The organism is Bradyrhizobium oropedii (assembly GCF_020889685.1).
Lineage (GTDB): Bacteria > Pseudomonadota > Alphaproteobacteria > Rhizobiales > Xanthobacteraceae > Bradyrhizobium > Bradyrhizobium oropedii.
In genome coordinates this window covers 1-41,332 of record NZ_JACMYO010000065.1, presented here as the reverse complement: position 1 = coordinate 41,332, position 41,332 = coordinate 1, and the positions used below count along the sequence as shown (strand labels likewise).

32 protein-coding genes, 1 tRNA gene and 1 riboswitch are annotated in these 41,332 nt (G+C 64.6%); of the genes, 14 read left to right on the top strand and 19 right to left on the bottom strand.

What is annotated here, in order from left to right; genetic code table 11:
• Nucleotides 1–274: 274 nt before the first annotated feature.
• Together H8A95_RS19645 and H8A95_RS19640 are read right to left on the bottom strand one after the other, a co-directional pair.
• Entirely contained in the window at nt 275–469 is a 195-nt protein-coding gene (locus H8A95_RS19645) for a hypothetical protein (protein ID WP_229184582.1), read from the bottom strand.
• A 140-nt stretch (nt 470–609) separates the two neighbouring features.
• Entirely contained in the window at nt 610–1,674 is a 1,065-nt protein-coding gene (locus H8A95_RS19640) for a ketopantoate reductase family protein (protein ID WP_229184581.1), read from the bottom strand.
• Between the two features lie 234 nt (nt 1,675–1,908).
• On the opposite strand from H8A95_RS19640, the gene H8A95_RS19635 reads away from it, so the two are divergent.
• The 6 genes from H8A95_RS19635 (at nt 1,909) to H8A95_RS19610 (ending at nt 8,444) form a co-directional block, all read left to right on the top strand.
• Complete coding sequence (locus H8A95_RS19635) at nt 1,909–3,135, top strand: TetR/AcrR family transcriptional regulator (protein ID WP_229184580.1); 1,227 nt, start codon at nt 1,909–1,911, stop codon at nt 3,133–3,135.
• Nucleotides 3,136–3,402: 267 nt separating this feature from the next.
• The gene (locus H8A95_RS19630) at nt 3,403–4,641 is read left to right on the top strand and encodes a branched-chain amino acid ABC transporter substrate-binding protein (RefSeq protein WP_229184579.1); all 1,239 of its coding nucleotides are present in this window, start codon (nt 3,403–3,405) and stop codon (nt 4,639–4,641) included.
• A gap of 125 nt (nt 4,642–4,766) precedes the next feature.
• A complete protein-coding gene (locus H8A95_RS19625) occupies nt 4,767–5,714 on the top strand; it encodes a branched-chain amino acid ABC transporter permease (RefSeq protein ID WP_229184578.1) in 948 nt (315 codons plus the stop codon).
• Nucleotides 5,711–7,003 carry a branched-chain amino acid ABC transporter permease gene (locus tag H8A95_RS19620; protein ID WP_229184577.1) on the top strand — a complete coding sequence of 431 codons (1,293 nt, stop codon included), beginning with the start codon at nt 5,711–5,713 and terminating at the stop codon, nt 7,001–7,003. The genes H8A95_RS19625 and H8A95_RS19620 overlap by 4 nt, the downstream gene beginning before the upstream one ends.
• A complete protein-coding gene (locus H8A95_RS19615; protein ID WP_229184576.1) occupies nt 7,000–7,749 on the top strand; it encodes an ABC transporter ATP-binding protein in 750 nt (249 codons plus the stop codon). The genes H8A95_RS19620 and H8A95_RS19615 overlap by 4 nt, the downstream gene beginning before the upstream one ends.
• Entirely contained in the window at nt 7,749–8,444 is a 696-nt protein-coding gene (locus tag H8A95_RS19610; RefSeq protein ID WP_229184575.1) for an ABC transporter ATP-binding protein, read from the top strand. The genes H8A95_RS19615 and H8A95_RS19610 overlap by 1 nt, the downstream gene beginning before the upstream one ends.
• A 49-nt stretch (nt 8,445–8,493) precedes the next feature.
• Here H8A95_RS19610 and H8A95_RS19605 read toward each other — a convergent pair whose 3' ends face one another.
• Nucleotides 8,494–10,254, bottom strand: a complete 1,761-nt coding sequence (locus tag H8A95_RS19605) for an adenylate/guanylate cyclase domain-containing protein (protein ID WP_229184574.1) — start codon at nt 10,252–10,254, stop codon at nt 8,494–8,496.
• 374 nt (nt 10,255–10,628) lie between these two features.
• Nucleotides 10,629–11,543: a LysR family transcriptional regulator gene (locus tag H8A95_RS19600; RefSeq protein WP_229184573.1), complete on the bottom strand. Its 915-nt coding sequence runs from the start codon at nt 11,541–11,543 to the stop codon at nt 10,629–10,631.
• 68 nt (nt 11,544–11,611) lie between these two features.
• On the opposite strand from H8A95_RS19600, the gene H8A95_RS19595 reads away from it, so the two are divergent.
• A complete protein-coding gene (locus tag H8A95_RS19595; RefSeq protein ID WP_229184572.1) occupies nt 11,612–12,229 on the top strand; it encodes a GNAT family N-acetyltransferase in 618 nt (205 codons plus the stop codon).
• 48 nt (nt 12,230–12,277) lie between these two features.
• Here the strand turns inward: H8A95_RS19595 and uca are convergent, their stop codons facing one another.
• The 12 genes from uca to cpdR all read right to left on the bottom strand — a co-directional run bounded on the left by uca (nt 12,278) and on the right by cpdR (nt 30,574).
• A complete protein-coding gene (uca, locus tag H8A95_RS19590; RefSeq protein WP_229184571.1) occupies nt 12,278–15,820 on the bottom strand; it encodes an urea carboxylase in 3,543 nt (1,180 codons plus the stop codon).
• Nucleotides 15,821–15,823: 3 nt separating this feature from the next.
• Nucleotides 15,824–16,474, bottom strand: coding sequence for an urea amidolyase associated protein UAAP2 (locus H8A95_RS19585; RefSeq protein WP_229184570.1), 651 nt, complete (start codon nt 16,472–16,474; stop codon nt 15,824–15,826).
• Entirely contained in the window at nt 16,471–17,316 is an 846-nt protein-coding gene (locus tag H8A95_RS19580) for an urea amidolyase associated protein UAAP1 (protein WP_229184569.1), read from the bottom strand. Before H8A95_RS19580 ends, H8A95_RS19585 begins: the two co-directional genes overlap by 4 nt.
• A complete protein-coding gene (locus H8A95_RS19575) occupies nt 17,313–18,146 on the bottom strand; it encodes an ABC transporter ATP-binding protein (protein ID WP_229184568.1) in 834 nt (277 codons plus the stop codon). The genes H8A95_RS19580 and H8A95_RS19575 overlap by 4 nt, the downstream gene beginning before the upstream one ends.
• Nucleotides 18,143–18,961 carry an ABC transporter permease gene (locus tag H8A95_RS19570; RefSeq protein WP_229184567.1) on the bottom strand — a complete coding sequence of 273 codons (819 nt, stop codon included), beginning with the start codon at nt 18,959–18,961 and terminating at the stop codon, nt 18,143–18,145. The genes H8A95_RS19575 and H8A95_RS19570 overlap by 4 nt, the downstream gene beginning before the upstream one ends.
• 32 nt (nt 18,962–18,993) lie before the next feature.
• Nucleotides 18,994–20,067, bottom strand: coding sequence for a putative urea ABC transporter substrate-binding protein (locus H8A95_RS19565; RefSeq protein ID WP_229184566.1), 1,074 nt, complete (start codon nt 20,065–20,067; stop codon nt 18,994–18,996).
• A 78-nt stretch (nt 20,068–20,145) separates the two neighbouring features.
• Nucleotides 20,146–20,256: riboswitch (guanidine-I (ykkC/yxkD leader) on the bottom strand.
• 292 nt (nt 20,257–20,548) lie between these two features.
• On the bottom strand, nt 20,549–21,259 hold the full coding sequence (locus H8A95_RS19560; protein ID WP_229184565.1) for a hypothetical protein: 711 nt from the start codon (nt 21,257–21,259) through the stop codon (nt 20,549–20,551).
• A gap of 79 nt (nt 21,260–21,338) precedes the next feature.
• Nucleotides 21,339–21,875: an invasion associated locus B family protein gene (locus H8A95_RS19555; RefSeq protein ID WP_229184564.1), complete on the bottom strand. Its 537-nt coding sequence runs from the start codon at nt 21,873–21,875 to the stop codon at nt 21,339–21,341.
• Nucleotides 21,876–21,913: 38 nt separating this feature from the next.
• Nucleotides 21,914–27,238: a beta strand repeat-containing protein gene (locus H8A95_RS19550; RefSeq protein ID WP_229184563.1), complete on the bottom strand. Its 5,325-nt coding sequence runs from the start codon at nt 27,236–27,238 to the stop codon at nt 21,914–21,916.
• 335 nt (nt 27,239–27,573) lie between these two features.
• Nucleotides 27,574–28,626: a helix-turn-helix domain-containing protein gene (locus tag H8A95_RS19545; RefSeq protein ID WP_229184562.1), complete on the bottom strand. Its 1,053-nt coding sequence runs from the start codon at nt 28,624–28,626 to the stop codon at nt 27,574–27,576.
• Between the two features lie 1,434 nt (nt 28,627–30,060).
• Nucleotides 30,061–30,135 (bottom strand) — tRNA-Val (locus H8A95_RS19540).
• Between the two features lie 79 nt (nt 30,136–30,214).
• Nucleotides 30,215–30,574, bottom strand: coding sequence for a cell cycle two-component system response regulator CpdR (gene cpdR / locus H8A95_RS19535; RefSeq protein WP_106323871.1), 360 nt, complete (start codon nt 30,572–30,574; stop codon nt 30,215–30,217).
• Between the two features lie 304 nt (nt 30,575–30,878).
• Here cpdR and H8A95_RS19530 point away from each other — a divergent pair, with 304 nt between their 5' ends.
• The 3 genes from H8A95_RS19530 (at nt 30,879) to H8A95_RS19520 (ending at nt 34,208) form a co-directional block, all read left to right on the top strand.
• Nucleotides 30,879–31,766, top strand: coding sequence for an N-formylglutamate amidohydrolase (locus H8A95_RS19530; protein WP_229184561.1), 888 nt, complete (start codon nt 30,879–30,881; stop codon nt 31,764–31,766).
• Between the two features lie 594 nt (nt 31,767–32,360).
• Nucleotides 32,361–33,140, top strand: coding sequence for a histidinol-phosphatase (hisN, locus tag H8A95_RS19525; RefSeq protein ID WP_229184560.1), 780 nt, complete (start codon nt 32,361–32,363; stop codon nt 33,138–33,140).
• A gap of 99 nt (nt 33,141–33,239) precedes the next feature.
• Entirely contained in the window at nt 33,240–34,208 is a 969-nt protein-coding gene (locus H8A95_RS19520; RefSeq protein ID WP_229184559.1) for a Bug family tripartite tricarboxylate transporter substrate binding protein, read from the top strand.
• Nucleotides 34,209–34,215: 7 nt separating this feature from the next.
• Here H8A95_RS19520 and H8A95_RS19515 read toward each other — a convergent pair whose 3' ends face one another.
• Nucleotides 34,216–35,109: a LysR family transcriptional regulator gene (locus H8A95_RS19515; RefSeq protein ID WP_163159437.1), complete on the bottom strand. Its 894-nt coding sequence runs from the start codon at nt 35,107–35,109 to the stop codon at nt 34,216–34,218.
• Between the two features lie 92 nt (nt 35,110–35,201).
• Here H8A95_RS19515 and H8A95_RS19510 point away from each other — a divergent pair, with 92 nt between their 5' ends.
• Nucleotides 35,202–35,954, top strand: a complete 753-nt coding sequence (locus tag H8A95_RS19510; RefSeq protein ID WP_229184558.1) for a sulfite exporter TauE/SafE family protein — start codon at nt 35,202–35,204, stop codon at nt 35,952–35,954.
• 69 nt (nt 35,955–36,023) lie between these two features.
• Here H8A95_RS19510 and H8A95_RS19505 read toward each other — a convergent pair whose 3' ends face one another.
• A complete protein-coding gene (locus H8A95_RS19505) occupies nt 36,024–36,659 on the bottom strand; it encodes a LysE family translocator (RefSeq protein WP_229184557.1) in 636 nt (211 codons plus the stop codon).
• Nucleotides 36,660–36,898: 239 nt separating this feature from the next.
• On the opposite strand from H8A95_RS19505, the gene H8A95_RS19500 reads away from it, so the two are divergent.
• Nucleotides 36,899–38,698: an adenylate/guanylate cyclase domain-containing protein gene (locus H8A95_RS19500; RefSeq protein ID WP_229184556.1), complete on the top strand. Its 1,800-nt coding sequence runs from the start codon at nt 36,899–36,901 to the stop codon at nt 38,696–38,698.
• Between the two features lie 60 nt (nt 38,699–38,758).
• Nucleotides 38,759–39,418: a hypothetical protein gene (locus H8A95_RS19495; RefSeq protein ID WP_229184555.1), complete on the top strand. Its 660-nt coding sequence runs from the start codon at nt 38,759–38,761 to the stop codon at nt 39,416–39,418.
• An 87-nt stretch (nt 39,419–39,505) separates the two neighbouring features.
• Here H8A95_RS19495 and H8A95_RS19490 read toward each other — a convergent pair whose 3' ends face one another.
• Nucleotides 39,506–40,453 carry an alpha/beta hydrolase gene (locus tag H8A95_RS19490; RefSeq protein ID WP_229184554.1) on the bottom strand — a complete coding sequence of 316 codons (948 nt, stop codon included), beginning with the start codon at nt 40,451–40,453 and terminating at the stop codon, nt 39,506–39,508.
• A gap of 221 nt (nt 40,454–40,674) precedes the next feature.
• On the opposite strand from H8A95_RS19490, the gene H8A95_RS19485 reads away from it, so the two are divergent.
• Entirely contained in the window at nt 40,675–41,148 is a 474-nt protein-coding gene (locus H8A95_RS19485) for an Hsp20 family protein (protein ID WP_229184553.1), read from the top strand.
• Nucleotides 41,149–41,332: the final 184 nt, after the last annotated feature.

Genomic DNA, 41,332 nt, shown 5'->3' with positions numbered 1-41,332 from the left:
TTGCGGGGGAGGGTTGGGGAGAGGGGTGCCACACGGCGAACTCTCTCTGAATTCCCTACGACGACAGGCGAGCGCATTGCGCGGTTGATGCCCTCGTCGATCATCTCGCCCGGGGCCACCCCTCTCCCCACCCTCTCCCGGCGCAAGTCGGGCCTGCCCAACTTGCACAAATCAATGATGCGCAACCGGGGTAGACCCCGGTTGCGTGGGAGAGGGAGCCTGACTGGCGTGCCTGCCTTACGTGCCGGCGATCTCAGAATGCAGGGCGTGTAGCTTACGCCGCCAGATGGCACTGCCCCATCTCGAACCCGTGCCGGCGCCCGCGTGCGATGCCCTCGGCGATCGCCTTCACGACGATCTCGGCGTCGTCAGGGGAAAGATGGTCGAGCGGCCGCCAGGCGCGCATGATATCGCGCGCGCGGTCGAGGTCGCCATAGATTGCAAGGAGAGGAAGCGATTTGATCGGCATGAGCGTGGCTCCCAACCGCAACTACGCGAGCCTACCTCAACCAGGTAGGGCGAGCCATGCGTTCGACAGCCGCGATTGCATGCCGTGCCGGTCGCCGATGCATGGCGAGGGCGTCCTGCCCCCGCCATCACACATTTCCGCTACTGGGCGCCGGAGCCGCCCTGCACGATCTTCTCGTTCAGCTTCTGATCGACGGTCTCGACCGTGCGGTCGATCTCGGCGCTGGGCGCGCCGAGCTGGTGCGAGATCAGCTTCACCAGCAGGTCGACGCGCTCGATGAACGGCGCGCCGGCGGCGACGGCGCGGGCCGCCGATGACGGCTTGAGCAGGCTTTCCGCCGCCTTGGCATACTTCGCGAACGGCACCTGATCCGCGGGATCGGCGCCGAGCTTGCGCGCGATGCCGTCGACATGGTCATAGATCGCCTGCGAGCGATTGAGGTCGCCATGCACCGCGTCGCGGATCGATTGCGGCTCTGTCGGCGTGATGCAGCGATAATTGCCGGTCAGCAGCATCGACCACTTCGCCAACGGCACGAACAGCGAGTCGAAAACCTTCAGCTTCACCGGCACGTCCTGGCCGTCGAGCGTCACCGCGTCGATATCGGCCTCGAGCTCGCGCAGCACCTTGTTGTGCTTGTCGTCGGCGAACGCCGAGGCCTTGAAATTGGTCGGCAGGCCGACATGCAGCACGTTGGCCTTCTCCTCCGGCGGACGGAACGCCTGCGGATCCGGCGAGCACAGCGTCACCAAGCCCGGGTCGAAGCGCTCCCACACCTGCGCGTTGGTGTAGGCTTCCTCGAGGTCCATGCCGGCGAGCGCGGGGATCCGCTTCAGATAAGGCGGCGGCGGCATGTTCATGATCGACAGGCACGGCAGCTTCGCCGCCGCGATCTTGATCATCAGCACGCGAACCGTGTGGTTGGTGTATTGCGGCTCCTGCATCGCAAGGCCGACCATGTCGTAGCGCGACAGATCGACATCGGCAGGCGTGACGGCGTCGAGCTTGCCCGGCAGGTCGCGCGAGAAGATCGAGCGATGCTCCTTCTCGTCGCGCAGCTTGATCCGCACCTGGGTGCCTTCGCGGTTGATCAGATCAGCGGTGTTCTTCCGGCACACCAGGGACACGTTGTGCCCCGCCATCAGAAGCTTGGTCCCCAGCAGGGAGCCGTAGGAAGCTCCGAGGATCAGAATGTTGCGCGCCATGCTCTCTTAAGCCCTTCTCTTCAAAATCCTGCCCTGAGGGTGATGCCGGCTGCTGCCCGGTCGATATTGGCCGTCCAGCGTGTCCCCGGTCCGGCGTCCGCCAAATCACCCCTCGGACAACACGATCCATCTGGTGTATGGTATGCCACGGTCTATCGCAGGTCGACAAGCCGCTGCCAAGGGGATTATCTCGCGTGCGGATTATCGTTCCGCGATCAGGAAGGGCATTCGAGCTTGCAAGTCGCCGCCGACCGGACGGATCGGGCTGAAGAAATCCTTGTCTCGGCTTCCCGGCTGTTTGCGCGCCACTCCTATGCGAACGTGACGATGGAGCAGGTCGCCGCGTCGGTTCGGGCCGTGCCGGGCGCGCTCTATCACTATTTCCGCGACAAGGAAGATCTGATCTTTCACTGCTATCTGCGGGGACTAGCGATCTATCGGCACGAAATGGAAACGGCCGCCGAGCCCGGCATCGATGGGCTCGAGATCGTCAGGCGCTTCGTGCGCGGCAGGCTGCGGCCTGAAGGCCAGCGCATGATCCTGTTCACCGACATCGATGCGCTGGCTGCGCCCTACAGCAGCGAAGTCCATGCCAGGCGCTGGCAGAATGCCGCGCTGCTGGCGGACATTCTGGATCGGGGCGTGGCTGATGGTTCGATCGCCTGCGACGAGCCGCTGCTCACGGCCGTGGCGCTGATCTCGATCCTGGACTGGGTTCCGTTCTGGCTGTCCGAACGCGACTACTACACGCGCCAACAGGCGATCGATGCCATCGACGACATCATCACGCACGGCGTCTACCGGCGCGAGATCGCGATTCCCGCAATGCCCGAGCCGCTCAGCCTTGCCCCGTTCCTCGAGTCTCGCGCAGCGCTGAACAAGCGGGCCGCAAAGTTCGACAGGATGCTGTCGATTGCCTCCGACAGTTTCAACCGAAGGGGCGCTTCAGGCACATCGCTCGAGAGCATCGCCGTGGATGCGGGCATGACCCGCGCCGGCATCTACTATCATTTCAGCGAAAAGGAGAGCCTGTTGCTGGCCTGCCTGCGACGCGGGCTCGCCGGCGAGGTCAGCATTCGCGAACACCTGCAACAGCACAGCCTCGGTGCATTCGATCACATCGTGCAGCGAATCCGCTTGCTGCTGATGCTGCACGACACTCCCTGCGGGCCGAAGACGACCTACCACAACATCAACTATCTCAACGATGGTGACCGGAAGGCCTATGTCGGAGACGTGCTGGCGACGATCCGGCAGGACCAGAACAGCTATCAGCGCTGGATCGACGAGGGCCGCTTCCGCCGCGTCGACACGTATTTCGCAGAGCGTATCTTGACCGGAATGGGCCATTGGTATCCGATCTGGTTCAAGACCCGACGTGACTGGTCACCAGCAGAAATCGCCGATCATTTCGCGCGGCTGTTCCTCGTGGGCCTCAAGCCGCGCAGACATCCGGCCTGAACCGAACATGGGGCTCGCATCGTGCGGGCCTCGGACGACGTCCGTTCCCGAGTGGCGATCCGCGAGCAAGCGCGGCCTCATCCAAAAGTTTACCCGTAATTCAAAACCACGATCGATTTCGAAGGCATATAGCCTATAACATTATAATACCTTCCGCTAAAACTTGACGCGGCATTCAAAGCCAAAGTTGCGAAGGCTCGGCAATTGGGGTTATGAGACGGCCTCGATCGCTGAAGATCAAGAAACACAAGCAAGGGAGAACGCAGGATGCATAAGCTGATCGTTGCCGCCGCGGCAGCGCTGACGGTGTTGGGAGGCGCGGCGTCCGCGCAGGAATCCATCAAGATCGGCTATATCGATCCGCTCTCCGGCGGCGGCGCCAGCGTTGGCGAAGGCGGCCTGAAGACGTTTCAGTATCTCGCCGACGAGTTGAACGCCAAGGGCGGCATCCTCGGCCACAAGGTCGAGATCGTTCCGCTCGACAACAAGACCAATCCGCAGGAAAGCCTGGTGCAGGCGCAGAAGGCGGTCGACGCCGGCGTCCGCTACATCACCCAGGGCAACGGCTCGTCGGTCGGCGCTGCGCTGGAAGACTTCGTCACCAAGAACAACTCGCGCAACCCCGGCAAGGAAGTGCTCTACTTCAACTACGCCGCGGTCGATCCGAGCATGACCAACGAGAAGTGCAGCTACTGGCACTTCCGCTGGGATGCGAACTCGGACATCAAGATGGAAGCGCTGACCAACTACATGAAGGGCCAGCCGACCATCAAGAAGGTCTATCTGATCAACATGGACTATTCGTTCGGCCAGTCGGTGCGCACTGCTGCGCGCAAGATGCTGGGCGAAAAGCGGCCGGATATCCAGGTCGTCGGCGACGAATTGCACCCGATGCTCAAGGTCACCGACTTCTCGCCCTACATCGCCAAGATCAAGGCGTCGGGCGCCGACACCGTCGTGACCGGCAACTGGGGCCAGGACTTCGCGCTGCTCTTGAAGGCGGCGGCCGACGCCGGCCTCAAGGTCAACTGGTACACCTATTATGCCGGCGGCGCCGGCGGACCGACCGCGATCAAGCAGACCGGCCTCGAGAACCAGGTGTTCCAGATCAGCGAAGGCGTCCCGAACTCCGGCAACAAGGCGGCGATGGATTTCGAAAAGGACTTCCGCGCCAAGACCGGCATTTCCGTGTGGTATCCGCGCGCGGTCAACGAGATGCGGATGTTCAAGGCGGCCGCCGAGAAGGCCAACTCGATCGATCCGGTGAAGGTCGCGGCCGCGCTCGAAGGCATGAAGTTCGAAGTGTTCGACGGCGGCGAGGGCTTCATCCGCAAGGACGACCACCAGTTCTTCCAGCCGATCTACATCTCCTCGTTCGGGTCGCTGGCCGACAAGGCCAAGGAGCCGTTCGACGAGGAAAACACCGGCTGGGGCTGGCACATCGTCTCCAAGATCGACACCGCGCAGACGATGCTTCCGACCACCTGCAACATGAAGCGGCCCTGATCGGCCGCTCCCTCCTCCGTCATTCCGGGGCGATGCGAAGCATCGAACCCGGCATGACGTGATGCTCCTTTCCTTCGACAGGTCTTTGATCACGTGAACCGTTCCCAGTCTCACACGGGTGCGCCATGGCTGAATTGATCGTCATCTCGACGCTCAACGGCGTCTTGTTCGGCATGCTGTTGTTCCTGCTGTCCAGCGGGCTCACCGTCATCTTCAGCATGATGGGCGTGCTCAACTTCGCGCATGCCAGCTTCTACATGCTCGGCGCGTTCTTCGGTTATCAGCTCACGCGCTGGATCGGATTCTGGCCGGCCCTGGTGCTGGCGCCGCTTCTGGTCGGCGCGGTCGGCATGGCGGTCGAGCGCTACGGCCTGCGCAACACCCACAAGCATGGCCATGTCGCCGAGCTGCTGCTGACCTTCGGTCTTGCGTTCGCGATCGAAGAGATCGTCTCGATGATCTGGGGCAAGAGCCCGGTCGATTATCGGGTTCCGGCGGCGCTCGACTTCCCCGCCTTCACCGTGTTCTCCACCAATTACCCCGCCTACAAAATCTTCATGCTGGTGGTGTCGGTCGTGATCTTCATCGCGCTGCTGGTCACGCTGAAGCGGACGCGCGTCGGCCTCATCGTGCAGGCGGCGCTGACCCATCCGAGCATGGTCGGCCATCTCGGCCACAATGTCGGCCGCGTGTTCATGCTGGTGTTCGGCGTCGGCAGCGCGCTCGCGGGTCTCGCCGGCGTCATTGCCGGGCCCTCGCTGGTGACACAGTCCGATATGGCCGCATTCCTCGGCCCGATCCTGTTCGTCGTCATCGTGTTCGGCGGCCTTGGCTCCCTGCCCGGCGCCTTCATTGCTTCGCTGCTGATCGGGCTGATCCAGACCTTTGCGGTCGCGCTCAATGGTTCGCTGGCCAGCGTGTTCGGCCCGCTCGATCCGAGCCTCGGCGCCTCGCCGCTCACCGATATCTGGAACGTCACGATCGCGCAGATCGCGCCGATCCTGCCTTATCTGCTGCTGGTGCTGGTCCTGATCTTCCGCCCCATGGGCCTGTTGGGGACGCGCGAGTCATGACCAACGCTCCCACGCCCTCCATCGCCGTGACCAAGCAAGAACCCGGCGGCGCCTTGAGCTTCTATGGCGTCTGGCTGATCGCAGCCGCAGCGCTCATTGTGCTGCCGCTGATCTTCTCCTCCGGCGGCTCGCTGACCTCGTTCAGCCTGATCGGCATCGCGATCATCTTCGCTCTGTCCTACAACATCCTGCTCGGCCAGACCGGTCTGCTGTCGTTCGGCCACGCCGTGCAGTACGGCCTCGGCGGCTTCCTCGCCGTCCACGCCATGAACGCGGTCGCGAGCCACAATTGGCCGATCCCGCTGCCGGTGATCCCGCTGATCGGCGGCATTGGCGGCATGGCGTTCGCCCTGCTGGTTGGCTGGGTCATGACCAAGCGCGCCGGCACCGTGTTTGCGATGATCTCGCTCGGCATCGGCGAGCTGGTCGCCTCATCGTCGCTGATCCTGCGCAGCGTGTTCGGCGGCGAATCCGGCATCACCACCGACCGCACCTCGCTGATGCCGCTGTTCGGCTGGACCTTCGGGCCGCAGATCCAGGTGTATTACCTGATCGCGTTCTGGGTGATGATCTCGGCGATCGCGATGTATGCGCTGACCCGCACACCGCTCGGGCGCATCTGCAATGCGGTGCGCGACAATCCGGAACGCGTCGAGTTCATCGGTTACGATCCGCATGTGGTGCGCTATCTCGCCTACATGTTCGCGGGCTTCTTCGCCGGCATCGCCGGCGGGCTGACCGCAATCAATTTCGAGATCGCGAACTCCGCCTATCTCGGCGCGACGCAGTCGGGCCTGGTGCTGTTCTCGGCGTTCATCGGCGGCACCGCCTATTTCTTCGGCCCGATCCTCGGCGCCATCCTGGTGACCTATCTGCAACTCGGACTGACCAGCGTCACCTCGGTCTGGCAGCTCTATTTCGGCATCATCTTCATCGGCATCGTGATGTTCGCGCCGGGCGGCATCGCCGGCATCCTGATGAAACACCGTCCGCTGATCCGTGCCGGAACGCTCGGCACCGTGATCCCGTCCTACCTGGTCGCGGCGATCCCGACGCTGGCGCTGGCGCTCGGCGTCATCCTGACCATCGAGACCGTCGCGCGCTTCTCCGGCGACGCCGCGATCAATCTGCTCGGCATCCCCTTCGTCGCAACCGCGCCGACGACCTGGGCGGCTGCGGCAGTGCTGGTGGTCGGCGGCTTCCTGGTCGCGCGTATCACCTGGCGGCGCGTTGCGGAAGCCTGGGATCGCGCCGCAACGGTGGCCCGTGATCGGGGGTATCTCGCATGACCGCGGCCATTCAAGTCAACGCCGTCGAGAAGAGCTTCGGCAATGTCCAGATCATCCGCGATCTCAATCTGAGCGTCGCCAAGGGCGAGCGTCACGCCATCATCGGGCCGAACGGCGCCGGCAAGTCGACGACGTTCAACCTGATCTCTGGCCACATCAAACCGACCTCGGGCGAGATCCGCCTCAACGGCGAGGTGACCTCGGGCCTGCGCCCGTTCGAGATCAACCGGCGCGGACTGTCGCGCTCGTTCCAGGTCACCAACGTGTTCGCCCGCATGACGGTGTGGGAGAACGTTCGCTGCGCCGTGCTGTGGGCGACCGGCCACCGCTACGCGTTCTGGAAGAACGTCGACACCCTGCCCGAGGTGAAGCAGCGCACCGCCGAGATCCTCGACGAGATCCATCTCAGCCATCGCCGCGACGTGCCGGCGGGCCTTCTGACCTATGCGGAGCAGCGCGAGCTCGAGATCGGCATCACGATCGCCGGCGGCGCCAGCGTGATCATGCTGGACGAACCGACCGCGGGCATGAGCCACGCCGAGACCGAGCGCGCCGTCGCGCTGATCCGCCGCCTCACCGAGGGACGCACGCTCGTCATCGTCGAGCACGACATGAGCGTGGTGTTCGGCCTCGCCGACCGCATCTCCGTTTTGGTCTACGGCCACATCATCGCCTCCGGAACGCCTGAGGAAATCCGCGGCAATCCGAAGGTCAAGGAAGCCTATCTCGGCGAGGAGGTCGACTGATGCTCGAGGTCAGGAATCTTCACGCCTATTACGGCAAGAGCCACATCCTGCAGGGCGTCGATCTCGACATCGCGGCCGGCGAGGTGGTGAGCCTGCTCGGACGCAACGGCGTCGGCCGCTCCACGACCGTCAAGGCGATCATGGGCGAAGTGCCGCCGCAGGGCACCATCCGCTTCAAGGGCCAGGACATTGCGGGCCTGCCGAGCCACAAGATCGCCCGCCTCGGGCTCGGCTACGTGCCCGAGCATCGCGACATCTTCCCGAGCCTGACGGTGCGGCAGAACCTGATCCTCGGCATCAAGGACCCGCGCCGCCCCGGCAAGTGGCGGCTGCAGGAGATGCTCGACATGTTTCCCAACCTCGCCCGCCGCGCCGACACGCCGGCCGGCGTGCTGTCGGGCGGCGAGAAGCAGATGCTGACCACCTGCCGCACCCTGCTCGGCGATCCCGAATTGATGATGATCGACGAGCCGACCGAAGGCCTGGCGCCGCTGATCGTGCAGCAGGTCGGCGAGCTGATCGCGCGGATCGCCAAGGCCGGCGTCGCCATCCTCTTGGTCGAGCAGAAGCTGTCGATCGCGATGAAGATCTCGAACCGGGTCTACATCATGGGCCATGGCCGCGTGGTGTTCGAAGGCACGCCGGAGCAGCTCAAGAGCAACGCCGCGATCCGCGAGGAATGGCTCGAAGTGTAAGGCGGGGATGCGGGCTGGCTTCTCGTCCACGCCGAGAAAGTGCGTCAACCTAGCTTGACGGCAACCCGGCCTCTGTAAGGGCCTGGTGAAAGAGCTGTTGTGCCGCCTTCGGCCGCACGGGCTGTATCGGCATCGATATGATCGACAATTGCGGCAACGCGGCCAACAAGGCACCGCATGCTGTTGCTGCCTCGCTCGTCTTCCCAAGCAGTTGAAGACTTGCCGTCAAGATCGCATGCGCAATCCAGTAGTCGGGCTTTCTCTCAATGGAAGACCGCGCCCACCTTGCTGCTTCCAGATAATCCGCCAACAAGAAATGCGAGATCGACAGCACGGTGTAGCGAAAGAAGATACTGGGATCTTTTGGATTGAGCCTGATTGCGAACTTCGTTTTCTCGATGCTCTCCTGCGCGCGGCCGCCGTAGGCGAGAATGGTACCTAACGTCCCATAGCCAAGCGAAAAGTTTGGATTGATTTCGATCGAACGTTGAAGAGCTCCAATTGCCTCGTCAATCTGGTCGTTCAAAGCACCAAGTACGATTCCAAGACCCCAGTAGACATGCTCGTCGTTGACAGAGAGCCAAAGTGCGGTTCGGATTGATTGCTCAGCTTCAGATTTGAGCTCCTCCGCGTTCGAAGCAAAGCCCATGAATATGATGTGGCTCGTTACCAGCGACAGCAGCTTGTAGCCTTCTGGGCTCGCCGGGAAATCGACCGTCATTTGCTTTGCAAGATCTCGAGACCTTGCCAGACTATCCCGATTGAGCCCGTACAACTCTTTCCAAGCCCTCTTGCTCGCGGTCCAGACATCAAGGCCCGCTGACGCCGTTCGATCCATCAAGCTGCCTTCCAGGAAGATCAGCTCGGTCTGAAGAGTCGCGACGACTCGCTTCGTGATGTCATCTTGCAAGTCGAAAATATCGACCAGGTCTCCGTCGTATCGCTCAGCCCAGACGTGACCACCAGTCTCCACATTGATCAACTGAGCATTGATACGCACGCGCTGGCCGGCACGCCGAACGCTACCTTCCAGTACGTACTTGACCCCAAGCTCGGCGCCGATCTTCTTGATGTCGACAGGCTTCCCCTTGTACGTGAAGGTCGAGTTGCGGGCGATGACGAGCAACCCCTTGAATCGAGAAAGCTCGGTGATGATGTCTTCCGTCATACCGTCCGCAAAGAAATCTTGCTCGGGGTCGCTGCTCATATTGTTGAACGGCAAGACCGCAATGGACGGCGTCGTTTCCAAGGTAAGGACTACTGGGCCGGAGCTCGGCACCCCTTTCCCGACCGAGTAGGCCCGGATGGGCTTGCCGATGTTCTTCAGCTTCAACTCACCGCGATCCTCGAACCGGACGTCGATCTTGCGGACCACTTCGGAATAGAGCTTCTCCGATACCAGGATCGTTCCAGGTTCACATAGCCCCTCAAGCCGAGCGGCGATGTTCACACCTTCCCCGTAGACATCACCATCATCCTGTATGATCACGTCGCCCAGATTGAGCCCTATCCGAAGCTGCAAAGGCAGCGTGAGGCGGGAAACCTCTTCCTGAATCGTGATCGCGCTTCGGAGCGCCGCCATGGGGCTTGCAAATTCGGCAAGGAAGCCGTCGCCCGTGGTCTTGATGAGACGTCCGTGCTCCTCGTGGAGGCTGGGCTCAATAACTTCCGTCCGCAGTTGCGTAACACGCGCAACAGTGCCTTCCTCGTTCTCCTCCATGAGGGCTGAGAAGCCAACGACATCGGCTGCCAGAATAACAGCGAGGCGCCTCAACATCGGGACACCGGAAGCATGAGCAAATTTGATCAAGAATATAGGGTCTGATCATATCCGCCCATCCCAGGTTGTAAATCGACTATTCCAGTGAACTGGCATCTTGCTGAGACCCGCGGTACCCTCCAGTTCCCTGTTGAGGGCGAAGAGGAACTACTCCGACCGGATCGATGCGACGACATCGCCGGCGCGCAGCGTCTGGCCGGGCTTCACTGGCACCGACGCAATCCTGCCCGCGCTTGGCGCGTGTGCACGCTGATCTCCATCTTCATCGACCCGACCGCGGCTGGTCACTGGACAAGCGCGAAGCGTGGCTGGCGGACGCCATGCTGGATGTGCCGGTCAAGCCCGCGGCCAGGCCACCCAAGCTCGCTTGAAACGCCACATCCAGCAAAGCGGCACGGACCGGGTCAGGCGGGAGCGCGGGCAGGCTTCCTGTATTCCGCGGTCTCGGCGCGAAGCAGGTCGCAGAATTCGAGTGCAAGACGGCTGCGCGGCCGTTGCGACGGAAACAGCAGCACGGTGGTGATCTCCAGCCGCGGCGTGAATGGCTTGAGCACGATCCTGGCGCTGGCAAAATCCCGCGCGACGACGGGATCGACGATCGAGAAACCCAGCCCCTGCGCAACCAGAGCACAGCGTTGCATGCTGTACTGAATCTCCGCCACCGTTCTGACCTCGGCCCCGGCGTCTTCGAAGGCGCGTTCGAGGCGCGATCGATGCGGCGCGCCCGGGGCTGCCGCAATCATCGCCTCGCCGTGCAGGTCTTTCGGCTTGATCAATCGCTTGGACCGCAGCCGGTGCTGACGCGGCAGCACGCAGACGGCGTCGGTCGTCATCAGCAGTTCGTCGTCGACCGCGGCAAAACCCGACTGGGGTCGCGCCAGCCCGACATCGCACTGGCCCGCAGCAACCAGACTCCAGACCCGTTCAGGGCTATGCACGGCGACCGACAGCATGATGCCGGGGTTCTTCCTGGAGAAGTTGCTGACGATCCGCGGCATCAACGAATAGGTGAATGCCGGAAGACAGGCGATCCTCAGCGTCCCGCTGCCCCGCGCGCGAATGCCGCGCGCCGCACGCGCCAGATATTCCAGCCCGGCCTGGTTGCGCTCCACCTCATGCAAAAATATCTCGCCTTCCGGCGTCAACGTGACGCCGCCGCGCCCGCGTTCGAACAGCGCGAAGCCGATCTCGCGCTCCAGCCGCGCGATGGCACGACTGACGAAAGGCTGCCCGATCCGCAGGCTCAGGGCTGCCTTGGTGATTCCGTTGTGACGCACGACCTCGCGAAACAGGTCAACGTGTCTCGGATTCAGGGGCATAACCAATCCGCATATGAACTGCCATTCCGGTCATTTGACGGCATGTTGGTTCGATGCGTCAATAGGGCATGCAATTCGTAGACAGCCATGCCGCCCTGGCCACCGACCGCATCCTGCTGACCAGGATCCACGGTTCTGAGATCGCGCGGGTCAAGCCGCTCGGGGACGCCGGCATGCTTCGGCAGCTCGATCGCGGCGGCTCCGGCCGGACGGCGGCCGCACGCATGGCAGCCACGCTGGGCTGCGCGAACGTCACGGCCGCGTTCGCGATCGAGGACGCCGGGTCCGGCGACATCATCGGCCTTACCGCCTTCGCGGCGCTCGAGCCGGACGAGAAGCGGGCGACGCTTGCGCCGATCTGGAGCAGCGGACGATTGGACGAGGTCCTGCTCATGAGCCATGTCGCGCATCTCATGACACGGTATGCTTTCGAGGTGCTCGCTGTCGAACGGGCCGAGGTGCATCTGGATTGGCGCCTGCGGCGTACGCTCGAGCTCTACACCGGCCTCGGCTTCCGCTGCGAAGGACGGCTTCGCGCCTATTTTGCTTGCGATGGAGGTCCATCCGCCGACGCTGCGGTCCTCAGCGTGGTACGCTCCGGATGGCCTGCCATCGCCGACCGACAGCGCCGGCTCCTTGCCGACGAGCCGTGGCGCGATCGGCTTCCGTCCGATCGTCCCCCATAGCGCAATGACGTGGACAGGACCGCAGCGTCGCTCGTGACGCGGCCGAAGCTACGCCGGCCGGATCAACGCCACGACGTCCCCCGCGCGCAGCGTCTGGCCGGGCTTCACCGGCACTGACGCGACACGGCCTGCCGCGGGCGAGAGCACCGAGATTTCCATCTTCATGGACTCGATGATGGCGAGCACGTCGCCGGCCGCGACCTCGGCCCCCTCCTCGACCAGGATCTTCCAGATATTGCCCGGCACTTCCGAGAAGGCACCTATCTGGCCATCGGGAATGCCGGTCGCGACGGCACTCGTATCGATCGGTTCGGCCGGCGCCTCGTCGAGCTTCATGTCGCGCCAGCGCTGACGCTCGGCGTCGAACGCCGCCTGCTGGTTCGCCTTGAACGCGGCGATCGACGGCTGCGTCGCGGCCAACTGCTTCGCATAGTCGGCGTAGGAGAACTCGCCCTGCTCGATCCTGATGTCGTATTGCCCGTGCGGGAATGCGGCACGTGCGTCCAGCAACTCGTCGGCGTCGACCGGGAAGAAGCGGATCTTGTCGAAGAAGCGCAGCAGCCAGGGATGACCGGGTTCGAACACCCGCGTGGTGCGCCATGTGTTCCAGACCTGGATGGTGCGGCCGAACAGCTGATAGCCGCCCGGCCCTTCCATGCCGTAGATGCACATATAGGCGCCGCCGATTCCGACCGCGTTCTCCGGCGTCCAGGTCCGCGCCGGATTGTATTTCGTCGTCACCAGCCGGTGCCGCGGGTCGAGCGGCGTCGCCACCGGTGCGCCGAGATAAACGTCGCCAAGGCCGAGCACGAAATAATCGGCATCGAACACGATGCGGCGAACATCGTCCTCGCTGCCGAGCCCGTTGATCCGCCGGATGAACTCGACATTCGACGGACACCACGGCGCGTCCGCGCGCACCAGCTCCTGATATTTGCGCATCGCAAGCTCGGCCTGCGGATCACGCCATGACAACGGCAGATGCACGGTGCGGCTCGGCACCCGCATCGCATCGACATCAGGCAAGTCGACCTCGATCTTGCGCAGCACGTCGAGCAGCTTTCCGCGCGACAGCGCCGTGCCGTCATAGTGAATCTGCAGGGAACGGATCCCCGGTGTGAGGTCGATCAAACCACCGAGCTTCGCCTCCTCCAGCGCCTCCGCCAGCACATGGACGCGCAGGCGCAGCGCGATGTCGAGCTCCATCGGTCCGTATTCGACCAGCAGATTGTCGTCACCGGCACGGCGGTACACCACCGGGATCGGGCCGTCATCGTTACGGCCGACGATCGCCGATCCCAGTTCGGGCGCGCGCAGCACGGTGGGGCCCGCGACGGGATCGTCGCGCGTCACCGGCACAAAGCGCACGGTATCGCCGGGCCGGAGCTGGCCGATCTTCCAGAGCTCGTCGCGCGCGACGACCGCCGGACAGACGAATCCGCCGAGGCTCGGTCCGTCGGGCCCGAGAATGATCGGCATGTCGCCGGTGAAGTCGATCGAGCCGACCGCATAGGCGTTGTCATGGATGTTCGACGGATGCAGCCCGGCCTCGCCGCCATCGGCGCGCGCCCAGCGCGGCTTCGGCCCGATCAGCCGCACGCCGGTGCGGGCGCTGTTGAAGTGCACCTCATAGCTCGCCGCGAACAGCGTCTCGATATCGTCGTCGAGGAAGAAGTCCGGCGCACCGTGCGGGCCGTAGACCACGCCGATCTGCCAGGCCGATGTCAGCTCCGGCCGCTCTTCCGCCGCAGCGCGCCGCGGCGCTGCGAGGTCCGATGCATCGGCGCCGATATGCAAGACGTCGCCGGCTTTCAGCGCGCCTGTCGCATGGCCGCCGAAGGCTCCGAGCGCAAACACCGCACGCGAGCCGAGGATCTCCGGCACGTCGATGCCGCCACGCACAGCCAGATAGGCGCGCTGGCCCGGGCCCTTGATGCTGCCGATGGCAAGCGTCTGGCCCGCGCGCACCGCAACCGGTTCGTCATAGGCCACATCGGCGCCGTCGAGCGACGCCTTCATCCGCGCGCCCGACAGCGCGACGGTCGCATCGGTGTTGAAGCGCAAGGTCGGCCCGTTGACCGTCAGCTCCAGCGCGGTTGTCGTCTCCGGATTGCCGACCACCCGGTTGGCGAGCCGAAACGACCGTTCGTCCATAGGGCCGCTCGGCGGCACGCCGACACGCCAGAGATGCAGCCGGCCAGGTAATTCCTGCACGCCGCTCTGCGCACCGGGTGCGACGACGTCGATGCTGCGGGGACGGTAGGCGAACGCGCCGAGCACGCTGGTTGCGACCTGTCCGCTGCGGAACACGTCGGACGCCGCGATCGCGCGCAGATAGTCCAGATTGGTCTCGATGCCGGCGACGACCGTGTCATTCAGTGCTTGCGTCAGCTTTGCGATCGCGGCCTCGCGCGTCTCGGCCGACACGATGATCTTGGCCAGCATCGGATCATAGAACGGCGAGACCTCGGTGCCGGTCTCGATCCAGCCGTCGATCCGCGCATCGCCCGAAAAGGTGACCTGCGTCAGCCGGCCGGCGCTCGGGCGAAAGCCGGCGCCCGGGTTCTCGGCATAGAGCCGCACCTCGATCGCCGCGCCCTTCGGTGTAAGCGTGCCGGCCTGTCCCAGCACCTCCTCACCGGCCGCCTGCCGGACCATCCATTCGACGAGATCGACACCCGTGACCTGCTCGGTGACGGGGTGCTCGACCTGAAGGCGGGTGTTGACCTCGAGGAAGTAGAAATCCTCGCGCTCGACGTCGTAGATGAATTCCACCGTGCCGGCGGATTCGTAAGCGACCGCCTTGCCGAGCGACACCGCGGCCGCGTGCAGCCGCCGGCGGATGTCCGCGGAGAGCCCCGGCGCGGGGGTCTCCTCGAAGACCTTCTGGTTGCGCCGCTGCAGCGAGCAATCGCGTTCGCCGAGCGCTACCACGTCGCCCTTGCCGTTGCCGAAGATCTGCACTTCGATATGCCGCGCTCGCGCCACGAACCGCTCGAGATAGACCCGCGCGTCGCCGAAGCTTGCCCGCGCCGCACGCTGCACGGATTCGAATCTCTCGCGCAGCGTCGCCATGTCGTGGCAGAGCTGCATGCCGATGCCGCCGCCGCCCGCCGTGCTCTTCAGCATCACCGGAAAGCCGATCACCTCCGCCTGCTGCGCCGCCTCGTCGATGGTCTCCAACAGGCCCGAGCCCGGCAGCAGCGGCACGCCGCTTTGCTCGGCGATCTCGCGTGCGCGGTGCTTGAGGCCGAAAGCGTCAAGATGCTCCGGCCGCGGTCCGATGAACCTGATGCCATGCTCGGCAAGCCGCTCGGCGAAGCGGCGGTTCTCCGACAGGAAGCCGTAGCCGGGATGCACCGCCTGCGCACCGGTCGCGAGGCACGCCGCCATGATGGCATCGACGTTGAGATAGCTCTCTGCGGCCGGCGCAGGACCAATCCGCACCGCCTCGTCGGCCGCGAGCACCGGCCGCGTGAAGCGGTCGGCGTCGGAATAGACTGCGACCGAGGCAATACCCATGCTGCGCAATGTTCTGCCGATCCGCCCGGCGATCTCGCCGCGGTTGGCAATCAGGACCTTGCTGAACATGCCTCACGCCTCCGGCTCGAAGATCGCGACGTCGAAGATCGTCACCTGGACCGGCGTCGGGAAGAAACCGTTGCAGGGATTGTTGATCTGCGGGCAGTTCGAGATCAGGCACAGCACATCCATCTCGGCGACCAGCTCGATGGCGTCGCCGGGCTTGGAGACGCCGTCGACCACGGTGAAATTTCCGGCGGGATCGATCGGCACGTTCATAAAGAAATTCAAATTCGGCACGATGTCGCGCTTCGACATGCCGTACTTTGCGGCTTCGATCACGAAATTCTCGCGGCAGGCGTGCTGGTAACGGGTCTGGTGCCCGAACCGCACCGTGTTGCTCTCGCAGGAGCAGGCGCCCGCCGAGGTGTCGTGCAGGCCGCAACTGTCGGCCGTGACGCGCAGCATCACGCGGCCTTCATTTGACATGATCTGCGTGCCGAGCCCGACATAGGCCGAGCCCTGCGCGCGCAGCGTATCCTGCCCGCTGTAGCGCTCCTGATAGTCGTCGGCGCGATAGAACAGCGTATCCACCGCCTGCTGGCCGTGGGTATCGGTGATGCGCAGAGTCTGGCCCTTGCGGATGATGGCCGACCATGGCTTGCGCGCGGGGATTTCGACGTCGAGGACGATGCGGCCGGTCCGAACGGATTGCGTGGTCATCGCACGGCTCCTTCGCTGGCCTGGCCGAAATACATCGCGTTGTTCTCGAAGGCGCGGATCGCCTCGGCCGTCGCGGTGCGGCACAGATCGTCGGCGGCCGGCGCACTCGCGCGATAGCGCACGATCTCCACACTCGCCTGCGGGTAGGCTTTGGCCGGATCGAGCGGATGCGGACAGTTCGAGAGCGCGATCAGCAGATCCATTTCGGCACGCAGCTCGACGAAGTCGCCGCTCTCGCGGCGCCCCTCGGACCAGACAAACCTGCCGTGCGCGTCGATCGCGACCGGGGCGAAGAAGCTCATGCAGGGATGCACGTCGCGGCGATCGAGCCCGAGCTTGGCCGCGGCGAGGATGAAGTTCTCGCGCGTGTTGCGGAAATTGCCGTCGCCGTACTTTGCCTGGTTGGTCGCCGCGGTCGAGCCGCCGACCACAGCATCATGCGCGGCGCTGGTGTCCTCGGTGATGGCGAGCAGCGCGCGCCCCATGTCGGACAGTAGCACGCGTCCCTTCTGCAGCCGCGCCGCCCACTGCACCTTGATGGTGTCAGCGTAGTTCAGCCGCTCGGTGGTGTCGGCGCTGTTCCAGGCGAGCAGGCTGACGGTCGATGTCCCCGCCGTGTTGACGATACGCAGCGTGTCGCCGCGGTTCAGCCGCATGGTCCAGTACCAGCCGGCCGGAATCACCTCGCGATGGATGATCGCGTCGGTCGCGATCGGCGCGGCATCGCGCGCAGTCGGCGCCGGCAGCGCCCGCGGCGCGTGCTCCTGTCCCGCCGCTTTCAGTTCGTTGTAACGTCGGGTATGCGCCGCGATCTCGGCCTTCTGTTCCTCTGTGAGGATCATGGTTGCTCCTTCAAGACGAGAGCGCCGGGCCGTCCCGGCTGATGCTCCTTGCCTGACCGGGTCGTCCCGGCCGGAGCTGGTTGAACCGACGACCGCAGCTCTGCGCTGCGGCGAGGGAAGATCTCGAGATCGCGCGACACCGTGGCGCCGTAGCGTTCGCGCTCCTCGGGCCGGTTGCGCGACCGCTCCAACGCGATCACGCGCGTCGCGAGCCCGAAGGCTTCGCTGAGGTCGTGTGTCACCATCACGACCGTCAAATGGGTCTCGTTCCAGAGCCGCTTCATCAGCACATGGATGTCGGCGCGGATTCCAGGATCGAGCGCGCCGAACGGCTCGTCGAGCAGCAGAATCTTCGGACCGCGCATGATCGCCTGCGCCAGCGCGAGGCGCTGCTGCATGCCGCCCGACAGCGCCGACGGATATTTGCTCTCCTGGCCGGCGAGCCCGACCTCCGCCAAGAGCTTCATCGCGTCGTCCATGGCGGCGCGCCGGGCGGCGCCGAACAGCCGGGCCGTGAATTTGGCATCGCGCAGTTCGCGGCCGAGCATGACGTTCTGCAACACGGTCAGATGCGGAAACACCGAGTAGCGCTGAAACACCACGCCGCGGTCGGCGTCCGGCTCGGCGGGCAACGGCTTGCCGTCGACCAAAATCTGCCCACGGCTCGGCTGCTCCTCGCCGAGCAGCATTCTGAGCAGCGTGGTCTTGCCGCAACCGGAGGGACCGACCAGCGCAATGAACGCGCGCGGCTCGACCTCCATCGTGATGCGCTCGAGCACGATGTGATCGCCGTATTCCTTCCAGACGTCGTCGAAACGGATCGCGCTCATTCCGCCCTCACCGAGGCAAACCAGGGAAACGCCTTGCGTTGCAGGACGCGCAGGCCGACATCGATCAGGAACGCGAGCAGCGTGATCCAGGCGACGTAGGGAATGATCACGTCCATCGCGAGATAGCGGCGCACCAGGAAGATCCGGTAGCCGAGGCCGGAATCGGATGCGATCGCCTCGGCCGCGATCAGGAACAGCCACGCCGGGCCGAGTTGCAGCCGCAGCACATCGATCAACCGCGGCAGGGTTTGCGGCATCGCGACCCGCAGCGCGATCTGCCAGGTCGAGGCGCCGAGCGTCTGCGCCTTGACGATCTGCTCGCGCGGCAGCTCCTGCACCTTCATGGCGAGGTCGCGGATCATGCACGGCAACGTCCCGATCACGATCAGCGCGATCTTGGAATTCTCCCCTAACCCCATCACGATGAACAGGATCGGCAGCAACGCCAGCGGCGGCACCATCGATGTCACCGACACGAACGGCCCGAGCAAGGCATTGGCGCCCGGCAGCAGCCCGATCACGATGCCGAGCACGAGCGCCGCCACCGTCGAGATCGCCAGCGCCGACCCCAGCCGCCCCAGGCTGGCCACGGTGTCGGAGAGCATCAGATAGCCGCCGGTGCGCGGGTCGACCTCGAACGCCATCTGCTTGACCGCCTGAACCATGCTCGGCAGCGCCGGCAGCAGCTTGTCATTCGGGTTTTGCGTGAGCCGTGCGCTGGAGCCGGCGAAATAGGCGATTGCGACCAGTAGGAACGGCAGCGCGAGCAGATAGAATCGCGTCTGCCGTCCCGGCCTTATGTTCACAAGTCGCATCGTCGGCTCCTGCTTGCGGCGGCACTACACGATCAGAGCTTGCCCTTGGCGGCTTCGTCCATGTAGGTCGGGTCGAAGCGCAGCTTGACGTTCGACTTGTCGCCCAGCACCGACTTGTCGGCGAGCTCGATGCCAACCGCGTCGGCCGACTTCGCGCCCTTGCCGAGCAGGTCCTTCTCGAACAGGAACTTGCGGACGCGATCCATGGTCATGCCGATGGTCTTGCTGCGCGTGAAGGCTTCGGCGTCGGTTGCCTTGTCGAACAGCTTTGTGGTCGAGAGCTGGCTGTCGAAACCGGCGAGATCGGTGCCGGAGGCCTTGGCCATCGCTTCCTTGGCAGCCTTCGCAGCGGGATCGTTCGCCGTCATCTTCGACAGCGTCTCGTACCAGATGCCGACCAGCGCCTTGGCGAAATCCGGATTGTCCTTGGCGACCGCGGTGTTCACCACCATCAGGTCCATGATCTCGCCGGGAATCTGCGAGGAATCGAACACTTTCTTCGCGTCGGGCGAGCCGAGGATTTCCGTCACGATCGGATTCCAGGTCACGACCGCATTGACGTCAGGCGTCTTGTAGGCGGCCGCGATATCGGCATCCGAGGTGTTGATGACCTTGACGTCCTTCTCGCTCAGCTTGCTGGTTTCGAGCGCACGCGCCAGCAGATAGTGCGACACCGAGAATTCGACCAGATTGACGGTCTGGCCCTTGATCGCAGCGAGGTCGGACTTGTTCTTCAGGATCACGGCGTCATTGCCGTTGGAGAAATCGCCCATCACGACCGCGGTGGTATCGACGCCACCTGCGGCAGGAATCGAAAGCGCGTCCATGTTGGTGATGGTGACGGCATCATAGCCGCCGGCGGTGTACTGGTTGATCGATTCGACGTAGTCGTTGAACTGCTTGACCTCGATCGCGATGCCGTATTTGTCGGCCCACTTCTTGACGATGCCGGTGTCGGCCGCATAACCCCACGGCATCCATCCGACATAGATCGACCAGGCGACCTTGAAGCTTTTCTTCGGCGCGGCGTCGGCGGCAGGAGCCGCCGCGAGCACGACCGCGCAGCCGATGACAACAGAGCGAAGGAAGAAAGAGAACTTGTTCATTGCCGATCCCTCTTGCGAAACTTCACAAAAAGGGACTGGCGAAAAGACCATCGCTCCGCCAATCCCTTGGCTAACGAGGTCTCCCGGGCTTTTATCCCGCCGTGCACCTGCGGGGATGTCTCCCCCGCAAGCGGCTGCTCTCGGACCAGCACCTTGCTTGGCAAGATCGGAACCCTAGCGGCCAACTCGGCGTCATTGATGCACGAGCCGTGCCACGGCTCCGCCAGTTGAATCTCATGAGATTTTTCGGCGCGCGCCGCTCAGGCGCGACGATGCTCTGCTCAAAAACTGCGCAGGCCTGCTCAGAATTGGCTCTGTCCTTTCTCCACCCGCGCTCGCAGCATGGCGACGGACAGTGTCGAGGGCGAAGTTCGATGCGCAAGCTTCTGAGCGTTCTGTGCGCCGGCCTCTGGCGCGGACTGCACGGCCGGTTCGGCCTGGTGCCGACGTCGGACGCGCGAGGGCCCAGCCTCTAGCCGCGTTAGCCTGCGACCCGCAGCGCGGTCACCGCGACGCAGGCATTGCCGAACGGAATCAGCACCACTTGCGCGCCGTTTGGCAGCGCCATCGTTGCGAGCTCACCGAGCGCGCCGGTCTGCCCGTTGAGCTTGGCGAGCTCGGCGGCGACCGTCGAGCAGTTCTCCGCTCGCGGCGTCACCCGCACCAGATTGCCTTCGCAGGACGATCCGACCGGTGCGGCAAACACGATACCGGCGGCCTGTTGAACGGCATTGCCTTGCGGGGCTTGATTTCCCTGCGGGGCTTGGCCCTGCGGTGCCTGGTTCGGTGCGAGCGCAACCAGCGACTGCACCGAATGGGAATTGCCGGACTTGGCGTCCCACTGCGACTGCGCGGTGTAGTTGGAGTTCATCGCGAGACCGCGGCCGAGCGTCCCGAACAGATTGGCGCAGGTCACGATGTTGCCCTGCCGCGCCTGATCGTCGAACACGGTCGGTTGCTGCCCCGCCTGTTGCGGCGGAACGGATGCCGCCGCAGCGGCCGGCGTCTGCGCCTCCTGCGCACGCTGTTTGTGCGGCTGCGGCTTGGCAGCGGCGGCGGGCTTCTTGGCCGGCGCCGGTGCAGCCGGCTGCAATGGTATCGGCTGCGTCTGCTGCGCGTAGACCACGACACCGGCGGCACCGAGCGCGGCCACGACGACCGCAACAAAGATCAATCCAAGGGTGCGCCGCATCGACCATCCGTCCTTTTCACTTCGCGCTTCAGTCTCGAGCCGGATGCCGGAATTCCACATCCGCATGTCCGACCTCGCTTCATTTCAGTTTCGCCAGCACGCCGGACAGTCCGTCCAGCGGCGCTTCCATCATGATCGGCCCGGTCTGCGGGAGCTGATAGGACACCAGGCACGGCGTCGCCGCGCGGATGTGCCGCCTGAGCACGTTGCCGATCGCGATCGTCGCGAAGCAGAAATTGGCGTCGCAGCGATCGGTCTGCGCGACGATCCGGTCCGGACTATCGCCCATCGCAAGCTCGATCTGCGCGCCGACGCCCGCGGCTGCGGGAATGCGCATCGACATCAGCGGCTTGCCGTCGGCGGTCGCAATCAGCGACCAGTTGAATGCGACCGCGCCTTGCGCGTTGACGATCGATTGCGTGACGTTGCAGACCCGGCGCTTCGATTTGAGACTCTCGTCGCAAATCAAGGTCCAGTTCTTGAACGGCTGGATCATCCGCCTGAACTCGCCGAGCGTCTCGCCTTCCGGCACCATGACGTCCGACGGCTTCACGGTGTAGGCGGGCGGCGGCACAGGCTGCGCGGACGCGATTGCCGCGTCCGCGAGCCAGATCACCAAAGCCAGACACGCCGGCCGCCTCGTCGACGTCAGGGTCAATTGAGCGTCAGACTCACGCCGGCACTGACGCCCCAGTCGCCGCCGGCGGTGGTCGCCGCCGCGTTGGTGCGCAGCTTGCCGTTCTCGCTGGTGTAGCCGATGCCGAAGGCGAGCGCGCCCTGGCTGCGCCAGACGCCGCCGCCGGCCGATGCGCTGATCTTGCCGGGCCGGTCGTCATAACGCAGCGATGCGGCGGCCATGCCGATCGCGGCCGCACGCCAGGCGTCCTGCCGCACCTCACCGATCTGGCCGTTGAGTTGCTGGAACGCGCTGTTGAGCTGGTTGACGTTGACCGCATCGGTGCCTGCAACGCCGGCCGCCACGTTGCCGATGGTCACCGGTCCGCCATTGCCGCTGTTCAGCGTCACCTTGTTGGTGGTGTTGCCGGAGGCATCGGTGTCGTAGCGGATCGAGCTCGACGCAACCGCCTGGAGCTGGCTGACATTGACCGCGTCGGTCGCAGCCGAGCCCGCGGCGACATTGGTGACGCGGCGTTCGGCCCCGGACGAGCCGACCGACACTTCGCCGGTCGCGACGCCCGCGACGGTCTTGCCGACAACAGGCGTATAGGCCGCATCGCTCAGATTCGCCGTCGTGGTGGCGTTCGCGCCGAGCGCCAGCGAATTGGCCGCCGTCGCCTTGGCGCCGGCGCCGATCGCGACCGAGTTGGCGGCCGACGCGGCCGAGCCGTTGCCCATCGAGATCGCGTTGGCGCCGCTCGCGACCGACTGCGGTCCGATCGCGACGCTCTCCGCGCCGGTCGCGATGGAATCCGCTGCCGTCGAATTGGCGTGGAAATATTTGACGCCGCCACCGCCATTGCTGATGTTGTTGACGGTGTTGTAGAGGTTGTCGAGCGACGTGTTGGTGGCCCAGAGCTGCGAGCCGTTGATGGCGTCCGTCGAGGTCGAGGTGATCTGGCCCGCCGCCACATTGGTGATGGTACGCTCCGAACCGGCGCTGCCGACGCTGACGGTCGATGTCGGCGTCGTGCCGGCGAAGTTGTAAGTGGTGCCGCCGATCGTGGTGTTCTTGGTCGCGACCACCGTGGAGGTGGTCGAATTGGCGCCGAGCGCAACGTCGCCAGCCTGCGCCGTCGCCTTGGCATTCGGACCGAGCGCGACGCTGGTCGGGTTGGTGGTCTGGGAGCCTGCGCCAATCGACACCGACTGGATGCCGTTGGCCTGCGCATTGGTTCCGAACGCAATCGAATCGGCAAAGTTGGACACCGAATTCTGGCCGATCGCGATGCCGCCGGGCGCGGTCTGCGCCACGGTTGCGCCAAATCCCATGCCGATGCCGTTGTCGCCGTTGACCACGGTCTGCGGCCCCACCGCGACGGAATTGTTGCCGACCGCGAGCGAGTCGGCGAGCGTCGAGTTGGCGTGGAAGTATTTCGTGGTCGTGGTCGCGAACGAGGTGAGCGCGCCGGTCAGCTGCCGCACGGTGACGGCGTCGCTCGACTGGGTGCCGTCGGCCACATTGGTGATCTGGCGATAGCTCGTCGCATTGCCGACAGACACCGCGCCGAGCAGCGTAAGATCGGTGGTGTTGTAGGGGATGATGGTGCCACCGATGGTGCCGGACGCCGGTGCGAGCGGGCGGTTGGAGATCGAGCCCGAGCCGATCGCAACGCCGTCGGCGACCGTGGCCTGGGTGTTGAAGCCGAGCGCCGTGGAGTTCGCCGCCGTCGCCGAGGCGGCGATGCCGGCGGCCATCGAATTCGCACCGGTCGCGCCGTTGTTGGCGTAGTTGGCCTTCTGGGTGCCGCCGTCGTTGACACCATAGTAATGGGTCAGACCATTGCTGACGACGGTCGAGAGGCTGTCGATCGCCGAGGTCGCGGCAAACAGCTGCGAACCGTTGATCGCATCAGTCGAGCCGTTGCTGATCCGCCCGGCCGCGACATTGGTGATGGTGCGCTCGTTGCCGACCGAGCCGACGCTGACGGTCGAGAGCGGCGTCGTGCCGGCGAAGCTGTAGGCGGTGGTACCGATGGTGATGCCTGACGTGCCGACCGCCGTGGTGGTCTGGCTGCCGGAACCGAGCGCGATGTCGTTGGCATTCGCGGCGGTCGCTCCGTTGCCGATCGACACCGAGCCGCTACCAGTGGCGGTCGACACCGGCCCGATCGCAACCGAGTTGGTCCCCACCGCAGACGAATCCGCCAGCGTCGAGTTGGCGTGGAAATACTTGATGCCGCCGCCGGTATTGATGTTGTTGACGGTGGTCGCGATGCTGTCGACGGCCTGGTTGGTGGCAAACAGCTGCGAGCCGTTGATTGCATCGGTCGAGCCGTTGTTGAGCCGTCCCGCGGCCACGTTGGTGATGGTGCGCTCGGCACCGACCGCACCGACGCTCACCGTCGAGGCCGGCGTGGTGCCGGCAAAGCTGTAGGTCGTGCCATTGATCACCGTATTCGGGGTACCGACCGCCGTGGTGGTCTGGCTGCCCGAGCCGAGCGCGACGTCATTGGCATTCGCGGCGGTCGCGCCGTTGCCGATCGATACCGAGCCGGCGCCGGTGGCGGTTGACACCGGGCCGATCGCAACCGAATTGGTCCCGACCGGAGACGAATCGGCCAATGTCGAATTGGCATGGAAATACTTGATGCCGCCGCCGGTGTTGATGTTGTTGACGGTGCTGGCGAGGCCGTCGACCGCCTGGTTGGTCGCAAACAGTTGCGACCCGTTGACCGCATCCGTCGACCCATTGTTGAGCCGCCCGGCGCCGACATTGGTGATGGTGCGCTCGGCGCCGACCGCGCCGACGCTGACGGTCGAGCCCGGCATCGTGCCGGCGAAGCTGTAGGTGGTGCCGTTGATCACCGTGTTGGGCGTACCGACTGCTGCGGTCGTGACGCTGCCGGAGCCGAGTGCGACCGCATTTGCGTTCGAGGCATTGGCATTGGCGCCAAGCGCGAGGGCATTCGCGACGCCGGCATTCGCATTGACACCGAGAGCGGACGCCTGAACGCCGGCGGCCACCGAGTTCTGGCCGATCGCGGTGCTGGACGTGGCCGAGGCCTGGGCATTGGGTCCGATCGCGGTGCTGAACTGGCCTGTCGCCTTGGAGATGTATCCCAACGCCACTGAGTCGAGCGCCGATGCAGTAGATTGGTAGCCGGCGGCGATCGCATTGTCGGCGCTGGCGGCCGAGGCGTTACCAACCGAGATGGAGTTGGTGCCGGTCGCGGTCGACACCGGGCCGACCGCAACCGAGTCGGTCCCCACCGCGGAGGAATCGGCCAGCGTCGAATTGGCGTGGAAATACTTGATGCCGCCGCCGGTGTTGATGCTTTCGATCGCCTGGTTGGTGGCAAACAGCTGCGAGCCGTTGACCGCATCCGTCGAAGAGTTGCTGAGCCGCCCGGCCGCGACATTGGTGATGGTGCGCTCCGCACCGACCGCGCCGACGCTGACCGTCGAGGCCGGCGTGGTGCCGGCGAAGCTGTAGGTGGTGCCGTTGATCACGGTGTTCGCGGTGCCGACTGCAGCAACGGTGACGCTGCCGGAGCCGAGTGCGACATCGCCGGATTTTGCCGCTGCGGTTGCGCCGTTGCCCAGTGCGATATTGCCGACAAGACCGGCGGCGCCCGCGGTGGAGCCGTTGCCGAGCGCCACGGAGCCCTGCCCGATCGCCTTGTTGTTGTTGCCGATCGCGACTGCACCGTTCGCCTGGTTGGCGGCGGTGGCGCTCGCCGTACCGTCACTGTTGGCGATGTTGTTCGCGCCACCGGTGAAGGCGCCGGTGCCGCTGGCATAGCTGGGATCGCCGATCGCCACCGCGCCGTTGCCAAAGGCGGTGTTGTTCGCGCCGATCGAGACCGCCTGGCCGCCGGTCGCCACCGCGTTGGTGCCCAAGGCCACTGCGCTGGCGGAACTGGCCGCGGCATTGTTACCGATAGCGATGGCGCTTGTAGCCGACGCCTTGGCGCCGATGCCGAGCGCGGTACTGGCGGTTCCGCTGGCGTTGGCGCTGACGCCGGCCGCGAGAGAGTTGTCTCCTGCCGCGCTCGCTCCAGACCCGAATGAGGAGGCGTTTTGGCCGCTGGCAACGGCTGTGTTGCCAACCGCAGTGCTGGCGGCGCCACTCGCATTTGAGGCAGTGCCGATCGCCAGCGAGCTTGTGCCGGCGGCACTGGCCCCAACGCCAGTCGCGATCGAACTGATGCCGGCGGATGCCGCATTGTTGCCGATCGCGATGCCGCCGGTCGCCGCACTGTTGACGATCGCGCCCGATCCGATTGCAACCGAGCCGCCGGTGCTCTGCGCTTGTGCCTGATTGCCCACGGCGACGCTGAAATCTGCCGTCGCCTGGGCGAGATTGCCCCCGGCAAACGAACCAACGCCCGACGCGGTGGATTGCTTGCCCAGCGCGGTGGCATTCACACCGCTCGCGACGGACGACCAGCCTCCGGCCCACGAAAAGTTACCGCTCGCGGCGGAGCTGACGCCGACAGCGGTCGAATTTCCACCGGTGGCAGCAGCGAATGTGCCCAAAGCGCTGGCACCGGCTGCAGCCGCATTGGCGTTGACGCCGAGCGCGACCGCATTGACGTTGTTTGCGATCGTGCCGGCACCCAGCGCCATTCCGCCATCGCCTGAAGCGGCCGCATTCCGACCGAGCGCCACCGAATATTGTCCCGACGCATTGGCAAGGTAGCCTTGTGCGATCGCGTAAAGGTTACTCGCGCTCGCGCCGTTGCCGACGGCGGTAGACTGATTTCCCGTCGCGCTCGCGGAGGTGCCGAACGCGCTGGCGCCGGTCCCGCTCGCGGTTGCCGTTGTGCCGACGGCGGTCGACCATGGTCCGGTCGAGTTCGTGCCGGTCCCGATGGCGATCGCCTCGAAGCTGAAGCCGGCAGGAGCGGTGCCGCTCGCATTCGAGGCGGCACCGATTGCGATCGGAGAGCCTTGCCCGATTGCGTTGGCCTTGGCGTTGGCGCCCATCGCAACGGCTGAGCCGGACGAGGACGTCGCCGACGCATTGGTGCCGACCGCCGTTGCGCCACCGCCCGAGGCGACGCTTCCGGTGCCGGAATTGTAGTTCTGGGCGCTCGCGGCCGAAGTAGCGGCGATCATGATCGCGAACGCACCGAGCGTTGCGGCCACCGTCGAGGTGCCCCCGCCGACGCCGAGCGCACCAAGCCCCAGCCGGTCGCGCTTCACACCCAGTGTCCGGTGCGCCTGACGCAGCACCGCCAGCAGCCGCCGCCGCAGCGAACGGCTGCCCGCATCGCCCGATGCGACCCAGCTCCGGACGAAGCCGATGCGGGCGTGACGCTTCAGCGATTCGGTTGAGTTGCGTGCGACAACCATGGTGCGCCCCCTTTGTGACATCTGGTCCAGACGTCGGGGGTGCCATGCCGCGGACTGTGCCGACATGCGTGTCCTTTGGGACCACATGTGGAGATATGAAGACCGCGCGACCTGCGCCGGCCTTCCGGTCCTGGCCGACGATGTGTCGAACTCAACGAGCGCATCTTGCCACCCAGCGCTCGCTCGACTGCCCCACCACTGTGCCCCGAGTCGTCATATCAAAAATGATAGACACAAATTTGTCAGCGTCACTCAGCAGCCCGTCCAAATAGCGCGCAGATCGTCTCACAAGTTGAACGATTTATTGGATACATCGTGGGGTATTGCGCAAATCCTCAACCGGCAGTTGATCGACGGCGCGCCCGTTCGCGCATCTCGCGCGGGCTGACGCCGAATTCGCGACGAAATGCGCGCGTGAAATCCGACGCCAGCTTGAAGCCGTGGCGATAGGCGATCTCCTGCACCTGCCTGTCGGTGGACGCGACGAGTTCGGCATGCGCCGCGCGCAGCCGCTTGCGCATGATGTAGCCGGCAACGCCGCCGACGTTCTCGAATGCACGGTAGAGGGCGGAGCGCGAGATCCGCAATTGCTGCGCAATGCGATCCGGCGTGAGGTCGAAGTCGCCGAGATGCTGCTCTATATAAAGACGCGCGCGCTCGAACAGCACCGACTCGATCGAGCCGCGCACCTGCTCCAGCCGGTCCGATGACAGTTGAATGCATGCTGCGATCATCTGCGCGGTCGCGCGCCCCGCCCGCCTCAACTCCTCCGGGGACATAAGGATGATGCGCGTTTCGAGTCTGTCGAGATAATCAGCAAGCAATTCGATCAGATTGCCGGAGAGGAGAATATTGCAGGCGTCGTTGAGCTGGTCGGCCACATCAGCAAAGGATCGGCGCGGCAACGCCAGCACCAGGCCATCATAGTTGGTGATGCTGCCGCGGAAGTCGTCGTCGAGCGAGATCAGGAACATCGCGCCCGGCCCGGCGTGAAGCCGCCGTTCAGCGGTTTCGAAGCGCGCTTCGCCCGAGCGCACCCGGAACAGCCACCAGATATCGACCGGCGCCCCCTGCGACGGCTCGGCCGCGCGCACGAATGTTTGCGCGGCAACACGGCCGGATGTGAAGATGACATCGGCCATGTTGCAGGTCAGGTATTCGACCTCGAACCCCTGCGCAGGGCTGTGGCCTTCCGGCGGCGCGACATCGACCAGCGAGGCCATGCGCGTCTTCCAGACCTCGAACTGCTCCGACCGCGGATAGGGCCGCGTCGAGAACAGACGCGGCACCGCCGGGGCTATATCCCTGATGTTTCGCGGCTCGCGTGGCAGGGGAACATGTTCCAGGAGCTGCGCCGCGCTCGCCGGCGTCTTGTCGTCTTGTTGCATGTACTTTCGTGCCCCGTTGGCGCAAACGACGAACGTCGGCTCAACGAAGGCGCATTCCCAAGGTTGCGTTGCCGGCCGCTGACAGGCAGGCGAATTTCAGGGAGACAACGGAGCAGCATCTCAGGACGCGGACATCACCCGCCTACGCCGGCCGCTCCTGATAGGGCCGATGCAGGTTCCTGTGGCAGTCGTGCTCACACATGGCATTCTTCATTGTCGCGTCATTGCCGCATTCGGGCGCGGAAGCTCCGTCACCAAGTCGGCCTGACTGATCTAGAGTACAATCCGCGCAAGAACCAGAGGGGCGGCAATGCGCGTCGTGAAGAAACCCAAGATTGCCCTCATGCGATGCGAACGGGCAACGCATCATCGCGCAGTCTTCAGAAAATTTTCTCGATCTCCGCGCTGAGACGAAACACGTGTCGCAACAGGGAAGAGATCTAAGCACGGTACATGACACATCGAGAATCCGGCGCACGGGTGTGTCGTCGACCGCGCCTGAAGACGCTTGCCCAATCATGTGGCAGTCCACCACTGCGATGTGAATGCGGTCTATGCGAACGAAGCACGCGAGCTGCACGAGGCGCGCATGTTGTGGCACGCTGCTGCATTCTCAGATGAACGACGAGATGACGAAAGTCATAATGGGTCATCACATTCTTCGGCGAAGACGCCGCGCCGGACCAGCGGCGCCAGGAGCACTCCGCCGGACGTCAGGCGATCGGGACGGCGGATCACTGAGTTGCCCGACGGCGCAAGCCCGCAGCAAACATATTTCGGTTTATCAGTAAGACAACTCAGTGCTATAAATCCGCCGTCTCACCCGATCGAGGGCGCTTCGCGATCGTCACGAACGCGGTGTGAGATGCAGTGGACGCTGCGCGTGCGACTGACGAGTGCACGCAAGGCGGACGGCGAAGTCGTGTGGTCCTGACGCCCTGGTGGCAGGTGTCTTTTTCGCAAGACGCGCTGCGTCTGGCGAAGACGGTGACAAGCAAGCCCAGTCTCGCCGGGGAGAGCACGAAGTGCAGGAGCCCGTCATCGGGCTCGCCGAAGGCGAGACCCGGTGGCGGTGACGACACCGAACAAGCGGTTTGACAGGTTGAATCAGATGGCGGCCGCTTCATTCCGAAGCGTGGCTTGCCTGGCCGAATCGCGCGGCCAAGCGCCCGCCTTCGTCCGTTGGGCTTCGGCGTGGCATCCTTCTCACGCTTCGCGACGATAGGCTTGCTTGCGGCGACAGTCTTCGCTTTCGCAAGCTCAAGCTACGCCGGACACGCTTCGACCTGAAGGTCTCCGCGTGGCTGCGCCGCGCGAAGCCCGACATAGGATAGCGTGAAGCCTGGCTTGCCGAGCCGAAGCTCACGGCCGAAGGCCCGCCTTCGCCCGTTGGGCTTCGGCGTGGCATCCTTCTCTCGCTTCGCGAGCGAAGGATGGTGGGTGCGACAGGGATCGAACCTGTGACCCCTACCATGTCAAGGTAGTGCTCTCCCGCTGAGCTACGCACCCAAAGCCATGTTTGGATCGGGTCCCTATAACGGACGCCGGCGGGGCAGGCAAGGATACAAAGTGAAGGTTTTTTGGCGAATCAGGCCGCCAGCAACTTATTCACTTCGCTAACCAATTCCCTGAGGTGCACGGGCTTGGCCAGCACCTTGGCGTTTTTCGGCGCCTCCGAATCGGAATTGAGGGCCACCGCGGCAAATCCGGTGATGAACATGATCTTGATATCAGGATCGAGTTCCGCGGCGCGGCGCGCCAGCTCGATGCCGTCCATCTCGGGCATCACGATGTCGGTGAGCAGCATTTCGAACGGCTCCTCGCGCAGCCGCTGGTAGGCTGACATGCCGTTATCGTGCGGCGAGACCTTGAAACCCGCATTTTCGAGCGCCTTGACCAGGAAGCGGCGCATATCGGTGTCGTCTTCGGCGAGAAGAATTTTCGGCATGGCAGGAATCGTCGAATCCGGCTTGAGGAGCAGTCCGAACAGTAAGCCCGACAGTCGGTAAATTTCGGGTGAAATTTACGTCAAGCCTGAGGCGTCGGGCACGGCCTATTTGTGGACTGAACCACGGGTCGAAGCAACCTTGTGCGGCATTTCCTGCCTTTAGGACGCGTTCCAGCCGATACGGCACTCTTTTCACTTGGCAGAATGATCGCGATTACCGACAATGCCCGCCCATAAATCTCCGCTTTTCCGGCAGAATCAGTTCTTGCGGGGCGAGGCGGACGCAAGGGACGGCGCCAAGGGAATGACCGAATTTGCTGGCGAGTTGTCGCCCCCGTTCGAGATCGTTGAGCCGCAGGCCTGGCGCGCGCCGATCATCTTCAATTCCCCGCATTCGGGCTCGGTCTACCCTGCCGAATTCGTCGAGGCGTCGCGAATCGATGTGACGTCGCTGCGCCGCTCCGAAGACAGCTTCATGGACGAGTTGATCGCGGGCCTGAGCGATCGCGGCTTTCCGATCGTCCGGGTTAACTTCCCGCGCTCCTATGTCGACGTGAACCGCGAACCCTATGAGCTCGACCCGCGGATGTTTACCGGGCGGCTGCCGAGCTTTGCCAACACGCGCTCGATGCGGGTGGCCGGCGGCCTCGGCACCATCCCGCGGGTGGTCGGCGACGGCCAGGAGATCTACCGCGAGCGGCTCGAGGTCGACGAAGCGCTGCGGCGGATCGAGGTCCTGTACAAGCCCTATCACCGCGCATTGCGCCGGCTGATCAACAAGGCGCACCAGGCGTTCGGCGCCGTGATTCTGGTCGACTGCCACTCGATGCCGTCGGTCGGCGTATCGCGCGACGAGCCGCGCCGGCCCGACGTCGTGATCGGCGACCGCTATGGCACGAGCTGCGCGCCGCTGCTGCCCGATCTGGTCGAGGAGATCATGAGCTCGCTCGGCTATTCGATCGGCCGCAACAAGCCCTATGCCGGCGGCTTCATCACCGAGCATTACGGCAATCCGGCGAGCGGCCTGCACACCGTGCAGATCGAGCTCAACCGCGCGGTCTATATGGATGAGCGCCGCCGCGAGCGCGGGCCGCGCTTCGCCCAAGTGGCGGCCGACTTCGCGACCCTGGCGGATGCGCTTGCGAAAATTCCGTTCGGGGATCTCGGCCCGTTCCAGGCGGCGGCGGAGTGAGTAGACGACTTTGATCCGAGGCACGACGAAGTCGTGAACTTAGAATTCGGTTTGCTGACGTAGCCTGAGCGGAGAAGTGGAATCCGGGTTCGCATTCAATGCGGAGCCGAGACGTCCGAAGAGATAAAGAGACGGCCCAAGAAAAAAGGGCCGCTTGAATGAACAAGCGGCCCAAGTCTAGGGAGGAAACGCCCAAGGAGGGCAGCGATAGCGCGAGGCGCTACCGCACCGCAACAATATGCGACCGCGCTGCACAAAACGCAAGAACTTTCGAAACATTTCTCGCGCAATGTTGGTAAGTCTGGCGAATCTGCAACACGGCCGCGATACCGAATTAATCCGTTAAATATCAAATGTTTACGGAGAAAAATCCGATCAGTCGGCGCTCTGCGCATAGCTTGTATACCAGAACTCGCAACTTCGTGATCCGCCCCGGAGCCGTCGAGACTTTCGAATCCGAACCAAATCGAAAGCCCGGAACCGGATCATCGGGCTGGGATAACGCTCCGTTAATCGTGCGCGCCGCATTGGATTGAGCTAGGCAAGAGCAGATCCGGTTTCTACCGCGCCGTTTGCGCATTTCAGGGACATGCCGTGACGGTCATCGACTTTACCGCCTTCATCGGCCGCCTCGCGACCGCATCCGGCGAAACCATCCTGCCGTTCTTCCGCACCTCGCTCTCGGTCGACAACAAGAGCTCGAACGATTTCGATCCGGTCACCGAGGCCGACCGGGCCGCGGAAGCCGTGATGCGGCGGCTGATCAAGGCGAACTTCCCCCAGCACGGCATCGTCGGCGAGGAATTCGGCAATGAGCGCGAGGACGCCGACTATGTCTGGGTGCTCGATCCGATCGACGGCACGAAGTCCTTCATCGCCGGCTTTCCGATCTGGGGCACGCTAATCGCGCTGCTGCACAAAGGTACGCCGGTATTCGGCATGATGCACCAGCCCTATATCGGCGAGCGGTTCTCCGGCGACAACGGCTCGGCGAACTACTCCGGGCCGTCCGGCGAGCGGCGGCTCTCGGTGCGGCGCTGCGCCACGCTGAAGGAAGCGACCGTCTTCACCACCAGCCCGCTGCTGATGAATCCGGATGACCGCGCCCGCTTCGGCCGCGTCGAGAATGCAGCACGGCTGTCGCGCTACGGCGGCGACTGCTACTCATATTGCATGCTGGCCGCCGGCCATCTCGACCTCGTGGTCGAGACCGAGTTGAAGCCCTACGACATTGCCGGCCTGATCCCGATCGTCACCGGTGCCGGCGGCGTCGTCACCACCTGGGACGGCAAGCCGGCACAAAGCGGCGGCCGCATCATCGCCGCCGGCGACCCACGCGTCCACGAAGCCGCAATGAAGCTGCTCAACGCCTGATTTTCCTGGCCTGATTTGTCTCGGCGTGATTCGTGAGTTGCCGCGCAATTGAACTGCGCCCATCCTGACGGCAACGAGAAAAGTCAGGGATGGGCGCACATGACGATTTGCAGCAGGCTGCTGGCAGTCTTTCTCCTGCTTGTCGCACCCATCACGGCCTCGGCCCAGGAGTTCCCGACCAAGCCGATCCGGCTGATCGTGCCGTTCCCGCCCGGCGGGCCGAACGACATCATCGCGCGGGTGATCGGGCAGAAGATGTCGGAGCTGGTGAAGCAGCCGATCATCGTCGACAACCGCGCCGGCCAGGGCGGTGTGCTCGGCACCGATGCGGTCGCGAAGGCTGCGCCCGACGGCTACACGGTCGCGATTGCCAGCGCCGGGGCGCTCGCAATCAGCCCGAGCATGGAAAAGGTCGCCTACGACACGCTGAAGGATCTCGCGCCGGTGACGCTGGTCGCCACCGTGCCGGAGATGCTGGTGGTCGCCACCGACGTGCCGGCGAACAACATGAGCGAGCTCGTTGCGCTCGCCAAGGCACAGCCGGGCAAGCTCAACTTCGCCTCCTCTGGCCCGGGCAGCCTGCCGCATCTGGCCTGCGAATTGTTCAAGCTGACGGCCAGGATCGACATCGTGCACGTGCCCTATCGCGGCGCGGCCCCTGCGGTGAACGATCTGCTGGGTCAGCAGGTGCAGATGACTTTTCTGGACCTGCCGGTGATCCTGCCGCAGATCAAGGCAGGCTCGCTGCGGCCGATTGCGCTCGGTGGGCGCGAGCGCGCCCCGACCGCGCCTGATGTGCCGACCACGGCGGAAGCCGGCATGCCCGACCTGATCATCGAGAACTGGTACGGCATGGTCGCGCCCGCGGGTACGCCGCCGGCGATCGTCGCAAGACTGAACAAGCTCGCCACCGATGCGATGGCTGATCCGGCGGTGAAGGCAAAACTCGCCGAGCAAGGCCTGACACTCGTCGGCGACAGCCCGGAGCATTTTCGCGACTTCGTCGCCGCCGACATCAGGAAATGGGCCAAGGTGATCCAGGACGCCGGCGTGGTGACGGCGAAGTAGGATGCCGTCAGCGCTGCGCTTCGGCCCGCAGATATTCCACGAGTTGCTTGGCCGCCCGCGGCAGCGCCTTGAAGCTGCGGGCGCAGATCGTCAACCGGCGGTTGGCCCAGGCATCGCGGATCCGGATTGTTGTGATCGGCATCGCCGCAGCGCACCGCCGCGCCGCGGTTTCCGGAACCACAGCGATGCCGACATCGGCGGCGACCATCTGGCAGATGGCGTCGAAGCCGCGCAGGCGGGCACGGAAGCGCAGCCGCGCACCGAGCTTCGCCGCGTGCCTGGAAATATGCACCTGCAGCGCGGACGTTGCCGTGAGGCCGACGAAATCGCGGCCGACCACTTCCTGAAAATCGATCTGGCGGCGGCCGCCGAGATCGCTGCGCCGCGGCGCCACCAGCATCAGCCGGTCTTCGCTGAACAGGAAGCGCTCGACGCTGTCGGGCAGCGCGTGTTCGGCGGCGAAACCGAGGTCGGCAGCCCCGCTGGCGATCGCGGTCGCGATATCGGTGCTCTCGCGCTCCTCGACGTCGACGCTGATATCGGGATGCTCGTGCAGGAATGCCGCCAGCGCCCGCGGCAGATGCTCCGACAGGCCCGAGGTGTTGGCGAGCAGCAGCACGTTGGCGCGGACACCGCTGGCATAGGCGGCGAGATCACTCTGCAGGGCCTCGACATTGTGGAGCACGATTCGGGCATGGCCGAGCAGGCTCTCGCCCGCTGCGGTCAGTTCGACGCCGCGCCGGCCGCGCTTGAGCAGCGCGACGCCGAGCGCTTCCTCGAGGCCCTTGATTCGCTCGCTGGCCGAGGCTAGCGCAAGGTTGGCGCGCACCGCGCCCTGGGTAATGCTGCGCGCATCCGCCACCGCGATGAACAATTGCAAGTCGATCAGGTCGAACCGCATGACGTTACCCACCCCCGCCCTTCGGGCTGTCCGAAGGCTATCTCCGTAACCTCCAGATTGTGCCGATCGCATCGATCGGTCAACGTGCAGCCATGGTCGACCATCTCCTGATCTTCATCGCTTTCGCCTTCCTGCTCGCCGGCTTCGTCAAGGGCACTCTCGGTCTCGGTCTGCCGACCGTCGCGATGGGGCTGCTGGCAACCACGATGGGTCCAGGCCAGGCGATTGCGATCGTGATCGTGCCGGCGGTCGTCACCAATATCTGGCAGACCTTCGTCGGCCCCTATCTGCGCGACATCATCAAGCGGCTGTGGCCGCTGATGCTCGGCACCGTCGTCGGTATCTGGATCAATGCCGGGCTGTTGACCGGGCCTTATGCGGCCTACGGCACCGTCGTGCTCGGCGCGCTGCTGGTAATCTACGCGATCGTCGGCCTGAGCAGGTTCAACTTCAAGGTCAGGCGGCGCGACGAGAAATGGGTCGGCGGCATCGTCGGCGTCATCACCGGGTTGATCTCGGCGGCAACCGGCGTTCAGGTCATCCCCTCGATGCCGTTCATGCAGGCGATCGGCATGGAGAAGGACGAGCTGGTGCAGGCGCTCGGCGTCTTCTTCACGACGGCGACCGTGGCGCTCGCCTTCAACCTCACGGCATCGGGCCTGCTGACGGCGGCCACCGCGCTACCGGGTGCGGTCGCGATGGTGGCGTCGTTCACCGGCATGTTCATCGGCCAGGCCGTCCGCACACGGATGCAGCCCGACGTCTTCCGCCGCTGGTTCCTGATCTCGATGATCCTGCTCGGCATCTATCTCGCCGGCAGCGCGCTGCTCAAGATCCACGGGTAGATTGTTGTTTGACGCGTTTTCTTCGCGCGAACCGGTAAGCCACTTCGCTCGAAAACGCTTCGGCGACGGCTAGCGCGCCTCCAGCATGGCGACGCGAATGCCGAGATAGATGAAGAGCGCGCCGAGCGAGCGGTTGATCCAGGCGATCACGCCGGCCGATTGCCGGATGCGTCCGGCGGCCCGCGCCGCAAAGGCCGCGAGACCAAAGCACCACAGCGTGCCGCCGGTGATGAAGATCAGCCCGAGCACCAGGAAGGCGAGCGTCTTGTGGGCTGAGTCCGCCGCCACGAATTGCGGCAGGAAGGCCAGGAAGAACAGCGCCACCTTGGGATTGAGGATGTTGGTCAGCGCCCCCTGCCAGAACACACGCGAGATCGAGGTCTCGTCGCCTTGCCCCGCGATCTCGGCGATCGGCTTGGCGCGCGACAACAACATCTGCAGTCCGGTCAGCACCAGATAGGCCGCGCCGATCAGCTTGACGGCCAGAAAGGCGGTCGACGAGGCCATCAGCAGCGCCGACAGCCCGATCGCCGCGCCCAGCACATGGACCAGGCAGCCGCAGCTGATACCGATCGCCGCAGCCGCTCCGCCGCGCCATCCGAGCTGAATCGTGCGCCCAATGATATAAGCGGTATCCGGCCCCGGCGTGATGTTGAGCAGCAGGCCGGACAGGACGAAGAGCCAAAGTTCGTGAATTCCCAGCATGTCAGCCAGATTAACCTATGTAAGTAATCGCCCCGAAAGGACGATCAGCCAGACCCGCGCCATCCCGGCGACACACGAATTCGGTAGAGAAACGAGTGTACGATCCGTTGGTCGCATGCCAATTCCTGCTACAATGCATTATAGGTGCCTGCAAACCGGGCTTCCGCCGAACCCGGCCTGTCTTGTAAGTATCGGATTCGGTCACAACGGCTGAGTGGCCATTCCAGGGCACAGGAGACATGGAAAGACGGCTCGCTGCCATTCTTTGCGCTGACATCGCCGGCTATTCCCGCATGATGGGGGTCGACGAGGCGGGGACGCATGCCTCGTTCAAGGCGCATCGCAGCGCGATCTACCCCATCATCCTCAACCATGGCGGCCGAATCGTCAAAAACACCGGCGACGGCTTCCTGCTGGAATTTCCGAGCATCATCGGCGCGATCGAAGCCGCCGTCGCCATGCAGACGCTGATGGCCGAGCGTAACGAACATCTGCCGGCCGACCGCGCCATGCACTTCCGGATGGGCGTCCACATGGGCGACGTCATGGCCGACGAGGACGAGGTGTTCGGCGACGACGTCAACATCGCCGTCCGTCTCGAGACGGTCGCAACGCCCGGCGGCATCGCCGTGTCGGACAAGGCCCGCACCGAAGCGGGGCGGCGGCTTGCCGTCACCCTCATCGATGCCGGGCCGCACCGCTTCAAGAACATCGCCGAGCCGGTCAATGTCTGGACCTGGGCACCGGCCGGATCCGATACAAAGGAACAGGCTCCGGACGACGGTCCGCATCTGCCGGGGCAATACCGGACCGCGATCGTCGGCGTGCTGCCGTTCGACAATCTGAGCGGCGGCGCCGACGAATATTTCTCCGACGGCCTGACCGAGGATCTGATCCACGCGCTGTCGCTGCAATCGTTCTACCGCGTGCTGAGCCGCAATTCGACGTTCGCCTACAAGGGCAAGAACGTCTCGACCCGCCTGATCGCGCGCGAGATCGACGCGACCTATCTGATCCAGGGCTCGGTGCGCCGCGCCGGCAACAAGATCCGCGTCTCCGCCGAACTGATCGCGCCCGAGAAGGGCGAGCAGCTGTGGACCGGCCGCTACGACCGCGACATGGGCGACCTGTTCGCGATGCAGGACGAGATCACCGCCAACCTCTCCGCCGCCGTCGCGCAGGAGATCTACCGCGCCGAGGCCTCGGCGCCGGCGCGCTCGCCGAACGCCGAACTGACCGCGTGGGATCGCTTCCTGAAGGGCCTGTCGCACTACTACCACCAGACCAAGGACGATTGCGAAACCGCGATCGCGCTGTTCAAGGAGGCGATCGAGCTCGACCCCGCGCTGTCAATCGCGCGCGCCTATCTCGCGCTGATCCAGATCCAGAGCATCCAGTTCGGCTGGATTCCGAGCACGCGCGAATTGTGGGCCTCGTCGGTCAGCCTGGCCGAGAGCAGCGTCCGGCTCGACCCGCGCTCGTCGTTCGCGTTTTCGCTGCTGGCCTATCTGCATGCGATGCAGGGCCACTACGAAGCCGCGATGGACGCCATCAAGCGGGCGATCGAACTCAATCCCTACGACATGGGCGCGCGCGGCGTACTCGGAATCTGCCACATGGTGATCGGCGACCACCGCAAGGCAGTCGAGCTGTTCTCGACGGCGGTCCAGCGCGGCAACAGCGACCCGCGCTACCAATGGGCCGCGCTGAACGCGTTCAGCCATTACCTGCTCGGGCAATACGACGCGTCGCTGTCGTGGTCGCGCGAAGGGCTGTATCTCAACCCGAACCATCTGCAGTGCCTTGCAGTGCGCACCGCGGCGCTCGCCCAGCTTGGCCGCGCCGACGAGGCCGCGCAGGCGGCCGAAGCACTGCTCGCTGACCACCCCGACCTGACGGTGGAGCGTCATTTGCGCAATTTCCACTGGAAGAACCCGGCGGACATTGCGCATTATCGCGACGGCCTCTTGAAAGCCGGCCTCCCCTTCGGCAAACTCGCTCTGGTTGCATCCACATCGAAATTCGCCGTTGATTCCTGAGCGAATTCATCCACCGGTAACGGATGCTTTTTAGGCTGACGCTTTTCAGGATGTGGTTTGATGTCCGATACGGCTGCAAGCGAGGCGCCCGCCCCGCAGGTTTCCCCTGACAATCCCTGCCCATTCCTGCGCGCGCTGGTCGCTGGCAGCTATGTCGGCGGCCATGTCGTACCACTGCCGAAGCTGACCGAAACCATCGACCGCGCCACCGGCAAGACCGGCCTTGCGGCGCTCAACGCCGGCGCGAAGATCTTCATGGTCGCGCAGATGGCCAACGGCATCGGCCCCTTCAGCCAGATCCGCAGCCTGTTGCAGGGCGCGATCCTCGACGAGTTGCGCAACGGCCCGCTCGACAAGCACGGCGCCGGCTCGCGCATCCTCGACCAGCATGCCGTGGTGCATGAGGACGAGATCGCGCGGCTCGCCACCTTCGGCTCGGACTACAAGGCTCCCGACGGCAGCATCGAACGCGGGCTGTCGGCCGCCGAGATCAAGATCTTCATGGCGGCAAACTTCCAGCGCGCCAAGGACGAGCATCCGCCGTCCTACGGCATCCTGCACTGCTACTATCCGCTCTTGATGCTCGGCGAGTGGCCGGTGCTGCTCGACATCATGGGCAAGGGCGAAGGCAAGGACCGCTATCTTAGCGTCGCCGAAGTCAGGACCCTGTTCGTGGAAGAGCGCTTTCCGGACCGGATCGTCGCGCTGCTCAACGGCTGAGTCCGAATGCTTTCAGGGAGTGGGCTTCGCACCAAGCGAAGTGGACACCGGCTCGCGTGAAGTAAACGCGTCAGGATCAAATGCTGATCATTTGAACAGCGGCGTGCCCGGCACGAAGGCATCGAATGCCGCCCAGAATTGCCCGCGATAGCGATCCTGCTCCTGCAGAATCTCGTGCTTGGATCCGGCGATCACGAGATGCGAGCCGGCGCGCAAATGATAGGCGAACTCCTCGATCGCGGCCGTCGACACCACCTCGTCATTGCTCGCCGCCAGCATCAGGATCGGCTGGCGGATCTCTGACGGATACGACATGCCGCGGAACGTGCGCATCGCGGTGAACGCGGTGTCGGCCCAGGCGATCGTCGGCGCCGCGATCCCGAGCGTCGGGTCTTCTTCCAGGATCGCCGCGTTGCGGGCGTGGCGCACCGGATCGCCGGTCACGGGATTGCCGATGAAGGGCGCGAGCCCGACCAGTTCGCTGCTGCCGCCCGGCACATAATTGCCGCCCTGCCCGGTCAAGCGCATGATCCTGAGCAGTGCGCTCGGAAAGAACGAGACGCGGCCGCGCGGCAGGTCGATCATCGGCGCCGACAGCACCATGCGGTCGAACCAGCGCTTGCCGGCATGCGCAACCCGCAGCATCACCGCGCCGCCCATCGAATGCGCCAGTGCGAAATAGGGCGGCGGGCAATCCGGCAGCACCACCTGCTGCACGAAGGCCTCGACGTCGACCTCGTAGTCGGCGAAGTCGCGCACATAGCCCTTGCGCGGATCGCGCAGCCGCCGCGACGAGTGGCCCTGCCCGCGCCAGTCGATCATCGCCACCGCAAAACCGCGGTCACGCAGGTCGCGCACGGTCTCGAAATATTTTTCGATCATCTCGCCGCGTCCGCCGAACACGCAGACCGTGCCCTTGCGTCCGGGCGGCGGCGCCCAGCGCGCGAAGCGCAATTCGGCTCCGTCTGATGTCTTGATGGTGCCACTGACAACGTCGTCCGGAACCGGGTTGGCAGGGATCGAGACGAGCGTCATGCGGGAGACCGGGCGTGAAGGGACAGGGTGGAGATCAAGGGCGCCAGCGCCAAAAAAGCGACGCGGTTTCCGCCTCTTGAACGCGACGTGACCTCTCCCATATCACCCTAGTGCAGGCCGCTACCAGTGTTTCGGAACCGGAACATCAGGCTGCACACATCTAAGCCCGGCCCGATTGGCGGGCGGGTAACTGAAACAGTCGCTCAATGGAGGACTACCCTATGCGTAGCTACGACCTGACTCCGTTCTATCGTTCCACCGTCGGCTTCGACCGCCTCTTCAACCTGCTCGACCAGGTGACCTCGGACGGCAGCCCCGGCTATCCCCCCTACAACATCGAGCGCACCGGCGAGAATGCTTACCGGATCAGCGTTGCGGTCTCCGGCTTCTCGCAGGCCGAGCTTTCGATCGTCGCGAAGGAGAACACGCTGACGATCAAGGGCGAGAAAACCGCCAACGAGAATTCCGGCAACAGCTCCGAAGTGCTCTATCGCGGCATCGCCTCCCGCGCCTTCGAGCGCGTCTTCCAGCTTGCCGACTTCGTGCAAGTGAAGAACGCTTCGCTCGAGAACGGCCTGCTCCACGTCGATCTCGTCCGCGAGATTCCCGAGGCCAAGAAGCCCCGCAGCATTCCGATCGGCGGCAGCGAGAAGGCTCCGCAGGTCGTTGACGGCTCGGCGAAGGTCGCGGCCTAAGCAACACCTCCCGCGTCAGCAGATATTGGCTGGACGCGAAAACGCCCCGGGAAACCGGGGCGTTTTTTGTTGCCGGTTGGCGCTATTCCAACCCCTGCACCTTCGGCATCTCCTGGGTCGGCAGGATCGCGGGCGGGGGCGCCGCCGGCGATGCAGCCGCCTGACCGACGGTCGGGGCCTCAGC

Coding starts and splice junctions, on each gene's coding strand:
- H8A95_RS19485 (WP_229184553.1), top strand. CDS start 40,675: ATGCGTAGCTACGACCTGACTCCGTTCTATCGTTCCACCGTCGGCTTC.
- H8A95_RS19515 (WP_163159437.1), bottom strand. CDS start 35,109: ATGCGGTTCGACCTGATCGACTTGCAATTGTTCATCGCGGTGGCGGAT.
- H8A95_RS19530 (WP_229184561.1), top strand. CDS start 30,879: ATGACCGAATTTGCTGGCGAGTTGTCGCCCCCGTTCGAGATCGTTGAG.
- H8A95_RS19545 (WP_229184562.1), bottom strand. CDS start 28,626: ATGCAACAAGACGACAAGACGCCGGCGAGCGCGGCGCAGCTCCTGGAA.
- H8A95_RS19565 (WP_229184566.1), bottom strand. CDS start 20,067: ATGAACAAGTTCTCTTTCTTCCTTCGCTCTGTTGTCATCGGCTGCGCG.
- H8A95_RS19550 (WP_229184563.1), bottom strand. CDS start 27,238: ATGGTTGTCGCACGCAACTCAACCGAATCGCTGAAGCGTCACGCCCGC.
- H8A95_RS19495 (WP_229184555.1), top strand. CDS start 38,759: ATGTCCGATACGGCTGCAAGCGAGGCGCCCGCCCCGCAGGTTTCCCCT.
- H8A95_RS19610 (WP_229184575.1), top strand. CDS start 7,749: ATGCTCGAGGTCAGGAATCTTCACGCCTATTACGGCAAGAGCCACATC.
- H8A95_RS19520 (WP_229184559.1), top strand. CDS start 33,240: ATGACGATTTGCAGCAGGCTGCTGGCAGTCTTTCTCCTGCTTGTCGCA.
- H8A95_RS19595 (WP_229184572.1), top strand. CDS start 11,612: ATGCAATTCGTAGACAGCCATGCCGCCCTGGCCACCGACCGCATCCTG.
- H8A95_RS19570 (WP_229184567.1), bottom strand. CDS start 18,961: ATGCGACTTGTGAACATAAGGCCGGGACGGCAGACGCGATTCTATCTG.
- H8A95_RS19580 (WP_229184569.1), bottom strand. CDS start 17,316: ATGATCCTCACAGAGGAACAGAAGGCCGAGATCGCGGCGCATACCCGA.
- H8A95_RS19490 (WP_229184554.1), bottom strand. CDS start 40,453: ATGACGCTCGTCTCGATCCCTGCCAACCCGGTTCCGGACGACGTTGTC.
- H8A95_RS19585 (WP_229184570.1), bottom strand. CDS start 16,474: ATGACCACGCAATCCGTTCGGACCGGCCGCATCGTCCTCGACGTCGAA.
- H8A95_RS19645 (WP_229184582.1), bottom strand. CDS start 469: ATGCCGATCAAATCGCTTCCTCTCCTTGCAATCTATGGCGACCTCGAC.
- H8A95_RS19615 (WP_229184576.1), top strand. CDS start 7,000: ATGACCGCGGCCATTCAAGTCAACGCCGTCGAGAAGAGCTTCGGCAAT.
- H8A95_RS19620 (WP_229184577.1), top strand. CDS start 5,711: ATGACCAACGCTCCCACGCCCTCCATCGCCGTGACCAAGCAAGAACCC.
- H8A95_RS19600 (WP_229184573.1), bottom strand. CDS start 11,543: ATGCCCCTGAATCCGAGACACGTTGACCTGTTTCGCGAGGTCGTGCGT.
- cpdR (WP_106323871.1), bottom strand. CDS start 30,574: ATGCCGAAAATTCTTCTCGCCGAAGACGACACCGATATGCGCCGCTTC.
- H8A95_RS19560 (WP_229184565.1), bottom strand. CDS start 21,259: ATGCGGCGCACCCTTGGATTGATCTTTGTTGCGGTCGTCGTGGCCGCG.
- H8A95_RS19640 (WP_229184581.1), bottom strand. CDS start 1,674: ATGGCGCGCAACATTCTGATCCTCGGAGCTTCCTACGGCTCCCTGCTG.
- H8A95_RS19630 (WP_229184579.1), top strand. CDS start 3,403: ATGCATAAGCTGATCGTTGCCGCCGCGGCAGCGCTGACGGTGTTGGGA.
- uca (WP_229184571.1), bottom strand. CDS start 15,820: ATGTTCAGCAAGGTCCTGATTGCCAACCGCGGCGAGATCGCCGGGCGG.
- H8A95_RS19505 (WP_229184557.1), bottom strand. CDS start 36,659: ATGCTGGGAATTCACGAACTTTGGCTCTTCGTCCTGTCCGGCCTGCTG.
- H8A95_RS19625 (WP_229184578.1), top strand. CDS start 4,767: ATGGCTGAATTGATCGTCATCTCGACGCTCAACGGCGTCTTGTTCGGC.
- H8A95_RS19500 (WP_229184556.1), top strand. CDS start 36,899: ATGGAAAGACGGCTCGCTGCCATTCTTTGCGCTGACATCGCCGGCTAT.
- H8A95_RS19510 (WP_229184558.1), top strand. CDS start 35,202: ATGGTCGACCATCTCCTGATCTTCATCGCTTTCGCCTTCCTGCTCGCC.
- H8A95_RS19575 (WP_229184568.1), bottom strand. CDS start 18,146: ATGAGCGCGATCCGTTTCGACGACGTCTGGAAGGAATACGGCGATCAC.